The sequence below is a fragment of the Bacteroides sp. BFG-637 genome (assembly GCF_024793605.1).
Lineage (GTDB): Bacteria > Bacteroidota > Bacteroidia > Bacteroidales > Bacteroidaceae > Bacteroides > Bacteroides vicugnae.
The window spans coordinates 2,941,246-2,998,916 of the sequence record NZ_JANUPD010000002.1 but is presented as its reverse complement, the minus strand read 5'-3'; the positions used below and the strand labels follow the sequence as shown (position 1 = coordinate 2,998,916).

Here is a 57,671-nt window from a genome sequence, read left to right as displayed (position 1 = left end):
GGTGTTCCGACCATCCTTTACGATGCGGAATCTACCGGTGCCAAGAACCACTTGGCTCTTGCTAAAGAGATTATCAACCGAAATAAATAAAAGAAGAAGATATGGCAACACAAAAAAGAAATGCATTAGGACGCGGTTTAGACGCCTTGCTCTCAATGGATGATGTGAAAACCGAAGGGTCTTCTTCCATTAATGAAATAGAGCTGGCAAAGATTACTGTCAATCCTAACCAGCCCCGCCGTGAGTTTGACGAAACAGCGTTGCAGGAACTGGCTGATTCCATTGCGGAAATCGGTATCATCCAACCTATTACTTTACGCAAACTCTCGGACGATGAATATCAGATCATCGCGGGAGAACGTCGTTATCGCGCTTCACAAAGAGCAGGCTTGAAAACAATCCCTGCTTATATACGCACCGCCGACGACGAAAACATGATGGAAATGGCGCTGATTGAAAATATCCAGCGTGAAGACCTGAATGCCGTAGAAATCGCACTTGCCTACCAGCATCTGCTCGATCAGTATGAACTGACACAGGAACGTCTTAGCGAACGTATCGGAAAGAAAAGAACGACAATCGCCAACTACCTGCGTTTACTAAAATTGCCGGCTCCCATACAGATGGCCCTGCAAAACAAGCAGTTGGACATGGGACATGCCCGTGCGCTGATTTCATTAGGCGACCCGAAACTACAAGTTAAAATATTCGAAGAAATACAAGAGCACGGATATTCAGTCCGCAAAGTAGAAGAAATTGTTAAATCATTAAGCGAAGGAGAAGCGGTGAAAAGCGGTACGCGGAAAATAACACCGAAACGTGCCAAACTTCCCGAAGAGTTCAACTTATTGAAGCAACAACTCTCTGGCTTTTTCAACACCAAGGTACAACTCACCTGCTCTGAAAAGGGAAAGGGAAAGATCAGTATTCCTTTCGGTAACGAGGAGGAACTGGAACGTATCATGGAAATCTTCGATACGCTAAAGAAGTAAATGACAAGAAAAAGTAAGAAATATCAGTTACTAGTCAGCGCCCTGCTTCTCTGTTTTTTACAGGTGGCAGGGATTGATGTGTATGCACAGTCCACTGTTACTCCAGTACGGAAAGATACAACAATCATACAGCGTGAAGCACCGAAAGCCCGTGCACGAAGGCATCGCGAACCGATTGCACAGGATTCGACAAGACAGGATTCTATCCGGATCATACCCTCCAAAAGAACTTCTGGCCATCGACAGCTTGTCAGCTGCCAAGATACAGATAGCAGACAGTCTGGACGCAGCCAACAAGAAAGAGCTGAAAAAGATAGGAACAGCCGTCATCGATTGTTGTAAAGACCGACAGTGTACCACCAACGACTCAAGATATTAACAAGAAGATATTTATCCCGAATCCGACCAAAGCTACCTGGTTGGCAGTCGTATTCCCCGGTGGAGGACAAATTTACAATCGTAAATACTGGAAACTACCTATTATATATGGAGGGTTTGCAGGTTGTGCCTACGCGTTAAGCTGGAACGGCAAGATGTACAAAGACTATTCGCAAGCCTATCTGGACATCATGGACAGCAATCCGAACACCAAAAGTTACGAGGATTTGTTGCCCCCGAACTCCACTTATAATGAGGAGCAACTGAAAAACACCTTAAAAAGAAGAAAAGATATGTTCCGTCGTTATCGGGACCTTAGTATATTTGCATTTATCGGAGTTTACCTGATCTCTATCATCGACGCTTATGTAGATGCGGAGTTATCCAACTTCGATATAACCCCCGACTTGAGCATGAAAGTAGAGCCGGCTGTTATTGATAATAACAACCAGTTCCGCTCCAACAGCTTTAAAAACAAGTCGGTTGGCCTGCAATGCGTATTACGATTTTAAAAACACAATTTAGATTGATCTTATTATTGAAGCATGAAGAAATTAGTTAGCTATTGTTCGATTATTTTTCTTTTACTAGTGGCCACGTCGCAGGTAAAAGCGCAAAGTGTAGATGTAGTGATTCGTGAAAATGGAACTGAACGCAAAGAAAGCATCGACCTGCCTAAAAGTATGACTTATCCACTTGACAGTCTGTTGAATGACTGGAAAGCTAAAAATTATATTGATTTAGGCAAGGATTGCAGTACGGCTGAAATCAATCCTTTATTCAGTGACTCTGTCTATATCGACCGCTTGTCACGCATCCCGGCCATCATGGAAATGCCTTATAATGATATTATCCGCAAATTCATCGATATGTATGCAGGACGCTTGCGCAATCAGGTTTCTTTCATGCTAAGTGCCTGCAACTTCTATATGCCTATTTTTGAAGAAGCACTGGATGCATACGGACTTCCACTGGAACTAAGATATCTGCCGATTATCGAATCTGCGTTGAACCCATCAGCCGTATCACGTGCAGGTGCTTCCGGTCTGTGGCAATTTATGATTGGTACAGGTAAGATTTATGGTTTAGAATCAAACAGCCTGGTAGATGAACGTCGTGACCCGATTAAAGCAACTTGGGCTGCCGCTCGTTATCTCAAAGAAATGTATGATATCTATGGAGACTGGAATCTGGTAATTGCTGCTTATAACTGTGGGCCCGGTACAATCAATAAGGCAATCCGCCGTGCCAATGGCGAAACTGATTATTGGAAAATCTACAATTACCTGCCTAAAGAAACGCGTGGTTATGTGCCTGCCTTTATCGCTGCCAACTACGTGATGACTTACTACTGCGACCACAATATCTGCCCGATGGAAACCAATATTCCGGCAAGTACTGACACAGTGCAAGTAAACCAAAATCTGCACTTCGAACAAATCGCTGACCTTTGTAATGTACCTCTGGATCAGATCAAGAGTTTGAATCCGCAATATAAGAAGCAAATGATTCCGGGTGACAGCAAACCTTATACGCTAAGACTCCCTATCGACGCGATCAGTACTTTTATCGATAAGCAAGATACGATTTATGCACATCGTGCCGATGAGTTGTTCCGCAACCGCAAAACCGTTGCTGTAAAGGATATTACACCTGCAACCCGTAAAACGACAACAGCAGTTGCCGGTAAGGGGAAACTGACCTATTACACAATAAAAAGTGGAGACACTTTATCCACTATCGCCGGAAAGTATGGCGTCACAATCAAGGATATACAAAGGTGGAATGGAATGTCTAACACTAAAATTGCAGCAGGAAAACGATTGAAAATATACAAATAAATAACTTCCTGCTTGCATCGTTCGGAAATTTGCTTATTTTTGCAGAACTAAGCAAGTGAAAGGATAACAATTATGGATAATCTGGCCCCCAAAGAAATAGCTGACGAAGAGATGATTAATCAGGCGTTCCACGAACTACTGAATGACTATCTCAATACTAAACATCGCAAAAAAGTTGAAATCATTACGAAAGCTTTCAACTTTGCCAATCAGGCGCATAAAGGAATCAAACGCCGTTCGGGTGAACCTTATATTATGCACCCGATTGCCGTTGCCAGCATTGTATGCAATGAAATAGGTCTCGGTTCCACTTCTATTTGTGCAGCCTTGCTGCATGATGTGGTAGAGGACACTGATTACACAGTGGAAGACATCGAGAATATCTTTGGTCCGAAGATTGCCCAGATTGTGGACGGACTGACTAAAATATCCGGTGGAATCTTCGGTGACCGTGCTTCGGCACAGGCAGAGAACTTCAAGAAGTTACTGCTCACCATGTCGAACGATATCCGGGTCATTCTTATCAAGATAGCGGACCGTTTGCACAACATGCGTACTCTTGGCTCCATGTTACCCAACAAGCAATATAAGATTGCAGGCGAAACGCTTTACATCTATGCTCCACTTGCCAACCGTTTGGGGCTCTATAAGATAAAAACGGAGCTTGAGAATCTAAGCTTCAAATATGAACATCCCGAAGAATATGCGGAAATAGAAGAGAAGTTGAATGCTACTGCCGCTGAACGTGACAAGGTCTTCAACGACTTCACAGCCCCGATCCGTACCCAACTGGATAAGATGGGATTGAAATACCGGATACTTGCCCGTGTAAAATCAATCTATTCCATCTGGAACAAGATGCAGACCAAGCATGTTCCTTTCGAAGAAATATACGATTTACTGGCTGTTCGAATCATCTTCGAACCACGCAATGAAGAAGAAGAACTCAACGACTGTTTCGATATCTACGTTTCTATTTCCAAGATATACAAACCCCATCCGGACCGTTTGCGCGACTGGGTCAGCCATCCTAAAGCTAATGGTTATCAGGCATTACACGTCACTCTGATGGGTAACAACGGACAATGGATTGAAGTCCAGATTCGTAGTGAACGGATGAACGACGTTGCCGAACAAGGTTTCGCAGCCCACTGGAAATACAAAGAAGGAGGAGGTAGCGAGGATGAAGGCGAATTAGAAAAATGGTTGAGAACGATTAAGGAGATATTAGATGATCCGCAACCGGATGCCATCGACTTTCTGGATACCATTAAGCTAAATTTATTTGCTTCCGAAATATTCGTGTTCACTCCTAAAGGCGAACTGAAGACTATGCCGCAGAACTCTACGGCCCTCGACTTCGCATTTTCCCTGCACACGGATATTGGTAGCCATTGTATTGGCGCTAAAGTCAATCATAAATTAGTGCCGTTGAGCCACAAATTGCAAAGTGGTGACCAAGTTGAAATCCTGACTTCAAAATCGCAACGCGTACAACCGCAATGGGAAGTTTTTGCAACCACTGCCCGTGCCCGTGCCAAGATAGCAGCCATTCTCCGTAAAGAGCGTAAAGCAAATCAAAAGATAGGGGAAGAAATCCTTAGTGAGTTTCTGAAAAAGGAGGAAGTCCGTCCGGAAGAAGCTGTTATCGAAAAGCTACGCAAACTGCATAATGCCAAGAATGAGGAAGAGTTGCTGGCTGCCATTGGTAGTAAAGCAATCGTTCTGGGAGAAGCAGACAAGAATGAACTGAAAGAAAAGCAAACCAGTAACTGGAAGAAATATCTGACTTTCTCTTTCGGCAATAGCAAAGAGAAGCAGGAAGAGAAAGAACCGCAGGAAAAAGAAAAAATCAACCCGAAAGAGGTGCTCAAACTGACGGAAGAAAGTTTGCAGAAGAAATATATCATGGCCGAATGTTGCCATCCTATTCCCGGTGACGATGTATTGGGATATGTGGATGAAAACGACCGGATCATTATTCACAAGCGCCAATGCCCTGTTGCCGCCAAATTGAAGAGCAGCTATGGCAACCGCATATTAGCGACCGAATGGGATACACATAAAGAACTATCTTTCCTGGTATATATATATATAAAAGGTATAGACAACATGGGACTTTTGAATGAAGTCACCCAGGTCATCTCCAGACAGCTCAATGTAAATATCCGTAAGCTGACCATCGAAACCGAAGATGGCATCTTTGAAGGAAAAATCCAGTTGTGGGTACATGATGTGGATGATGTAAAAACTATCTGCAACAATCTGAAGAAAATACAGAATATCAAACAGGTGAGCCGTGTAGAGGAATAGCTTTCATTTATTCCCGCCCATCCAGTTCGCGTTTAATGGCCAAAAGCTCTTCTTTGATCGCTTTCAGCTTATTAACGATCTCATAATTACGAACTGTAGCTTCTTTATTATCCTTCAAACGTTGCCGGGCACCGGGAAGTGTCATCCCTTTCTCTTTGACCAAATGATAGATAAGTCCGATCGTTTCTACGTCTTCCTTACGATACTGACGTATTCCTCTTCCTGCTGTTTTAGGCGAGATTTGCGGAAATTCCTTTTCCCAAAAACGGAGTAACGACGGATTGACTCCAAACATATCGGCAACCTCTCCTATTGAATAATATAGCTTCAATTCTTTATCTGTATTAAGCATAGCACTCCTGTTTAAAGATTTTAATCGAATACTTTACCATGATTGGCTGCCAGCTGAATCATCCTTTCATAATCTTCGGCACTCAAGTCCATGAAATAATAATTGACCGGATTCACGACCTGTCCTTTCACATGCACTTCGTAATGCAAATGCGGACCGGTACTCTTTCCTGTACTCCCCACTTTTCCGATAATCTCACCACGCACTACTTTCTTTCCGACTTTCGTATTAAATCCCTGCAAGTGAGCATATCGAGTGAGATATCCGAAACCATGATCGATTTCGATGGTATTCCCATATCCGGTCTCCCATCCTACTTTCACTACAGTTCCGTTTCCGGTAGCATATACATCTGTTCCCGGATGAGCAGAGAAGTCCATACCTGCATGAAACTTTGTCGTACCGTAAATAGGGTCGATACGTGTACCATAACCGGATGCTGTCTGACGAAGATCTTTATTCGAAATAGGCTGGATAGCCGGAATACATTTCAACATCTCATCATGGTTCTTACACATATCAATCACATCGTCGAAAGATTTCGACTGAATATACAGTCTTTTGGAGAGCACATCCAGTTTTTGAGTCGTATTCACTACCAACTTAGAATTCGCCAAATCCATCAGTTCTTCGTAACGGTTCGTCCCGCCATAACCAGCTTGGCGGATAGCCGGAGAAACAGGATCGGCCTGCAAAATCACCCGGTACAAATTATCGTCACGCTGCTGGATATCCTGAAGTACTCCCATAGCGTCGTCCAGACGACGGGAAAGTACATTATACTGTGCCAAAAGACGGCTGTTCTCAATTCTTAATTCTTTCTCCGATGGAGAGCCAAAAATCAGAAGCAATACAATAAAGCAACCTGCTCCCAACCCCATTCCATAGAAAAGCCGGCGCAGGATACTAAGCGCACGCTGCCGTACGGTAGGGTAAATTCGATCATAAGTCTGGGTCTTTGAATTATAGATGTAGTATACTTTGCGCATCTTTTTGGAAATATTTCGCTTGTTAATACGGCAAAAGTAATAAAAACAAGCTATCTTTATTACATATACTGATTATCAAGCAATTACTTAATTGGTTATTAAATTTTGTGACCAACATCTCATTTCAACCACTACAAAAGTACATCTTCTAGCCATAACAACCAATTATTTAAGAAAAGAAAGCATTTATAATAACACATTTATCCTATCAGAACATTCTATACGCCATTCTGCCAACACAGCACTACTGGTTAGTTGGCTTCCAATATTATTATACCATCGCTTATAGATATAAAAAAGCCAGCTATCATCTCGATAACTGGCTTTTAATTTTACTCATCAGTAGAAGTACTTTGAGATTGTATAAACTGTTCGTAAAAACTATTAAGAAGACGATTTATAATGGTCTCTTTGGTATCGCCACCTCGCTGTCCTTTGGCTTTCTCTATCTGCTCTGCTTTCTCTTTGTTCAAACTTGAAAAGAACTTGACCAGATTGTCAATCGTAGCACCTTTTTGGTCATCGTCTGCTTCATCGTACTGATAGATAATCCAATCAATGAGAGTTCGACTTTTGAGAATCTCTTTAGAGAGGTGTTCTACTACCGCTTTTAATAATCTCTTCCCCCTTTCCAATCCATTAGTTTTCCGTAATTTATCACTTATCTTACCCGCCATTGCATCTGCCATTATCTCTTTAGTGATACCCGCTTTAAATGTTCCCCATTTGGAGGCAGTTGGTAGTGGATAACCTTGTTCGGTAAGCTCCACGATAAAATCAAGTAGCGGAAGTTCCTCTTTGCACGCCATTTTAGCCCCCTTAGGAAAGTCGCCCCCCTTCCAAGGATTTGTACAAATGTTAATCTCCGAAAACATTCTCGAGACTGCAATTTCTTCATTCAAAGCATAGATAAGATAGAACTCACCTTTGTACTTCTCTTCATCTTTTAACTCCTTGTTGGCTTCCAGAAGATTTAGATGAGCTTTGTAACGGTGGTTTGCATCCACTAACACAACGTACCGGGCTGCATCAGCTTCACTAATGGTTTCTCCCGTTCCAAAGTCTACAATCTCCAATCCGGCTTCTATAACTTTCTTTGCATCCACTATGATAGCGGGCACTAACATTCCATTTGCCTTCATGGACTTCATTTTGGCTTTAACCACCTTTTCATCGAAGTTGCGATTACCTGATAGCCTAGCTATCTTGGTTCCTTCACTTGCTAGCACTGCTAGCGTTAACACTTGGAGAGTAATGTCTCTTTCTGTTACCATAATTAATTTATGCCCATGCCCTTGGGGCTTATTTTGGTATCTAGCACACCAATTATTTTATGGTGGCAAAGCTATATAGAAAGATTGACCTAGATTAGGAGGAATAAGGCATCTTTGGGCAGTATTTTATCCTAAGAAAGCATGAACTTTATCTAATTCTACCCTTATATATTCTTTCTTATCCTGTGCTGATACCCTCTCTTCATATTTATCCCTATTCGGTATTTGCACATCATATAAGCTTAACAAGTCATATAGAAATGCTGCTTCTTCGTTTCTTATAGTCTTTATTCCTTTTGTGAAAAAACCTGCATCTAACAAATTCTTTCTCCAATAAGACAGTAACGTACCAATATAATATTTACCGTTCTCGTTAAATAAGATTTCCTCTCTCTGCATCAACTGTTTCAGTTTTGTATCTAATATACCTTTAGGATAAATCTTATTATTATCTTCATCTATGTATGTGATAAAATTCTTTCCTTTGTTGAATTTGATACAAAAACCATAAAAAGGGGCACTCCATTCCAGATAATCCCGATATTGGTATGGATTAGATAATAATATCATAAACAGTTTGTTGCATAATAATGATTTAATCATTGAGATTTGTTCGGTATCTATAATATGTTTCTCTTTCGATGTAGCACTTTTAAAGGTTATTTGTTTATTCTCTTGAATTAGATATAGAATTAGTTTACATAACTTTTTAATATCTGTTCTTTCGTATTTAGTCACCTCTTTTCTTGTAAACTGAAGTAGAAGATTATCTGTATCATCATCACATTTGAGAATATTATACTTCTTGGCTAGTTCTACAATCTTGTCTTTCTTTTCTGGCTCTTTGGCAAATGCCATATCAATAAGTCGTCGGCGTAATTTCTTCATGGTATTATCTTTTAAATTTAATGATTGCAAAGAAACAAATTTATCTAATATTCCAGCCCACCGTATCATAAAAAATAAAGCTGTAAATGAACTATCACTTACCGCCTTATCAATGATTTAGTTTCTTTATGTCCTGTGGAATCAAAAAATTGAATCATAAATATTAGACGTAATTCAGTTCTAACATCTGCTCTATTTGCTACCTCAAATCGAATCTTTTTGAAGAAATACACACATATACCTCAATAATTCAGAATGTATGTTTTGCATTAGCTTTACCTGATTCTTATCAGTAACTTTGTTGTAGATAAATCAATTAACAACCTATCTATTTTCACACAAATATGCAAGTAACACCAAAGAAGAGCACCGTGGTTCCTTATTTACCACAAGAGATTAGAGAGACCACATATACAGATATTATATACAGACCTGTGACAAGGGAGGTGATAGAACAACTATTCTCAAATTCACCCAAGAAGAATAAATGTAAATTAGTAAAGAAGAGAAGGAGATGAACTAAAAAAAGGCAGCAAGTGAATGTTACTTCAAATGCTGCCTTCAATAGTCCTATTTGTTATTTAATAGTCTGTTGTTCGACTGTATATGCAACAAATGTGAATCCTTGCTGTATTTCTGTGTTTTCTCCTTTAATACAAAGTGGTGGAATTACATTCAGAGGAACAAATAGGATAGTGCACCAAAACCAAGTCCATGCAGAACCCTTTTTGGAGAATCCTTCCTTCTCAATATTGGGTGCTTTCAATTTTAGTGGGATATTGTTGGCAAGTTGCAGTCTGTCTATCTCAACAGAAAGTTTACCTGCCTTTCCCCAACATTTTCCTTTAGAAGCTTTGACAACTTTACCTATAGCAATAGTTCCTTGTGGTATGGAATTGTTTCCTATAAAAATATCTTGTGCTACTTTAAATTCCACCTCCATTCCTTTCTTAATCTTTTTTGAACTTATATTATAGTCTAAGATTAATGGAATTGGGGTATTGGCAGGTATAGTAAAATCATTTGAATCTTCATACGCATATGTTACATTTGCTCCCATTAACAAAAGAAGCACAAATAAGATTGTTCTCATTGTATATTTCATCGTTATAAGTATTAAATTAATTATTGGTAGTCCAGATAAAAGGATATACTATTGAATTGATAGGTATATTTACGGTTAGTTCATCTCCTTTTTCAAATTTAACATTGATATACCCAGAAATGGATTCTCCTGCCCCTACAGTAGTCCGTTTCAAGTAACCTTCATCTTTCATTTGCCTTTCGTTCAATAATTGTTCATTATAGTTAGCAATTCTATCACTGGCTATTAATTGAGCTTGATATGCTGCTGCTCCATTATAACTTACTGTGGTGGAAGATGTATTAACAGAACCTGCATACGCTGTTGCACCTACTGCCGCACCTACTGCCGCTCCATTAGTACCAACAGCTGCACCTACAGCACCAGATACAGAGCCACCTGCATAAGACGAGTTGGTTTGTGTTGAAGAAGCCGAATATCCTGCTTTTGCTGCTGCCATATTTTCATTGAAAGCATTAAAAAAAGCACCCCAGTTTTGCCTACGGCTGACACGTTCAATATATTCATTAGCTTCCAGTACTTTTAATGTTTCCATCTTGTTCTTCTTGTTGTTGTATGCAGTAATAAGCGAAGGGTTAAAGTCTATTGGTTGATTAGAGTTATTAGTAAGAACGATACTCAATGTATAGTACTTTCCATAGTCTCTATTAGCACTAGCACTAACTAATAATGTTAGTCCGTTTTTTGTGTAATAATCCCATGTAGTACCTTTATCATGGAAAGTTTGTTTTTCATTAATCGTAGGCATTTCCAAATACAGTGAACCATCTTGCAATTTATATTTTGTTACATATCCTTCACTGGTTGATTGGGTATAATATGGTGTAACAGGTTCGCCGTTCTTATATTCAACTTGGTTACACGATTTGCCATCTTCAGGAAACTCATAATAGATACCATCAAATTTACCATCTACAAAATTTGCCTTTTTAGATATTAATCCATTTTGATAATAAGCGATACTATTACCATGAGGCACGCCTTCATTATATGCACAACAAGATTGTATTTGCCCGTTTTCGTAAAAGAGCACTACGTCTCCATGAAATTTGCCGTTTTGATAGTGAGCTATCTGTTGTACTTTTCCATTATTATAGTAGAGCTTTACCTCATTGTCATAAACCATTTTTTCTAAATCATATTTATCCACTGATATAAAATCTCCTTCCCCCATAAAGTATTACTTACAGTATTGTATGCTCTGAACTTATTACTATAGTGTGAGTCTTTAGCGTACTGAAAATATATAACACAAGTAGCGAATTCTTTTGTTTCAACCCCTTTTCCTGCGCTATCATAATAAAGTGTGTCAATTCTCTGTGAAAAGGAACTTATATTGAACGTGAACAACATAAGTATAATTAATAGTTGCTGCTGTTTCATAATTACTTATAGTTGTGCTTCTACGTTCCTAATAGAAAGCGTGAATAATTGAGATACAAGTGTGAGGAACACAACATAGTTGCACACTTCTTTAATAAAATTACTTGATTGGTAAATTAGATAGACTGTCTGTTTCTTATATTTTTATATTTAATGCCAACTTGTTCCCTAGAGTTGGCTACTACATACAAAAAGCGTGGAAACTATTGAATATTACCGTTATGAGGCTCTGGACTGCCCAAGAATGAGTAATAAACAATAGCCCACGCCAGAAAAGTATATAGTTCATCCCTTAAGATGAATATATAACACTGACGTGAGCGTTCTTGCCTACTATCCTCATTCTTTGAAATTGTCCAGATTTCATAACAGGATAATATATCAAACGCTCTTCGTTAACTATGTCCTTTCAGAACTATCTCCATAGAAGTCTGAAATTGCTACAAAGTTACTAAAAGCTGTTTAATTTGCAAGAACTATTGTTTATTAAATGTTGAGAAACACTTGTAGTCAATAATTCAAGGTTGGTATGAAACTTGCCAAGTCCCCATATAAACAGGAATTTGATACTTTCATACCAACCCAACTATTAGAAGCTAAGACAGTCATAAGTATTAAGTAGCTCTTCCTGTCTCAATCCCAAGTATCTTTTAGTAATTGATACACTGGAATGATTGAATAGTTCCATGAGCTTAACAAGTGCAAGCTCTGAATTATCGTTATTCATGTTGTAGACTTGTCTGCCAAAGGTCTTTCTAAGAGAATGACATGAAAAATTGCCTATATGCAACTTGTACTTCTTCTTAATCTCTTTCAGTACCCCGTTTATCCTCTGAATACTGAAAACCGTTCCTTTCTGGCTTATCAGAATAGGAGCATTAATACCAACAGGCTTTATATGCTCATAGCAATCTCTGATATGCTTTTTAGTTGTAGGTTAACTCTGATAGTCCGTTTCTTTTTCGTTTTATGCTCTATGATGGTAAACTCGTCTGTATCTAATACCTGATTCCATCTTAAAGAAAGAATATCAGAAATTCTTAGACCTGTGAAACAACCCAAAGCAATAAGAAGTGACATTTTATAATTACCGTCTTTTGCCAACTTCCTTATTAGATTCATGGCTTCATCCCATTGCAGGAAATCAGCCGTTGTATTACTGTATTTCAAGCTCATAATGTTCAGTTATGTAGTTAAACAAATAAAAGTGAAAATTAATTTCTAACTGGAATATCTAACTTGCTGATTACTAAGCAAACATTCACTAATTAACAAAGTGAACATTTTTATAAAGCAAGGACACCAAACAAATAATGTCCTTGCTTCCATTTTGCCTATATAAATGGCAGGTGAGCTTCATCCAATACACCGCTATCAACTATCCTTTTGCAAAGTTCGTGTGACGCTTGGTTTCTAAGGTCTGTGCCATAGTTCTTGTTACCAACCATGCGGATAATCTCTACAATAGTCTTTATTAATTCCTGCTGTAGTGTACGGTGATAATACCTTGTACTTTCAGCAAATCTTTTTTGGATTCCAACCATAATCGTTCAAGGCTCTTTCAAGTTCTTGCGCTGCCTTGTATTCGCGACTGCCTTCTATTACCATATTCTTTAATATTTAAGAGGTTTATAAATAAAAAGAGCATCTGTATAGATGCCCTTTGTTTCTCTGCATTTCAATGTACTATCTCAACAATAATAAATATTGATATATAGTCCAAATAACCAACAAGATGAATGCAATAGGTGAAATTGCACACGCAATAAAGAAAACTATAATCCAAAATGTAACGATTAATAATGCTTGTAACATAATCTTTGATTATTAATAAGTGATGGAATAAAGAAAGGACACCTATATTTTATCATATAGATGCCCTTTTTCTGTATTTGACAATCCTGTGTATTCTCAAATACCACTAACTAAGAAACCATTGGTATTTGTTGTCACCATGTAAAGCGGAACATATCCCTGTTGCCAATTCTGTAGCATTATAGGCTCTATCCAAGAATGAATCTATATAGCTGCTCTTATTAGCACCTGTGAGCAAGTTGTAGAACTTCCACATAGACAAGTCATTTCCCAAACTGCCAAAGTTCTCATCATTGATATACGCTTTAGCCACATTGTTAACCTGTGTATCAGTTAGCAACATTTTAGGTATGTCCTTTTGATAGCCTTGCGGTAATGACTGGTAAAGTCTCATCCTTCCAAGTAGTTGGCAGAATTGATGTTCCGTCATACTGGTATTGCCTAAAGTCTGCATCAAATGTATGTGTTTGGCTGCATCGTATTTGTGGAACATTTCCAATACCGCTTGATATAAATCCCTTGTATTGGTAACTTCCAAGCAACTAAGATAACCGTCTGTAGATACACATAGATTGGTGCAAACCTTACAGGTGAAACCAATGAACACTTTAAACCGTTCCGCACCTTTCTTTGAGTAAAGATTAGTGTGGTTGTAGGCTCTTACACCACCAATAGTAAGGGTTAACCTATTACCGTGTACTGTCTCATAGATAGTAGGAACTTCAATAACGAAAGCGCACCTTTCATAGTAGATAGTCTTGTCACTTTCTAATAACTGATTGGCTGGCTTATGTATCGCTTCTGGAATCCTACCTTTAATCACATGAGATACACGAATGTCAGGTAGTTCAATTTGTTCACCTTGAAAGAATGTATTGGTTGCATCCTGTACCGCTTCAATGAAAGCCACATGAGACAATGTAGCTTCGTTGTCCTTTGCGAATACAGGTATAATACAATCATTCCTTAGATGTTCCAAACTGGCTTCAATCGTGTTAGCTTCAATGAACAACGGTCGCTTCTGTTTGGTAGGTTGCTCTTCAACTATTAGCGCTTCTTCTGCATAATCACCAAAATTTCTACTACTAGTTCTCTGTACTGGCATAATCTGTAACGTTTCCATAATCTGATAAATTATTAAGTTAATATGATTAGTAAATAGTGCATTTAAGGACAAAATGATAGTTTGACATAAAGAACTTTCCACTCTCTTGCAAATGTGTAATCATGTAGTAAATCATAAATAATCTGTCTTTGTCTGATTGGCGATTTACACATAAAACTCATTGGGAGAGGGAAAGTGCTTTATGTGCATCTTTTCATTTTTCCTACCAATTGGTGAGGGGCGTTTGGGGTAATAGTAAAGTACAGCGCACAACATACATCTGATATATCCCTACGTACTTTCTGACAAATCAAATATTTCACTTTATCAAAACATGAAGTCCAAATAGAAAGTACTTCCTCAATAAAAGGGGTGGGGGTATGATTTCAAGTACCTATATTTTTGAGTTGGGGATATACATAAAAAGCCCCAAACCTGTTAATAGTTGGAGCTTAAATATATTGAAACTGTGGAGTAAATTAATTGAAATGTGACGCTATGTATATTTAAAAGTCTATAGTATAAGATGCAGAGGTCGATGAGGTAGAACTTCCAGAACTACTAGTTTTCTTTAGTACAAAAGGCTCTTCACCTCTACAAACATAGATATTAACAGTAGGCCATCCCCCTATAGCTGTTATACTTGCTTTGAATCCTTTGGAAACAGGACCGTAAGTTTGTGACCAACTTCTTCTATGAGTAATAGTTTCACTTCCTTTATCAGTTGTAACAATGATGGATTCAATATAATTCATCACTGACCCTTTTGCTTCATACTTAACATAATAAGAAGCTGTAGACTCCTCGTTTGGAGTCTTTTCAGGAATATCATTACATTCAGAATCATCTTTACCACAACTTATAAAACTAATTGTACAGAAAAGCAATAAAAGTATTCCTAGTAAAGAGTACGTTTTCATTTTACAATTTATTTTAGAACTACGAATTGGTTATACAAATATAAGAAATTAATATGAATATTGGACAAATTCAACTCTAGTTTTTGGAAACAAATAAAATGGAGATTCAACTATTGGGATAAAATCCATGTACTCCTTCACCATGGCATTTAAAACATACTCCTCCCATATAATAATGATATTGAGGTAAATAACCTGTTCCATTACAACGGTCACATACAGGTAAGGCAGGATTAATCAGTTGTTTGTCTTGTCCGTATAATGGAGTCTTTATTTGTTTATGTCTTTTTTGATGGCAACGTGAACATAAGGTTACTAAAGCTCCATTATCATAATCCCAAGGTTTTCTACCAAATATATAGTAATTATGATGGATATTTAATGGAGTAAAATTGAACAGCATTCCTTCATTATAAAGGTGCGAATGAGAAAATGAGAAACTGAAAAATTTATTCTCAAATAATATATTTAGTTCTAATATTTCTGATTTACTTTTACAAGAATAGTTTATTGCTGCATAATTTGTCTGTCCCATATCTTCTGTAAACATAAGAGCTGTTAGATATCCGTCTTTAATTATTCTTCCTTTATATTGTAGGCGTATATCATAGTAGTCATTTCGTTGAAATTTCAGTTCAGAAAATAAAGTATTTGTTACAAATATAAATTGAGATGTAGCACCCCAAATACTTCCTTTTGTCGCTATCATTTCGGCAATATAAAAATGTTCTTTCAAGTACCTATTAGTCAAAGAGAAAGAATGTTTACATTGCCCTTCCCATTGTATATGGCTACAAAAAGAAGACAAATCTTCGCCATTAAACAAACAGTCAGGCAAAAGTATATCTAAATCACTTATACTAGAAATGGGGAAAAAATATATCATTGTTAATACCTCTGCATCCACAATCCTGACAGGTGTAATTATCTCTAGCTAATATTTCATAGCGTTTAACTTCCCATTCTTTTTCCTTTAATAGGTCTTCATATTTCATTTTAGCAAGCATATATATTAATCAAAAATTCCAAAAACGTTCATCTTGCTGGTCCATATCTAAACCATCATTATAATATTCCCAATTATACGAGTCCGTCGAATCATTGGACATACTTTCTCTAATTTCTTCATAATGTTCATCCTTCCAAAGGTATTTAAAATCATTACAATATGAATACCAGAAAGTGTCATTTTTACTAAATATATGTTCCCAGTACTGCGTTATCAATATTTTATGTTCTTCACTTAATTCAAAAGTTCTCCAATTTGAAAACTCACAATATAGCAACTCATATAGCTGTGAACCTGTCATTTTCACAATGTCCTCTTGATGGATAGAATCTTCGTTGAATTTTAATAAAGAACATTGGCATTGATATATCTCCTCTTCTTCTATATATCTTATTTTAAATCCTATAGCTATGTTATTATGTGGATTAGTAATTATGTTAAATTGTGGTTTTAGTAATTCTTTTGAAATATTCCTTATACCAACTAAACCATTTTTATTTAAAATAAAAAGCAACTCACTATTTATTATTGATTTCACATCTATATATGTTGGAGGAATAACTTTTAGCTCATTACAATAAATAATTCCTTTCAATCGCACTATTGAATCATCATTCATTGCAATTTTCTTATTTGAACTGTACATTACAACGATGTCATTTATAAAAGAAGCTGAATGAACACTAATTCCCTTTATTATCTTATCTGTTTCACTATATCTTTTGCCTTTGCACAATTTAGGACATTCTCCTATGAGCAAACCTTCACCCGCTGGCAAATTATTGCATAGAAAATCAATCTCGTATTCTATTTCTTTAAGGGTTTGCTCAATCAAATGCCTAGGAATTAGTGATTTTAACTCTTTATCAACAATAATAGAACACATTTTATCACAATTCAATTCTTCTACTAATCTTTCATCATATTCAAAATCATTCCAATAAGATTTTTCCCAATGCGATTTAATAGTAATTCCAAATTTGAAAATAAAATAATTTGTTCCGATTTGACAATTATTAAATCCACCTATAATCATAGTACCTTGCAAATTATACAAGTCATATGTCCCATAATCTTCATAACCATAACTGTATTCATCATCCCCTGCAATAAAGTAATCATCAATATAATGAATAGCATGATATTTTACAGGAATTACTTCCTTTCCCTGCCAATTATAACATCCCCATACGCCATTCCACGTACTATAAGGTTCAGGTTCTTCTATAGCTCCCCAATTAACAAAAACATAGTCCCAATTTCCACTTTGTTCTATTTTAGAATATATTGTAGGAATAACTTCTTGACCATTTAAAGAAACTAGTCCTTGGCGGTGAGTATCTGCATCTTCAACAAGTATTCCTCCCCTGCATATTATTACATCATTCGAAACTGTTGAAACTCTTCTTGGAAACTTTAATATTGGGATAGGATTATTATATTTTATTCGAAAGAGCTCCCTTCCTGATGAGTCTATCACTCCCCATTTATTGCCTAATAAAACACTATATCTATTTTTTTCAGCCTCTTCTCTATTATCAAATCTATCATAAACGAAAGGTATAATAGTCCAACCTTCTGCATTTACTACACCATATTTCTCGTTACGCTTACAGAGCAATCTATCATCTTCCAAGAGAATAATTGGTGTTTCAGACCACACGTCATAATTCTCACGGTCATAATCATTCACCATTATATAGTTATTATCACCTTTCTTTGCTGAATAGAAATTCATATCATCATGACTCTTAAATAAATGTTGATATTCTAGTGCATGACAGTATTTTGAAAATAATGGCTTATCCATAATTACTATTTTAATTCAATGCGATGCACAAATATACGTAAAGATAAAAACAAAAACAACAAATAGAGTTTACACAGAATAAAGAACAAGGTTATTATAAATCAATATATTGTAACTCTATTTGATATAATATTACTATTTTCTGTACCGCCTTCCTGACTTAATCCCCTCTCAAGTATTAAAATTAGCTTCTTAAAAAAACAAACTTTATTAATGGTCTGGAGCTTCAATATAGCAAAGACAATGATACAATAAAGGGAGAACTACACCTTTGTACAGCCCTCCCTTCTTATTAATTGTGAATACATCTGTCTCTTATATCTTCATCTGTAAGAATCTCTGGGTAGTAGTTCTTTACCATAGCGAAAATAGTTTCAGAAGTAATAATAAACATCTTCTTGTCTCTAAGGTGTATTCCTTTATCATCTCTTTTTATATATTCCAATTTCTCTGCTTGCTCCAAATATCTGGAAACGGAACTTCTACTAATATTTAATTCTTTTGCCAATTCTGTTTGGGTATATTTGCAAGTATTACTGCCATTCAGACATTTGCATTTTAGCAGGATAAGAAAGCCTTTTAGCTGTTTGGATATTGGCTCATCATATAACTTATTACTGATAAAAACAAAATGCTCTGTATTCAGTATATATGCGCACCTGTCAAATGTACCATGCTTTCCTTTTGCTTCATACTTATTAATCTGGATAAGATTCAGTTCCTCAAACTTGTGTAGCCATTCTCTTATCTGGTCTACCTTCTTGATTCCATAAAAGACAGTCAGATTCTCTTGTTTGATATAGGATTCCATTGTGTAGCAATCTGATTTCAGAGCCAGACAATAGAACAGGTATGCTTCTAACAGGTTTAATTTACCTGCAATTCGTTCCGTTATTTTCCTGTATGATAACTGGGCTCCCGTCATTAGCAACCGGTTTATAGTAGTTTGTAAAATATATCTTGTGTTCCTTTACCAATCTTCTGTATCTATGGTTGCCAAAATAAGACTTGGCTTCTTTCTGGGTCGTAAATTCTAATCCTGTAGGTAAGTGGATTATCATAATTCGTAGATTATTTTTTGATTATTGTAATAGCTAATCTGTCTCTCACCATGCGACTTGCGATAGCAAGGCAAATGGTAGGTAGTGTATTTATATTCCATAGGTATTTATATAATAGGTATTTATAAGTAGCCCCCCTATTTGAAACTCCCGTACCCCCTAAATGAACGAGTCATACCCCCTATTTGCACATTGAAATCCTACAGCTTCAAATGCCGATATATTTTCGATTTCCGTTGAAGGCTCACATGGTAACAGGTAATTGGATTTGGTTGCATATCCAGTTGAGGATATATGCCACTCTGATACCTATAAATACGAAAAAGGAGAACCATTTATACTGTCCTCCCCTCATTAGAAACTATTCATGTATCATTGCTCATCTTGATGTAAACGGTAGAAACCTTGTTATCTCTTTGTCTGCGTTTCTTGGAATATCCATTGAGCTTAGCCCATATCCCAATCACAGTTTTACTGTCTTCTACTTGGTGAGCCAATGCAAGCTCACGTAGCTGCTTGAATGTAAGTTCTGTTTCTCCATTCATTCTTCGTACCATAAATAATTATTAAATAGATAATCTGGTAAGATAAGGTGTATTGAATCGGTAGGTATATTCAGATATTTCAACTTCAAATATATTTCAGGTCGGGTAATTCAGTAGTTTCAGTGAGACCGCTCCTATCTCATGTTGGTAGTGCAAAGGTACGGCTTTCGGGGGAGGTAGCCTAATGGTAGGGTGAGTTTATGGATATTCGGAGTTGAGACTGCTCTAAAGCCCTAATTCTCCCCATGACCGTAGCAGTTCGGGGAGAATCTGATATTCAGACCTGCCATAAACCTTGATTCTCTCAAAAACCGATTATCTTTCCTGTCAGAGATTCTTACTCTTTGCAGCTAATAAGGCTGTAGCAATTTCTTTTATATTGGTGAATCTCACTTTATCCAACAATCCCATTTTCAGAGCCTTATCAATAAACAGCATGATTGCATCCTTGCTGACACCAATATTGATACATTTGATTATCAATTCTTTGAAACTGTCATTCAAGTCTGACTGTTTCCAAACAGACAATTGTTCTACATATTGTTTCGCTACATCAAAATCAGAAGTGGAAGATTGGGCAAAATTCTCAATCTCACTTACAAGAGAATCAATTTCTTTGTTATAGCTACACAGTTTCCCATCTTTCACGTGACCTACTTGTGATTGAAGTTCAGCAGCCTTATTGATTTTAGATAGGCAAAATTGAGTGTCTAACAGTACGTCAAAGGTAATATTATTAATTGCGTTTACAGTTGAATTTGGTTTCTTAACTGTTTCTTCTTTATTCATAATAGTATCTACCATATTATTTGTCTCTTCAATCTTGAATAATGTACTACCTTTGATTTTCTTTAAAGAATTAATGAGCCTTGTCCCTTTGTCATTTACAGTTTCGTGCAAATAAACATCGTCTATCATTGTGGTATCTGTATGCGCAGTTGCTATTATAACATCTTCTTTTGATACACCCAAACGACACATCAAAGTGATAAAAGTATGTCTTGCGATATGAGTATGAATCATTTCAAATAGTTTCTTTTTCTTTTCAACTACATCTTCCCCAATCTGTTCAACATAAATAACATCACTATCCAATCCAACTTTTTTACAGACCTGTTTTATAGTTCTATTCAGTTTAGCTTCATTTCTCCTGACTACCTTCTCATCTTCTATAAGTAAATCTATATGTTCAAAACCTGTTTGCTTATACCTCTCTAATATTTCTTTCACTACAGGAAAGAGATACAATGTAGCCTCTTCTTTAGTCTTCTGAACAGCAAATGAAATCACTTCATTTTCATCGTCCAATCGAGTTATAGCATATTCTCCTTTCAATATTTTAGGTAAATCTGAAATACGCTGTCCTAACAAGCATTGACAAATAAACAAATCCCTAGCTTCTACTTCCCTAGGTTTTAAGTTTGTATAGTTATATATAGCGAGTAATTGCTTTTCCGTCAATGGAACTTGCTTACTTTTCTTCTGTTCTTTAGAACGTTCATCTCTGATAGCAACAAAAGAGTTTATATTTATATTAGCTTTTATCTCTTTGTCTCTATTAGCATGATTAATTAATGTTCTGATTCCTTTTATCTTGTTTAGATGCGTTGCTATACGACGAGGATTCAAGTCCAATAAATATTGTTGATAATCAGTTAAAATATCTCCATTAATAACGGATAAGCGGTTAGGAATATTTTTAACTTTCAAGAAAGCTTCAAAAGCACTAATATAACCTAGATATATTTTCTTACTACTATCTTCCTTCACATACTTATCCACCATTTTTCTAAATACCAGAGTGGCTGATAAATGTATTTCTTTCTCCATATAATTACGACATTTCAATTTAGGATTAATAGCTTGTCTCATTTCCTCAAAAAGAAAATCTATCCTTTCTAAGTTCTCACAAAGATAATTCTTCTTCTCTTCAAAGATGGCAAGAAGCGACCTTATTTTTTTATTGACTATCTCATTATTTCTATTATCCAACCTTGTCTGCCCATTGCTTACAGTGGCTATTTGCTTTCGCTTATTCCATTGTGTTGGATAAACTTTTGCTCCAATATTGACCTTGTATTGTCTCCCTCTAAAGGTAAACAGGGCATAAATAATAGTTGGCATATTCTTCTTTGTCTGCCGTAAATTGAAATTTAAACTGAAATCTAAAAATACTTGTTCACTCATTTTTGTTATTACCAAACGTTATTAAAATCGGTTATTACATTCGGTTATTAATGAGATATTTTAGTAGGTATGTCCATATTGTAACCCCTTGCACAATATATTGAAACAAACTTTTGCTATGTCGTAAAAACAAGCTATCTTTGCACAGTTTTTTGAGAATATTAACCTCAACGATAGATATATAGAAGAATATGTTGACTGCAAAAGAGATCAGAGATTCATTCAAGAATTTCTTTGAGTCGAAAGGACACCACATCGTCCCCTCGGCTCCGATGGTGATTAAAGATGACCCTACCCTGATGTTTACGAACGCGGGGATGAACCAGTTTAAAGATATTATTTTGGGTAACCACCCGGCGAAATACCAAAGAGTCGCGGACTCGCAGAAATGTTTGCGCGTTAGCGGAAAACATAATGACCTGGAAGAAGTTGGACACGACACCTACCACCACACCATGTTTGAAATGCTTGGAAACTGGTCGTTTGGCGATTACTTCAAGAAAGAAGCAATCAGCTGGGCGTGGGAATATCTGGTAGAGGTCTTGAAACTGAATCCGGAACATCTCTATGCAACCGTATTTGAAGGAAGTCCCGAAGAAGGATTGAGCCGTGACGACGAAGCTGCTTCTTACTGGGAACAGTTCTTGCCAAAAGATCACATCATCAACGGTAACAAACACGATAACTTCTGGGAAATGGGTGATACAGGACCTTGCGGACCTTGTTCCGAAATCCATATCGACCTTCGTCCTGCTGAAGAACGTGCCAAGATCTCCGGTCGCGACCTCGTGAACCACGATCATCCACAGGTGATTGAGATCTGGAATCTCGTATTCATGCAATACAACCGCAAAGCAGATGGCAGCCTTGAGCCGCTTCCAGCCAAGGTTATTGACACCGGCATGGGATTCGAACGTCTTTGTATGGCTTTACAAGGAAAAACATCCAACTACGACACAGATGTATTCCAGCCAATACTAAAAGCTATTGCAGCCATGTCGGGTACAGAATACGGAAAAGACAAGCAGCAGGACATCGCCATGCGTGTAATTGCCGACCATATCCGTACCATTGCATTCTCTATCACAGACGGTCAGTTGCCTTCTAATGCGAAAGCAGGTTATGTGATCCGCCGTATCCTTCGCCGTGCCGTTCGTTACGGATATACTTTCCTCGGACAGAAACAGGCATTTATGTATAAGTTGCTTCCTGTATTGATTGATAACATGGGAGAAGCTTATCCTGAACTGGTTGCACAAAAAACACTGATTGAAAAAGTAATCAAGGAAGAAGAAGAATCATTCCTCCGCACACTGGAAACAGGTATCCGCTTACTGGACAAGACCATGGAAGATACCAAAGCCAGCGGAAAAACAGAAATCAGCGGTAAGGATGCCTTTACGTTATATGATACATTCGGTTTCCCACTCGACTTGACAGAACTGATTCTCCGTGAAAACGAAATGACTGTCAACATTGAAGAGTTCAATGAAGAAATGCAGCAACAGAAACAGCGTGCACGTAATGCTGCCGCTATCGAGACTGGTGACTGGATTGTGCTGAAAGAAGGTACGACCGAATTCGTTGGTTACGATTACACTGAATACGAAGCTTCTATCCTTCGTTATCGCCAGATCAAACAAAAGAACCAAACATTGTATCAGATTGTACTTGACTATACTCCATTCTATGCAGAAAGTGGTGGCCAGGTCGGTGATACCGGCGTATTGGTAAGCGAATTCGAAACGATTGAAGTGATCGATACCAAGAAAGAAAACAATCTCCCGATACATATTACCAAAAAGTTACCCGAACATCCGGAAGCTCCGATGATGGCTTGTGTAGACACTGACAAACGTGCTGCCTGCGCAGCCAATCACTCGGCAACTCACTTGTTGGATGCTGCTTTGCGTGAAGTGTTGGGTGAACACATCGAACAGAAAGGTTCATTGGTTACACCGGATTCATTACGTTTCGACTTCTCTCACTTCCAGAAAGTGACCGATGAAGAAATCCGTAAGGTAGAGCATATCGTCAATGCGAGAGTTCGTGCCAATATTCCTTTGAAAGAATACCGCAACATTCCTATCGAGGAAGCTAAAGAATTGGGGGCTATCGCTCTCTTTGGTGAAAAGTATGGTGACAAAGTACGCGTGATCCAGTTCGGTTCTTCTATTGAATTCTGTGGAGGTACACACGTAGCTGCAACCGGAAATATCGGTATGGTGAAAATCATGTCGGAAAGTTCTGTTGCTGCCGGTGTTCGTCGTATCGAAGCCTATACCGGAGCGCGTGTAGAAGAATTGCTGGATACAGTGCAAGATACACTTAGTGATTTGAAAGCTCTTTTCAACAATGCTCCTGATTTGGGTATTGCAATCCGCAAATATCTGGATGAAAATGCAGGATTGAAGAAGCAGGTAGAAGACTTCATGAAAGAAAAAGAAGCAGCTCTGAAGGAAAGACTGTTGAAGAATATACAGGAAATTCACGGCATCAAAGTGGTTAAGTTCTGTGCTCCGCTACCGGCAGAAGTAGTGAAGAATATAGCTTTCCAACTTCGTGGCGAAATTACAGAAAACCTGTTCTTCGTTGCCGGAAGTATAGACAACGGTAAACCGATGCTGACAGTCATGCTTAGCGACAACCTGGTTGCGGGTGGTCTGAAAGCCGGTAATCTGGTGAAAGAAGCTGCCAAGTTGATTCAAGGTGGCGGCGGTGGCCAACCTCACTTTGCAACCGCAGGAGGTAAAAACACTGACGGCCTACCGGCAGCTGTTGAAAAAGTACTGGAGCTAGCAGGAATCTAAAAGTAAATAAAAAGGGCCTGATAAGAAGATAACAGGCTCACTTTACATAAAGATTTAAAATTAGGCGCGGATTACGCGGATTTCACGGTTTAAAGAATAAAAATCCGTGTGATCCGTGTAATCCGCGCCTAAATATTATACAAATCGAGGCACTGATGAGCACCCCGTCCGACATCGATGAAACAACCCTGCGGCACGAAGGAATACGTTGTCCGATGCCAAGGAATATCGACTAGATGTAGAAGTCTATTTGTCTCTCTTTAAAAATATTAAGCCTAGAATTTAGGCTTGTCACAGTTTTTTCTACCTTTGTGACCTGATTAATTATTTTTCTTATCCTTCAAATAAATAAAATAAGTAATCACTAATACCTAAAAAGCAATGAGAACACCAGCTTATCTATGCCTGCTGCTAACCTGCATGCTCATTTCTTGTACCTCTACACAAGAAAAACACGAAATAGATTACACATCTTATGTAAATCCATTTATTGGAACCGACTTCACCGGAAATACTTATCCTGGTGCCCAAGCTCCTTTTGGCATGGTACAACTTAGTCCGGATAACGGACTTCCCGGTTGGGATCGTATCTCCGGTTATTTCTATCCGGATAGTACGATTGCCGGCTTCAGCCACACGCATCTCTCCGGCACCGGAGCAGGAGACTTGTATGACATTTCTTTCATGCCTGTCACCCTTCCCTACAAGGAAGCAGAGGCTCCACTTGGCATCCACTCTAAATTCTCCCATAAAGATGAAAGTGCCCATGCCGGTTACTATCAAGTACGTCTGACTGATTACAATATCAATGTTGAACTGACTGCCACCGAGCGTTGTGGTATCCAACGTTATACATTCCCGGAAGCCCAATCCGCCATCTTCTTAAACCTGAAGAAAGCCATGAACTGGGATTTCACCAACGATTCTCATATCGAAGTCGTAGACTCCGTCACTATTCAAGGTTACCGTTTCTCTGACGGTTGGGCGCGCGACCAGCATATCTATTTCCGCACCCGCTTCTCCAAGCCTTTTGAGAAAATGGAACTGGACACTACCGCTATCATCAAAGATAATAAACGCATTGGTACTGCCGTGATCGCCCGTTTCGACTTCAACACCCAAAAGGATGAACAGATACTAGTAAACACCGCTATTTCCGGTGTCAGCATGGAAGGCGCAGCCAAGAACCTGCAAGCAGAAGTCCCCGAAAACGACTTCGACAAATACCTGGCCGAAACGAAAGCAAACTGGAATCATCAACTCGGAAAGATTGAAATAAAAGGGGATAACGAAAATGATAAAGTTAATTTCTACACTGCTCTCTATCACTCAATGATTGCACCTACTATTTACAGTGATGTAGACGGAGCTTACTATGGCCCCGATAAGAAAGTGCACCAGGCCGGCGGCTGGATAAATTACAGTACTTTCTCCTTATGGGATACGTACCGTGCCGCCCATCCCCTCTTTACCTACACCGAGCCGGAGCGTGTTAACGACATGGTGAAATCTTTCATCGCTTTTTACGAACAGAACGGACGTCTGCCTGTATGGAACTTCTATGGAAGTGAAACAGATATGATGATCGGTTATCATGCTGTCCCTGTCATTGTAGATGCCTATCTGAAAGGAATCGGTGACTTTGATGCCAAGAAAGCCCTCGATGCTTGCATAGCAACAGCCAATCTGGATAATTATCGCGGTATCGGACTCTACAAAGAACTAGGATACATACCTTACAATGTAACAGACCACTACAACGCAGAAAACTGGTCGTTATCCAAAACTCTGGAATATGCTTTCGATGATTACTGTATTGCCGAAATGGCAAAGAAGTTGGGTAAGCAAGACATTGCGGACGAATTTTACAAACGTTCTCAAAACTACAAGAATGTCTATAACCCCACCACTTCTTTCATGCAGCCACGTGACGACAAAGGCGTCTTTATCAAGGATTTCAAAGCCGATGACTATACACCACACATCTGCGAAAGCAACGGATGGCAATATTTCTGGTCCGTACAGCATGATATTGACGGGCTGATCGACCTTGTAGGAGGTAAAAACCGCTTTGCCGAAAAACTGGACAGCATGTTTACCTACCATCCGGCAGCAGATGATGAGCTGCCCATTTTCAGTACAGGTATGATAGGGCAATATGCACATGGTAATGAACCGAGCCATCACGTTATTTACCTGTTCAATGCCATAGGACAGGAAAACCGCACGCAAGAATATGTGGCCAAAGTAATGAACGAGCTTTATAAGAACGAACCGGCCGGTCTTTGCGGCAACGAAGACTGCGGACAAATGTCAGCATGGTATGTATTCAGCGCTATGGGATTCTATCCTGTAAATCCTGTCAGCGGTAAATATGAAATAGGAACTCCGTTGTTCCCGGAAATGCAGCTACACCTTTCAAATGGAAAAACCTTTACCGTACTCGCTCCCAAAGTCAATAAAGAAAATATCTATATCCAATCTATCAAAGTTAACGGACAGCCGTATGACAAAACGTATATCACCCATGAGCAAATAATGAGTGGAGCGACTGTAGAATTTGAAATGAGCAAGACCCCTAAAATGTCCGGGAGCCCTTTTAAAGAGAGAAACCCTTAAAACCCACCTAAACTAATCAGAGAGAATGAATGAGAACTTCGATGTAACCTACAAAAGTTTATTTCGCAGATACTACCCTAACCTGATCTTCTATGCTACCCGCCTAGTAGGAGAAGAAGAGGCTGAAGACGTGGTACAAGATGTATTTGTAGAACTGTGGAGACGCAAAGACCATATAGAAATAGGCGAACAGATTCAAGCCTTTCTCTATCGTGCAGTCTATACCCGTGCCCTAAATGTCTTAAAACACCGTAATGTAGAAGACGGTTACTGTGCTGCCATGGAAGAAATCAACCAAAAGCGTACCGAATTTTATCAACCGGACAATAATGAGGTAATCCGGAGGATTGAAGACAAGGAACTCCGCAAAGAAATCCACGATGCGATTAATGAACTTCCGGACAAATGCAAAGAAGTTTTCAAGCTAAGCTATCTGCACGATATGAAAAACAAAGAGATAGCTGATGTTCTCGGTGTTTCCCTCCGCACTGTGGAAGCCCATATGTATAAAGCCTTGAAGTACTTACGAAGCCGTCTCAATCCTCTTTGGACAATTCTTTTCTTATTTTTATGGAGATAATGATAAGTGTTTTTGTATTCTGAATTGTATTATTAATATGAAGGAAAAGAAAATGAATAATCTGAGTGAAGAAATAATAAACAAATATCTGACAGGACAATGTTCTGAAGAAGAGCTTGTCGAGGTGAATACCTGGATGAAAGAATCGGAAGAAAATGCCCGCCAGCTCTTTCGCATGGAAGAAATTTATCATCTCGGTAAATTCGACCAGTATGCTAACGAGCAGCGAATACTTCGTGCGGAAAGACGGCTTAATAAAAAGTTGGACGAGGAAAAAAGAAAACAGAGAAAAACAGCACTAAATATGCAGCATTGGATGAAATACGCTGCAATGATTGCTGTAATATTGGTAATTGGCGGCGGGCTCGGATATTGGCTTTATCAAAACGGAAACGACCAACAAATGATGGTCGCAGTAGCCAATGAAGGCATCGTGAAAGAAATCATTTTGCCAGATGGCACCAAAGTCTGGCTGAATAATTCGGCAACTTTAAAGTATCCCCGCGAATTTTCCGAGAAAGAGCGTAACGTTTATTTGGATGGAGAAGCTTACTTCGAGGTAACCAAAAACCGACATAAGCCATTCACCGTACAAAGTGATGCGATGCGAGTACGTGTACTAGGAACGACATTCAACTTCAAATGTGATAGGCATTGCCGAATAGCAGAAGCAACATTGATTGAAGGTGAAATTGAAGTAAAAGGCAACAAAGAAGAAGGACAAATTATTCTCGCTCCCGGCCAACGCGCCGAATTAAACAAAAACAATGGACGCCTGACCGTGAAGCAAGTAAATGCAAAACTGGATGCAGTCTGGCATGATAATCTGATTCCATTTCAGAAGGCGGATATCTTCACAATCAGTAAGGCTTTGGAACGTTTCTATGACGTAAAGATTATTTTGTCTCCGGACATGAAGGCAGACAAAACCTATTCTGGTGTACTGAAAAAGAAGTCAACCATCGAATCCGTGTTGAAATCATTGCAAAACTCCATACCTATCGATTATAAAATCGTAGGAAACAACATCTTTATCTCTCCTAAATAGAGAGATAAAGAACAAATGTGATAAAACTTAAAAGCCATTAATACCATGAATTTAAAAACATTCCTAACAGTAGGATGTTTAGGAGGTTTATTCACACTTAGCTCCTGCACAGCCCCCACTAATGTAAAAGACTACAGTTCTTATGTCAACCCTTTCATCGGTACCGGTGGACATGGACACACTTTCCCCGGAGCAGTAGTTCCCCACGGTATGATTCAACCCAGCCCGGACACCCGAATTGATGGCTGGGATGCTTGTTCGGGTTACTATTATGCAGACTCTACCATCAACGGTTTCTCACATACACACGTCAGCGGCACAGGTTGTTGCGACTACGGGGATGTGCTACTCATGCCTACTGTCGGCAAACAACAATATCTAACTACCGATCCCCAAAGCCAGACACTGGTCTATGCTTCTTCTTTCTCTCACGAAAACGAGGTGGCAGAACCGGGGTATTATTCTGTTTTTCTGGACACCTATCAGGTAAAAGCTGAAATATCAGCAACTAAACGCGGTGCCATCCACCGTTATACTTTCCCCGAAAATTCAGAATCCGGTTTTATCATCGATTTAGATTACAGCCTGCAACGACAGACTAACTCGGAAATGGAAATCGAAGTGATCAGTGACACGGAAATTTGCGGACATAAAAAAACTACTTATTGGGCTTTCGACCAATATATTAATTTCTATGCCAAATTCTCTAAACCGTTCTCTTATACATTGATTACGGATTCTATTACCATGGACGACGGCAAACGACTTCCCGTCTGCAAAGCACTGTTGCATTTCGACACGAAGAAGAACGAACAAGTACTTGTGAAAGTAGGCGTTTCCGCTGTCGATATAGCAGGCGCACGCAAGAATGTCGAATCTGAAATTCCCGGATGGGATTTCGATAAGGTACGCAAAGACGCACGTCAGGCGTGGAATCAATATCTGTCGAAAATTGACATTACAACTTCCGACAAGGAAGATAAAACCATCTTCTACACCGCTCTTTACCATACGGGAATCAGCCCGAATCTGTTTAGCGATGCAGACGGACGTTATTTAGGAATGGATCTCGAAGTGCATCAGGGAGATACTGTCAATCCTGTGTATACCGTATTCTCATTGTGGGACACTTTCCGCGCATTGCACCCGTTAATGACGATTATCGATCCCAATTTGAATAATCAATTTATCAATTCACTGATAAAGAAGCAACAGGAAGGCGGAATATACCCGATGTGGGATTTGGCTTCCAACTATACCGGTACCATGATCGGTTATCATGCTGTCCCCGTCATAGTGGATGCTTATATGAAAGGGTATCGCAATTTCGATGCAAAAGAAGCCTATAAAGCCTGTCTGCGTGCAGCCGAATATGATACTACCGGTATCAAATGCCCGGACTTGGTACTGCCGCATCTCATGCCGAAAGCGAAATATTATAAGAATGCCATTGGTTATATTCCCTGCGACCGTGAAAATGAATCCGTAGCTAAAGCGCTGGAGTATGCGTATGATGACTGGTGCATTTCTATTTTTGCAGAAGCAATGAATGATTTTGAGTCCAAAGCCAAATACGAGCGTTTTGCCAAAGCATATGAATTCTATTTCGATAAATCAACCCGCTTCATGCGTGGACTTGACTCGAAAGGTGAATGGCGCACCCCGTTCAATCCGCGTGCATCGACTCATCGCAATGATGATTATTGTGAAGGAACAGCGTGGCAATGGACTTGGTTTGTACCTCACGATGTAGAAGGACTGGTCAACCTGATGGGTGGCGAGGAGGCATTCGTTCAGAAACTCGACTCACTGTTTGCGGCTGATTCATCACTCGAAGGTGAGACAACATCGTCAGATATCAGCGGACTTATCGGTCAATATGCACATGGCAACGAACCGAGCCATCATGTGATTCATTTGTACAATTACGTAAATCGTCCATGGAGAACCCAAGAATTAGTGGATAGTGTTTATCGCAGTCAGTATGCCAACAGTGTAGACGGGCTATCCGGTAATGAGGATTGCGGTCAGATGTCTGCATGGTACATACTCAACTCTATGGGATTCTATCAAGTATGTCCCGGAAAGCCGGTATATTCTATCGGACGCCCCGCATTCGATAAAGCAGTGATCAATCTGCCCGGAGGTAAAACATTCAGCATTATAGCAAAGAACAATTCCCAAAAGAATAAATACATTGAAAGCATATCACTGAACGGCAAGTCTTTGGAAACTCCATTCTTCAACCATCAGGATATAGTAAACGGCGGAAGAATGGAAATCAGGATGACTGACAAGCCTAACTACAAAACACATATACCATGAAAAGAATATTACTGACAGTTTGTGTGCTTGGTTGCACATTCTTTGCCAAAGCCAAAGACTGGACACAATATGTCAACCCGCTAATGGGTTCGCAGTCTACTTTCGAGTTATCAACAGGTAATACTTATCCGGCCATTGCCCGTCCCTGGGGAATGAACTTCTGGACTCCCCAAACTAGAAAAATGGGAGACGGGTGGCAATATACCTATACCGCTAATAAGATTCGTGGTTTCAAACAAACGCATCAACCCAGTCCATGGATTAATGACTACGGACAGTTCTCCATCATGCCAATAGTTGGCAAACCGGTGTTTGATGAAGAAAAGCGTGCCAGTTGGTTTGCGCATAAAGGAGAGATTGCCACTCCTTATTACTATAAAGTATATCTTGCAGAACATGATGTGGTCACTGAAATGGCACCGACAGAACGTGCTGTTCTCTTCCGTTTCACTTTCCCTGAAAACGATCACTCTTATGTTGTTGTAGATGCTTTTGATAAAGGTTCCTACATCAAAATAATCCCGGAAGAAAACAAGATTATCGGTTATACCACTCGCAACAGCGGTGGAGTTCCCGAAAACTTCAAGAATTATTTTATCATTGAATTCGACAAGCCTTTCACTTATAAAGCTACAGTAGCCAATGGTAATCTGCAAGAAAACATAGCCGAACAGACTACTGATCATGCCGGAGCTATTATCGGTTTCCAGACACAGAAAGGCGAACAAATACATGCCAGAATCGCCTCTTCTTTCATCAGCTTCGAACAGGCTGCCGCAAATATGAAAGAACTGGGTAAAGACAATATCGAACAGGTAGCCAAGAAAGGAAAAGAAGCCTGGAATCAAGTTTTAGGTAAAATAGAAGTGGAAGGAGGCAATCTTGACCAATACCGCACATTCTATTCTTGTCTGTATCGTTCATTGCTTTTCCCGCGCAAGTTCTATGAACTGGACGCCGCCGGACAACCGATTCATTACAGCCCGTACAACGGTCAAGTCCTGCCGGGATATATGTACACCGATACTGGTTTTTGGGACACATTCCGTTGCCTCTTCCCATTATTGAATCTGATGTACCCTTCTGTCAACAAGGAAATGCAGGAAGGACTTATCAATACTTACAAAGAAAGTGGTTTCTTCCCCGAATGGGCAAGCCCCGGACACAGAGGTTGCATGGTTGGTAACAATTCAGCCTCCATCTTAGTAGATGCCTATATGAAAGGGGTAAAAGTAGACGACGTAAAGACTTTGTATGAGGGTTTGCTTCACGGCACAGAAAACGTACATCCCGAAGTTTCTTCTACAGGGCGTCTGGGACACGAATTCTACAACAAATTGGGCTATGTTCCTTATGATGTGAAAATCAACGAGAACGCTGCCCGTACACTGGAATATGCATACGATGACTGGTGTATCTATAAACTGGCCAAAGAACTGAAACGTCCGAAAAAGGAAATCAACCTTTTCGCCAAGCGTGCCATGAACTACAAAAATCTTTTCGACAAAGAATCTAAATTGATGCGCGGACGTAATGCGGACGGCACATTCCAGTCTCCATTCTCTCCGTTGAAATGGGGCGATGCCTTTACAGAAGGAAATAGCTGGCACTACACTTGGTCAGTTTTCCATGATCCTCAAGGGCTTATCGACCTGATGGGCGGAAAGGATGAATTTATTACTATGATGGATTCTGTCTTTGCCGTACCTCCCATTTTTGACGACAGCTACTATGGACAGGTGATTCACGAGATTCGTGAAATGACAGTAATGAATATGGGTAACTATGCACATGGTAACCAACCCATCCAGCATATGATTTATCTGTATGACTATGCCGGCCAACCCTGGAAAGCCCAATACTGGTTACGCCAAGTAATGGACAGGATGTACACTCCGGGGCCTGACGGTTATTGCGGTGATGAAGACAACGGACAGACTTCCGCCTGGTATGTCTTCTCCGCCCTGGGCTTTTATCCTGTTTGCCCGGGAACGGATGAGTATATCTTAGGTGCCCCACTGTTCAAGAAAGCAACTCTTCATTTTGAGAATGGCAATAGTTTAGTAATTGATGCCCCGAACAATAGCAAAAAGAACTTCTATATCAACTCCATGAATTTCAATGGAACTGATTATACCAAGAATTATCTTCGTCACGAGGATTTATTCAAAGGTGGTACTATCAAAGTAGACATGGACAACAAACCTAATCAGAATAGAGGAACAAAAGAAGAGGATATGCCTTATTCTTTTTCTAAGGAATAAAAGCCCTTAAGACATAATAAAAGCCTATTTATCAAGATTCCAACTGATAAAAACAGCCTGAAAGTATCTTTTTACTTTCAGGCTGTTTTTATCTCCTCTTGATTACTTTTTCACTACCTTTGCTCCCACAAACAATAATTCATGAGCATGAAAGAAAAACTTGACTTTTCAGAAGTCCCTTATCAATACTCGATGTGCCTGAACCGACAATGTCCGAAAGCCGACACATGCCTTAGACAACTCGCCGAACAAAGTGTACCGGAAAAGGTCGAACATTGGACAATTATTAGTCCCAAGCGTTTAACTACTGTAGAAGGAGATTGCCCTTATTATCGTTCCAATATCAAAGCGCGCTATGCAAAAGGATTCATCGGCATCTTGGAAAGCCTGCCCCATAAACAAATGGAAAGTGTAATCACACACCTAATGAGTTTTTTCAGTCGCAGAACCTATTACCGTGCCCGCAAAGGTGAACGTTTACTCTCTCCCGCCGAACAACAGCAAGTGCTGAATATCCTTAAGCATTGTGGTGTTTTACAACCACCTAAGTTCGATAAGTATATCGAAGCTTATGACTGGTAACAAGCCTTAAATGCCATGACAGTGACACCATATTGGCACAGTTGTGCCATCGAAGTGGCACGCTTGTGACAAGGCGATGGCACAGTCGTGCCACCACGGTGGCACAAATCATTAAAACCAAGGATAGCTATTAAGAAGCAAAAGAAAAATCCTCCTGCTCTACCATTCTATATAAGTAAGGTAAAGCAAGAGGATTTTGTCTAAAGATGATAAGCAATGAATAAAACAGCTTTATTCTGCTGAACGATGCCGGATAGTAACGGCTTTATTTGTTTATTTATAAACAATAGTCGTTGCGTCATTTTTAGTTAGATTCGGAATCTCCTGGCCTTTTTTCAGATAAAGAGTTTTAACTTTATTACTACGGTTAGCATTTAAGGTCGTTAGCATTGGACATTCTGAAACATCAATAGAAGTCACATTGTCATAACTTTCGTACCATGAAATAATGCTTAAATCTAAAGATTCCAACTTACTGCTACTAAATTTAAGGCTTTCTGCATATGAATACGCATAAGTTCCCCCTGCATTAAAACTGGGGATTGGATTATCTCCTAAATTATATTCTTCGCAATATCTCGCGTTACTTAATGATAATGATTTCACTTTATGTAAACCTGAAATATCAAGCTTCTTCATATTTGTGCAATATCCCAAACTTAATGAAGTGAGGTTCGGGAAATTTTCTATTCCCGTAAGATCCGTGAGTTGACTAGAATATGAACTATTTGACAACGAAGTAGCATTGAGTCCTGCTTCTAAAATAATGCATTGAGAACCTGCAATTGAAAGAGCCCAATTATTTTTTACCACAAGCGCTCTAAGGTTTTGGTCCGGAATACTGACTAATTCAACGTCAGGATCCTTTTGTACTACAGCGATATCACTGGCTAACGTATTATTTGTATTAGTAATCCGGACAAGACCTCCACGTGTGTCTGTAGCACCACTAAGAGTATAAGTCAAAGTTACTGTTGTCAAGCCATCATCTCCTAATTGCGGTTGAGAAACCGATTGTTCGGTAATCCATTCGTCTCCTTGTACAATTGAAGCCGTATATTCAACATTATATCTTACCTTGAATGAAATGGTACGCGCTGAAAGATCATACATCAAAACGTCCGTTTCCGGAATAATAGCTTCCGTTCGTTTTTGGTTTACATTGACGTTTACAGGGTTCGTAACAAGTGGACTTGAAATAGTGATGGTAGCAGAACGTTCTTTATAAGTTACATTTTTTGCAGCTTTAAATGACAAGGTAACTTTACCACCAAAATCACTCCGTTTATCAAATGCCAACCATTCTTCACCCCCCTCGCTATAAGTAATGACAGGTTCAGCGATATTTGTATTGAGCTGAATTTGTATAGCATTTTCTTCTCTTGAAATCGACAAGTTATCATCAGAAAGTAAATCTATAATATAATCAGGCAAAGTTTCTACCTGCAAAGGTACTACAGCAGAACCTGTAAAGAATTTGAAAGTCGCCGTACGCTTCTCGTCCAGTGTATTAGGATCAATTGTAAAAGTGACTACGTCACCATCTTTTCCTGACGTAACCGACGGGTGTGCCCAATCACATACACCCGCCAGTCTCCAATCTCCCGAGCTTGCCACTGTAACAGTAATGTTTCCTCCATTTTTATCAGTCTGGATAGTATTGGTAGACAATGAGATAGTAGCCTCACTCCCATTGATCGATTCATCATCATCGGAACACCCCCACAACATGGTAGCTGCCAACAATGTTATCATTATATTTTTTAGAAAGTCCATCTTTTTCTGTTTTTAAGGTGAAATATAAACTTCTGTTAGAGAGCCTTACGCTCTGTGCTATTTTTACTGTAATAGTGGCTCGGGTAAACGAGTTCTTCGTCATACAATCCTCTACATACGCTCTGGCAACGAGATACCTGCGACCTATATAATGAAGGATCAAGCGCAAAAAACATATAGTATCCATACCCGGCTTCTTTTTTAGAACGTGCCGTTGATTCACTTGAATTTCCGCTACCACGGCGAAGCTCAATCGACATGCCGCCACATTGTTTCAGTGTCATACCAGTACCAGGGCTTGCAGAGCCTCCATAATCAGCTACAGCGTAATCACAATATTGACCGGGATCAACACCATCAATAATCTGAAGGCTATTTGAGTACATTGCTCCAAGATTGTAGAGCGAAACAATCTTTTCAGGCATCGCCAATTTGCACTCATACATTAACCGTGAACCTGCATAGGCAGACTGACTTGCAAGCCATGGATTAGATAAATCCGGTGAGCTTGAATATTCATCGTCAAAAGCAACACCATCCAGATTGTATGCACGACAATAGGCTGCCAATTCCCTAGCAAACTCTTTAGCTCCCATATCCGAAAGTTGGGCTACTCCTGCTTCATCATGGTTACCTAAGATACTGATGATGACTTTCATACCAACCTTACGAAGTGGTTGTAGATATTTGTCATTATTGTCAAGCAAGAATTGAACATTTTCGTTGTTTGACAGATACACACGCTTCTTTTCAGGATCCCAGTTAATGTTAGCAGCAAAAAGCACTATATGATCAAAATAATACTTACCACTTTCTGTCAGAAACTCCAGTGCATTGAGTGGATTGGTATCATTAATCTCGAAGTAAAGTACCATCTGTACCGCATCTTTTCCTTTGTTGGTGTTAGGCTTGTTACGGTAATCTTGCACAAGAAGTACCATATGTTTGGATGATTCGGTCAATGTAACTCCTTCTGTTGTTGATGTAGCTGTCAAAGGAATGATATATGTTTCATCTTCTTTCATTCCTTCGAATGCGGTGAGAGTTACTTTTACACTCGGAGTATTTTTATCATCCGGCGCAAGCACAAAAGTACCATTATTGGCTATTTTGACGTTGGCTGCGGGAAAGGCTTTGAAATCAGTCTCATGGACAGCATTATAAGTAGCCACATATGATTCATCAACAGCTATTTGAACATCTACTCCTTTTTGAGGAAGTTTGGATAGCCGAAACACTACGTTAGTACTGTGTTCATTGTCACGGAGCTCCACAACAGAACTGTTTTTATTAGTATTTTCATCCAGTAGTAAACCGTTTAACTGCGTGGATGTTAGATAAGGAGATTCATCAATCCTGCTTCCTACTACAATATCATCTTCACAAGATGTAAAAATTGTCATGGCAAACATTGCCAATGGCAGAAAACTATGTTTGATATTATTTATCATATTTGAGATTTTATGAGTTTATTATTGAGGTAATGAGACGGACACCCAATTAGGTTCGTTTTCAATTGTCAAGTCATAGCCACTCGTACTGTAATCTTTTGCTACAGTTCCCGAGCCTTCGTTGAATTTCCAATAAGCGATAAGTCCTTCTGAATCAGGTTCTACTGTATAGAAATGATTGGCAGATTGGATTTCCTCTGCAGTAAGTACCCGGTTCCAAATTCTAGCTTCAGAAACAACTCCATCAAAGTAACGGTCACTTGAGTAAGCGTAACCTACCCAAAAACAACGTGAACCATCTTCTTCATTCGTATGTTTAGCTCCCAGATTAACGGAAGTTTTAGATACAGAGTCTGAAAGTTTCTCTACTCCATTGACATACACTTTAATGGCACCCCTATTAAAGGTAACAGCTAGATGATACCATTTGTCACTTTCAAACTGGAGATCTGTGCTTGTACAATTTCCGCCAGATGTAGCCACTTGTAATTGGTTGGATGGAACGCCAGCATCACCAAGGCGTAATAAGTAGTTACCTTCAATACCCATTAATGTATTTAATGTATTGGGGAACGAAGTAGCTTTGAACAAAATTTCCATTGTCTGCTCTGTCAAATTATTGAATTTAGAGTCATTATTAAAGTCGGGATAAGCACGATTTCGACTAATATTACATACTACGTTAATGAGCGATGCTCCGCGGAATACATAATAATATGTTTTGGCACTTTGTAATATCCCAATTCCCTCCACAGATTTAATAGTTACAGGTAGTACATAAGTTGTTTTGAGGTCAAGCTCGCCTGTATTGGTGAATTCAATAAACACTTCAGGACTGACTATGCTACCGGACTTTATGCTTGTAGTAGTTTCAGGCATGGAATAGTGCTCTTCAGGCAGAAGTATTGCATTTTCATCATAATATGCCATTTTGTAAGTTGACAAAAGTTCAGGAGCGGGTGCCATAGTTACCATGATATCATGTTCTTCAGGCTTGGCTATAGCAACGGAAATACCAGCTTCCACATTTGTATCACCAGCTTTAAAAAGTATTTCTTTAGTAAAGTTGGATGCTGAAATGAAAAGCTTGTTATCATAGTGTTGCTCGTTTTCATCATTATTCTGGCAACTGCCGAGAAATACCGAAAAACCGGCAAGGGCAGTGATTATTAGGTTGTTTAGTTTCATAAAATGTTGTTTATTTAACGGTTGGACTCAATATATTAATGGCTTCTTTTATAGTCGGATAAATGTTGGCAACATTAAAGTAGTCTTTTTCCGCTGCATCAATCGAGATTCCTGCCTTGGTATAGTCAGAAGTTTTTGAGACAGCCCATTGAGCTGCTCCTATGATAGCAGACGAACCATCGCCTAGTTCCCCATTATAACTCCCTGAATTGGTAAGATAAGGAGTAGTCACCCCCATCACAAAGCGGTCAGTGGGCACATCCTTGGCAGATGCCATTAACACGAGATATGACATTTCATTTTGATTCTTGGCACCATGTGCATTGATAATAATATACTTACAATCAGCAAATAACTTCTTGTCGATAACATTTTGCGGAGAACCTTTGAAAATAATTGTTTTATCCATATTTGAAGCTTTCCAATTAGATACCACATCAAAAAATGCCGCTTGACGTGCTGTTTCAGCAGCTATTTCGCTTTCCTCAACCAGTGAATTAAGGTCAAAACCTGTATAGTTTGCTACAATTCCGTCTACTCCCAAAGCACTGCTTGCTGCAACTTGTTTAGCCACTTCATTCTTACAGTATTCAATAAAGCGTGTTGCATTATCAACAGGTTCTTCTTCTCCCTCATTCTCTGTTTCATCGGAAACAGTTTGTACATTGGCAGCTTCCTCATCAAGGATTTTTTTCCATGCACTTTCTATTTTATCGAAATCTACCAAACCTAACACTTTTGTACCTAACCGACGCACCTCTTCCATTTCAGATGCATTTACTTCGCTCACTTCCATGATATTATTCAAGCAAATGTAATCAATACTGTCGGGCATATCAGTAAGATGTTGGCTGCGCGAGGTTGGAATAGTGCTTACATTGTCAATTGAAGTAATCACAACCTGATGTTCTGATGTCTTGAATTCATTAAGAGACTTTACGTATTGGGCGTAAAGCTCAGGGTTCTGTTCCTCAATAGTCGGCGTATTTAGTTTAATACTTTCTACATCTGTCCAGTCGGAACAAGATGCTACAGCAACCAGTGTCATTGCAGAAAACAATGTTTTGAATATACTATTTCTCTTCATATTCGTTCAATTTTCTTTTGATATATAATTATTTGCAATCCCACCAAACATGAGTAGCCATTGAGTCTCCTTTTTTAGTCTTAGACTCTTGAGTCAAAGTCAAAACAGCAGCCTCCACGCTTTCTTTATTTTCACGATATTCGTCGGTCGGATATGGCATACGCCGCGCACCTTCTGTATCATCAACAATACCACTGCTGGCATTTGCCGCCATCGGCATCAACTTTGGATAGCCGGTACGCCGATATTCAGACCATGATTCCATACCATTCGGGAAATTGGCAATCCATTTCTGAGTAATAATCTGTTCAAGACTTTTCTCAAAGTCACCACCAGCCCATGCTACTGTAACAGCAGTATTAATCGAACCGGAATAATCATAAGTCTGCCCACTCTGTCCTTTTAATGGATCCTTGTAGCCTTCTACTTTTCCAGTATTCGCCAAATAGCTTTCTACTCCACTACTGATATTGTTTTCTTCAAATGACAAACGGATACCTGCTTCATAAAGGTCTTTTGGAGAGCCTCCCATATTCCACCCACGAAGAGCTCCTTCAGCACGTAAGAAAGCAACTTCTGAAGCACGGAATACAACAATGTTATCACTTGCAGCTACTTTCATACAAGAAGAACCTTGTGACCAAGAATTATACTGTCCCTGCAAAATGCCCCGACGCAATCCGACGTAACCTTCTTCTCCCGTATATGCATTTCCTGATACGGTACCAAAAGTACTTTTGTCATAATAGGCTTCACGACGAGGGTCATTATAACCATTCATGTAACAAGTTAAATCGGCTGAGATTCGTGCGTCAGACCATAGTACCATAAAACGTTGCCACGGATTATGATCGGCAACTTTGCGATAAGCACCGTCAGAGGCGGTAGTCATTACACCTGCTTCTACAGCTTCTTCAGCTAACTGCTGCGATGTTTTCCCGTTCACATTGAATCCTGCTACGTAACAAGTACGCATCGCCATTCTAAGCTTCAAAGAGTTGGCAAACTTGCACCATGCTAATGTATTACCATTATAAATTCTGTCTGCACTTGAACTGAAACTCTGGCTAGCATATTTACTCAATACTGAGATAACATTATCCAAATCCTCAAACATCTTAGTATAAACAGCTTGCTGAGAATCATAAGGGGATTTGATTGCGTTAGCGGCTCCCACCTGTGAATAAGGAATAGGACCATATGTATCTGTTACACGTAACATAACAACAATGCGATATAGCTCGGCTAATGATAAGAATAATTCATCATCACTCTGATTCTTCAAATTAAAATAATCAGGATAGAACTTTGAATAGAAATCATTAAATGGAATTTTCTTCCAGTCATCCGAAGGATTATAAGTTGCATAACGACCAGACCAACCTGTTCCCAAATTAGAGTCTGCTACATATCCCGAGAATCCTCCTGCCATCAAACAGTCTACATACTGAGAAAAGTTTTCTTGTTCCGGCATCATTAAATCCTGCAAGTTAAGAGCTAATGACCTCACTAAATACCAATCTACCCCCATATCGTTCTGATCCGGTTCATGAGGATTCTTATTATAATCTTCAAAGTTTCCCGTACATGCAGTTGTACCAAAAAGAAACAAACCAGCGACTATAAACTGTATTATTGTATTTTTCTTCATCTTTTCAGTTTTTAGAATTTAAGTTTCAAATTGAATCCTACGCTACGAAGGCTAGGCATCATAAAGTAATCAATTCCTTGATAATAATTACCTGTAGTTGCCACTGACTCCGGATCGAAAGGAGCCTTACAGTAAATCATCCATAAATTACGTCCTACTAATGAAAGAGTTATATCCATTATGTTTTTCAGTTTTTTTCTTGGAATGGTATAACTTACTGAAGCTTCTTGCAGACGCAAGTTAGTGGCGCTATACGTATAGTATTGAGGAATACCACTGTCAGCACCGACTACTGAATACCATTTTTGTGCATCAATTCTATCATTACCATTTATCACAACCCCACCATTGTCACGGGCTGCCGCTGTTACCTCAGACACACCATAGGAATCAAGTACGGCTTGGGTTGCAGAATACACAACACCTCCCAAACGGGCTGTTAACAAGAAACCAAGCCCCCAGTTGCCATATTGGAAATCATTACGCCATGCCATATTAGCTTTTGGGAAGACAGAACCTAGATAAATGTCATCAACTTTATCGTTTACTGTCACATTTCCATCTTCATTTACATAAATCTTATTATTCGAATCGCGGAGTAAGTCGGACTGTGAATAAAGATCACCCAAAGAACCACCTACTTTTAAAATAAACCTAGCCTTTGATAACCCACCTACATCCATTCGGTCTTTTGTAATCTCTTCACCTGTCACAGGATTTATATACCCGTCAATCAAGCTTAATATTTTGTTTTTATTGGCACTGAATGTATAATTCGAACTCCATGTAAATTTATTCCATGTATTTTTGTAACCCAAAGAGAGTTCTACACCACGGTTGCGTACATTACCAGTCTGTGCATAAAAAGTGCTGTATCCTCCTGTTGGAGAAAGTTTGGCATCCATAGTCTGATTATAAGTCTTGGTATTGTAGAATGAAACATCCAAATTGAAGTTTTTCAGAAAGCGTGCAGTAAGACCAACTTCCCAAGAGTCTGTTCTTTCCGGTTTCAAATCATATAATGGATATGCAGATTGAGAAGAATACGCTCCGGTAGAAGTATTCCAAGAGAAAGTCGGATATGCTAAGAAACGCCCGAAGGGTAGACCAACAGATGCCCATGAAGCACGTAATTTCAAGTAAGAAATACTTTCAGGTAACTTAAACAACTCTGACAGAACAATAGAAGTACCTACTGACGGGTAGAAAAAAGATGCTTGTTTTGAGTTCGGGCCCGCCAGTTGGCTCGGCCAATCATTACGTCCGGTAAGAGTTAAATAATAAGTACTCTTATAGCCAACTTCCGCTGATGCAAATATAGATTGAGTCTGTTCACGATAACCGGTTTCCTCACGTTTACCTGTATCCTTATCCAGTTGGGCAACAGTGAAAAAGTTAGGAAGACCGTTTGCGGCAATCGGTCCACTGACACCAAGAGCTTCAGAACGATTATCGGAATAGGAAGCACCAATATTGGCAGTCAGGCTCCAATCCTCTCCAAATGTCTTGTTAATATTCAGCAACAAATCCGCGTATGTTTGTTTGTCACGAGTATTTGTTACTCCATAAAAACCATTTTTACCTTCAGCTATGGTTTCAATAGTAGAAGCATAGTATTTTTGTGTATATGTGTTATAGGAATTATCCAAACGTACACGCCCGGCTACATTCAACCAACTTAAGATATCATAACTCAAAGCTGCACTCAACATATAACGGTCTTTGTCATTTTCGCGCAAGTTACGGTAGTTGATCCAGTAAGGATTTTGCAAACGAAAAGAACCACCACCTTGCGGCCAGTATTGAGTATACATGTTACGTTCTAAATCATAACGTTCATACATCTTATAATCTTCCCAGTCGTTACCACGTGGAAATAAATAAGCAGAAGCCAATGGATTGGCATAGATACCTTGGTTTACCATATTACGGTCTTTCTGCATAATATATTGAGCCCCCACATCCAACTTCATTTTATCATCTAGGAAAAGAGTTGTATTACGGAATGTAAAGTTATAGCGTTCATACTTATTATTGGAAATAATTCCACGTGAATTAACCGCAGCAACAGACAAATAAGTCTGATTGTGTTCAGTTCCGGTAGAAAGTGTTACAGACTCTGTTCCGATAAGTCCTGTTTGGAAATAATCACTTGCAGGATCGTATCCATAGTAATTGGCATCGTTCAGTCTCTTTCCCCAACTGGCATCTGTGCCGGATGTGCCATAACGATTTTGGAATTCCGGCATAACAAACTGGGATAACATTTCTGTATTACTGGATACCGTCAGAGATACACGCCCAACTTTTCCTTTCTTTGTAGTAATTACAATAGCACCATTGGCAGCATTGCTACCATACAATGCGGCAGCAGCGGCTCCGGATAAGACCGACATTGATTCAATATCTTCCGGATTAATATCTGCTATAGCTTCTGTGGAACCTTGTGATTGAAATTCTTCAGAACCACCTGAAGCACTTAAATTATACATTGGAATACCGTCAATTACATAAAGTGCATTGGAAGATTGTTCAATACCTCTTGATCCACGCATAACAACCTTACTTGCACCACCAATACCGGAAGAAGAAGAGTTGATGTTCAAACCTGCGACCTTTCCATTTAGAGAGTTGATAAAGTTTGCATCTTTTACAGCCAAAGCCGATTCGGCATCTACTTGTGTTACATTGTAACTCAAAGCTTTCTCTGAACGTTTGATACCTAGTGCTGTAACTACAACCTCATCAATCACTTGTGTATCGTCCATCAACGTTATATTGATAGAGGTCTGCCCTTTTAAAGGCACCTCCTGTGTCTTATAGCCAATATAAGAATAAATAATAATAGGATTATTACTTTTTGTGATTATTTTATAATTACCATCTAAATCCGTAATAGCTCCATCTGTTGTTCCCTTTACTAAGATACTAACACCAATTAGAGGTTCACCCTTAGAATCCAATACTTGTCCGGTTATAGTACGTTCTTTTCCACTTTGCTGTTGTACTGGATTAGAATCCCCCTTTTCAGATAAATAAATAATATTCTCTTCTATTTTATAAGAGACTGCCTTATCTTTAAGGAGTGTACTTAATACTTGCTCCAAAGAAGCGTCCTTCACTTTAAGAGGCTCAACCGTAATGGTTGAAAGTTTGTCATTATAAAAAAACTGATACTTTGATTGTGATTGAATTTGCTTGATTACAGTGCCTAAAGTTGTACGGGGAGTTGATAAGGTCAACTGCGCCATAGCCCATTGTACAGGAACTGCCAAAAACAAAAAGACTAATAAAGCCCGAAATAACTTCGAGTTTCGAAGCGAATGTTTGCTTTCCATACATTTTATTTAATGGTTATACATTTTATTAAACTCTCAAGGATGGTGTCGACTTCCCCTCCTCTGTTAATAAAACAATGCTAAAATAATAAACACTTAGTCCAATTTATCTTTTTTTAAAAAAAAATCTTTTCCAAGAGAAAATAATTTGCGGGGTATGCGTGCCAATGCTTACGGTTCACACATGATTTTTACTATGGCCTCCAACTGAGACAATTTTGAAACAGTGCAATTACCGACTATGCAAAGAATAGCTCGCTCTTTCTAGGATGAAGAACTAGTATTCGACAGTATCAAATCTCTCAAAGACTGGAAATAATATAAACTTATTAAAATGAAACTGAAGATATGAAAACAATAAATAAGTTATTAATGGCTATGTCTATCCTGCTCCTTGTAGGGTTGATGTAATGATGACAAACAGGAGGGAATTACAACAGAACCAATTTCTAAATTAGAAATAGAACAGGAAAATATAAAAGTAAAGATTGGTAGCGAAAATAAGGAGACTATCAGTATTACACAAGGAGGTGGTGAATACAACGTATCTTCACTAAATCTGTATATTGCCCAAGCTACGATAGAAAATAGTGGAACCCAAATAGAAGGTTTTCAAAATGTTGGAACAATAATTATAGTATCAAACAAAGACGGAAGATTCCGTAAACTGTCTGTTAGTGTTTATGCCACCGACATATTGGAACTAGACAAAGAAAGCATCGAATTTATTACCAGACTTGAATATTCAGACGAAGCAACAATCAATGTTACAAATGGAAATGGAGAATTATTCTATAACATCTAATAATAAAGTTGCAATATCTCAATACAAAAAGTAAGTTTGTAATAAGAAGGTTCTATAAATAAATCCTCCATGATGTGTATATGAAAAATGAAGGGCTTTTAAAAAAGTTTTGAGATAAAAACATCTTAATCACTCCACCTGTTCTTTCGGATAATTCACCAAATACAATGTTTTTGTCGCACGAGTAAAAGCCGTATACAGCCATCGGAAATAATCAGGAGTCAAATACTCATCCGTCATATACCCCTGATCTAAAAATACATTCTGCCACTGCCCACCTTGCGCTTTATGACAGGTTATTGCATATGCATATTTCACTTGCAATGCATTATAATGCGGATCAGCTTTCATCTTTTTCATCCGGTCTCTTTTGATTGGAATATCTATATAGTCCTCAAGTACTGTATAAAATAATCGGTCATTGTCTTCTTTTGATAATGCAGGTGAATCCGAATGCAAAGTATCCAATAATAGATTTGCATCCAATTCAAAATCATTCTGGTCAGGAAAACGGAGAGTGACTTCCGCAAAACGAAAGCCATATATGTCACGAGTTCGACGAACACGCCGGACAACTGCTATCTCACCATTCGCTATAAAATCCATCTCCTTATATTTCTCTGTCCAATAGTAATTATTTCTAGCTATCATCAACATATCTCCTGAGTTCAATTCATCTTCACGCCAAAGAATTTGAGCACGTATTCCATTATTATATAGGTTTGCACGCTTATTAGAACGACAGACAACAATCGTTTCATCCATACCATCATGATCATAACAATTAGTCAGTTCCTCTATCAGTTCCGTTCCCGGTACCAGTTTAATATCAGGAAAGCCTGCTATTTTTATTTTAGGCAAAGAATAACAATCATCCTCCGCTATCAATCGCCTCAACTGTGTGGCATTCCATAATATTCCGGATTCTTGCACCTGACGGACTACTTGAGTAAGATCAATCTCACGTACTTCAAGCCCATATCCCTTCAATGCATCGGAAAAAAGTGCCGGGCTTAACTCCTCTCCTACCGGAGGAAGCTGCGCAGTATCACCCATTAACAAGAGACGACACCCCTGCCCCGAATAAACAAATTGCACTAAATCGTCCAATAGACGACCTGTTCCAAACACACTCCCCGACAGTCCTTCGTTTGAAATCATGGAAGCCTCATCAACGATGAATAAAGTATTTGTAGCCAGATTGTCATTGATCGAAAAATTACTAAGCTCATTCGAAAAAGACTGTTGCCTATATATTTTTTTATGAATGGTGAAAGCCGGATGTCCTGCATATGTTGAAAAGACCTTTGCCGCGCGCCCTGTAGGAGCCAACAATACAGATTTCTGCTGCAATTGATCCATGGTTTTCACCAATGCCCCTACCAATGAAGTTTTACCAGTGCCGGCATAACCTCTTAAGATAAAGACTTCATCCGCCAGTGTGGACAGCAGAAACTCTGAAAGAGATTTTACAGCAATTTCCTGCTCTAAAGTTGGTTGATAAGGAAAATTTTCCTTAATTTGCCTTTCTAAATAGTTATTTATCATTTTTGTACGAGAAAAAAGTTCGAGGAACTATCGTATTTAAATTTATTTATTCTATTTTTGCGATGCGAATATAACAACTAAAAACATAATTTATCATGAAAACAGTATTTAATATTGTATTGGTGCTTTGTGCTGCTGCACTGATTTACATCTGCTACACCAGCATTATGGGTCCTATCAATTTTGAAAACGCTAAAAAAGACAGAGAAAAAGCAGTCATTGCCCGTTTGATCGACATCCGTAAGGCACAGCAGGAATACCGTACGCTGCACCGCGGAATGTATACAGACAAATTTGACACATTGATTGACTTCGTTAAAAATCAAAAATTGCCGTTCGTTATGAAGATGGGAATGTTGACCGACAAACAATTGGAAGACGGACTGACTGAAAAGAAAGCTATGGCTATCATCGAAAAAGCAAAGAAGACAGGCAAATATGATGAAGTTAAGAAATGGGGACTTGAAAACTTCAAACGTGACACTATGTGGGTAGCTGTTATGGATACTATTTTCCCGAAAGGATTCAACCCGGATTCTATGAGATACATCCCTTACGGAGGTGGTGCTCAATTCGAAATGAATGTAAAAAACGATACTGCTAAATCCGGTGCTCCTGTATACTTATTTGAAGTAAAAGCTCCGTATGAAACTTATTTGAACGGACTTGACAAGCAAGAGATTATTAATTTAAAAGATGTTCAGAGCAAATTGGGTAGATACTGCGGTTTGATGGTAGGTTCTATCGATACTCCGAACAATGGTGCTGGTAACTGGGAATAATGATTGATTTTACTAAATCAAAACAATATACTTTATCCATCCGTCTTAGTACGGATGGATTTTCTTTTTCTATCTATAACCCGATTCATGACGATTCGCTTTCAATCATAGAGAAAGAGATAGACGCTTCTCTATCCCTAACAGCAAATCTAAAGGCAGTCTTCCACGAATCGGACTTCCTCAATCATCCTTACAAACGGGTAAACATTATGATGGCAAGTAAACGTTTTACAATCGTGCCATTAGACCTTTTTGAAGAGGAACAGGCGGAACTTCTATTTTATCACAATCATCAGAAAAAAGAAAACGAAACGGTACTCTACAATATTCTAAGAAAGAATAATGTAGCTGTCATTTTCGGTATAGACAAAAGCACACAGATCTTTTTGAATGAACAATATCCCGAAGCTCGCTTTTATTCTCAATCTACTCCGTTTATCGATTATTTTTCTGTAAAAAGCAGATTAGGAAACAGTAAGAAGATGTATGCTTCTGTACGCAAAGACGGTATTGACATCTATTGCTTTGAACGGGGTCATCTACTTCTGTCTAATTCTTTTGAATGCACGCATACAGAAGACCGTATTTACTATTTATTGTACGCTTGGAAGCAACTGGAATTTAATCAGGAGCGGGATGAGCTACATCTAACTGGAACACTTTCCGAGAAAGAAGTTTTAATGAGCGAACTGAAAAAGTTTATCCTACAGGTATTTATTATGAATCCTGCAACTAATATTGACATGCAAGCCTTATTAACATGCGAGTAATCAGCGGACACACTTTTCCAAGTTCGTAAGTAACGACTAAAAAAGAGCTAAAAATAAGAAAATAAACTACTATTTTTCAGTCAATTATATTTCATTTAGACATCATTTAGAAATAGCATTTACTTTCTTTTGTTTGGTTCTTTTTTAGTCGTTTTTTGTCACTAGTTTGTCACCCAGTTTAAAATAATTAATTATATTTGCATCGGTGATAAATTAATGACGTATGAAAAAACAGATTAAAGTCAAAGAGCCGATTCGGTTACGGACAAAAAAACTAGCGAACGAAAACGAATCATTGTATTTAGATTGTTACTATGATGGAAAAAGAATACGAGAATTTTTAAAACTCTACATTGTTCCAGAACGTACCAAAGAGGATAAAGAAAAAAATATCCAAACGCTCAAACTTGCCAATGCTATCAAGGCAAAGCGTATCGTAGAATTACAAAACGAAGAACACGGATTCAAAACAAGTTCCGTCAAGTCTAAAGCAAATTTCATTAACTATATTGATTCTTTTGTTGATAACCTACCCAAAGACACAAAAGGATATAACGGTTATATTTGCACCATGCAGGGATTAAAATACCATCTATTAAAATACAAGGGTGAGAACATCACTTTTAAAGATATAGATCGGAAATTCCTCGCAGATTTCACAGAGTATTTAAAAGTCGCCAAAGTATCAACCAAAGCGGTAAAAGAAAGTGAACGGACATTAGCCCAGGGAACACAATGGAATTACTTCAATAAATTAAACCTTCTGTTAAATAAGGCTGAAAGAGAAGAGATAATACCATTCAACCCAGTAGACAGATTAGAGAAAGGAGAAAGACCACAACGGGCAGACCCTAGATGTACATTCCTTGTACTGGATGAAGTTAAGCGATTAGCAGATACACCGTTTAGAATGGATAATCTTAAACGTGCTTTCCTTTTTGCCTGTTTATGCGGGTTAAGAATTAGCGATGTCCGGTCTTTACAGTGGAACAGTTTCCAACAGGACAGCAAAGGGAATATCTTTGCAAAAATAACCCAGAAAAAAACAAAAGGCACTTTATATTTACCTATTAGCCCAGAGGCCATCAAACAGTTACCCCCAAAAGGAAACGATATAGATTTTGTTTTTGGCAAGCTTCCAGATAATAGCTATATAGATAAACTTCTTAAAATTTGGGCTAAAGATGCGGGAATAACAAAGAACCTGACTTTTCATGTAAGCCGCCATACATTCGCCACGTTAAGCATAACTTACGGAGCAGACCTTTATACAGTTAGCAAATTACTTGGACATGCTGACATAAAAACTACACAAATTTATGCAGATGTAATCAATGAGAAAAAAAGAGATGCAGTAAACGCAATTCCAAGTATAATAAAATAATATAGGATCATGAATATAAATAAAGTGGCTTTAGAATTGACAGCAAGGCAAATAAGCAGAAGAAATCATAACGTCTCCAGTATAAACAATGACTTAGAATGTTATTTTATAACTTTACTAAAAGAAGGCTGGGAGGAAAAAGATGCTATTCTAGTAATAAAAGGTGCTTTTGATGATATATCAAGTACTTTAGGAAAGTCTCTAAAAATGAGCAGTATAGACTTACAATTTATAGAAAGATGGATAATCGAGAAGAGTAAACTAATAAACACTAATGATAGAAACATTGTTAACTCCGGTATGATAATAGGAGAAAACAAAGGTAATGTAGTACAAAAAAATTATGGAGTAATGAATTATATACATGAAAATAATTACGGTGTACAAAGCGGATCCCAAAATATTCAGAGGAAAATGGTTAATATCAACTCCAATATAAATTTTGGTTCTATTGGCGGGAATAACAAGTCTACATACAACAATGTAGGGAATACAATCTCTATTACCCTATCCGATCCCAATATTCAAAGAATATCAATAAAACCTACTGGGGAGATTGAAATGCAAAAACATCATTTAAACGATCAACCAGCTACTCCAATTAATAATAATATTTTGCCTGAAGAATTAAATACTCAACAGGCAAAGGAATATTTTTCTAAAGCAATAGAAGCGGGATTTATGGATGACCGTTTCCAATGGGTTAAGGGAACAACTAAATATCAAATTGCTTTATTTGCTGAAATATGCAGTGAGAAATTAAAAATTAAACATAAATGGAAAACTTTTGAAACACTTTGGAATGTAGCACACCTAGCACAAACAAGGCGAGAAAGCAAGGAGCGGTTTGGAAAAGTAGACAGAGAAAAAGAAATTATAAAAATATTCGAATAACATGATAATCAAGCATTAGCATCACTATAGTGTATATTATAACACACTATAATAAACCCTATATAGGCACTATAATAGGCACTATATAGGGCTTTTTTATTTCCTATCCTTCTGATATTTGCAATGTAATTACAAAACATCCGGGCAAAGTACACGCCCAATAATGTTTAATTTTATAATTATCGTAGAATGTCAGAAGAATTGAAACAACAGTTGGATAGAATAGAGCGATACAGCCTATTAGCAGCTAAAAATGTACTTTGCTTTGAAGATGTTGTACTCCTTACCGGATTAAGTAGGAGCCATCTTTATAAATTAACGTGTTATCATCAAATTCCACACTATAAGCCAAAAGGGAAACAAGTCTATTTTGATAGAAAAGAGTTAGAGGACTGGATGAGGCAAAACAAAATAGCGACTAACCAAGAGCTGGAACAAAAAGCAGCTGATTATATTGTTTCTAAACGTAAATAAGAAAGGGGCTAGCTATGGAAGAAAAGAAAAAGGCAGCCTCAACGACCGCCAATCTCCTCAACAACAGGAGCAAAGATAACAAATCATCTCGAATAATTCAACAGGTACGATCTATTTTCTTATCTGGCCGGAAAGTAACGGCAAGAGAAATCAACGCTGAAACAAATTCGAATGACGCCAGACGTGTAATCTCCACCCTCCGTAATGATGAAGGCTGGGATATTAAAGACATTCGTCTGGACGATAGAAGAAAACTATATTGGTTAGAGCCAGACAAACGGCAAATGTCTATTAACTGGGAAGGAGGTATCAATGAGTAGAAAATCATTTGTACTTTATACAGAATGGGAAGATGCGTTCGACGGACAGCCCAACGACATTGCAGGCGAACTCATCAAAGCAATATTCGACTATGTTAGAACAGAAGAAATGCCGCAAACAGACAATACTGTAGTCAATGCAATGTTCTCCATCTTTAAACCGGCTATTGACCGTAATATAGGCAAATATGATGCTGCTATCAAACAACGGAAAGAAGCCGCTCTCAAAAGTGCAGAAAGCAGAAAACATCAAGCGAACGACCGTAAACGAACGACAACGACCGTATGCGACCGTAAACGAACGTCAACTGTAAGTGTAAGTGATAGTGTAAGTGTTAGTGATACTCTCTCTCTTAATGGAGAGAGTGTGAGAGAGGGAGCGAATAAAGTTCTCGACCTTCAATCAATCAAAGAGCAACTACTATCTGACGAAACATGGAAAGAATCTGTTTGTATGCAGTCTACTTTAGGCGTGTCTTTTATTTCTATGCTTCCCGACCAGTTAGATAAGTTCATTGCTTATATCGTTTCAATCGGAGAAGAACGGAGTATATCGAATATATCGGATGCAAAGAGAAGGTTTACTTATTGGTGGCAGAATCACGGAAGAAAGGAGGTACAGGATGAAAACAAACAAGTCTACATTATCCCAAGTTAAAGGAATGCCGAACGCACCAGAAGCGGAACAAGCCATTAACGGTTCTCTCCTTGGCTTTGGAGGCGATAAAGTATTTGATGCTATATCTTCCGATCTAAGTACAGACATGTTTTTTGATATCCGGAATGCAATATTGTATGAAGCTATCCAGTCGCTTCCATACAAACAATAAACCATGTGATATAGTGTCAGTAACGAATGAGATACGTTCGATGGGAAAGATAGAAGAAGTTCCGCCCCACTTCATTGCTGAAACTTTGAATCACGGCTACGACTCATTCCATGCTGTAGAACATGCTCTCATGATTAAACAGAAATATCTACAACGGAAAGCTATTGAATTATCCCATATACTCCAACAACAAGCCTATGATGATACGGAAGATATCGGAGACGTCCTTTTCAATGCGGGAAAAGCACTGGAACAGATGCAACAGAATTTGATTGGGAAAAGTGAAGCCCAATCATTCAAAGACATTGCACAATTCGCATTAAAAAACATAGATCGGAAAATGGGACTGTATAGCAGCGGGCAGCAGACAGGAATAACAACCGGGTTACAGGACCTTGACGATATGACTTCCGGTTTGCATGGTGGCGAATTGATTGTATTGTCAGCACGTCCGGCCATGGGGAAAACTGCCGTATCTTTACATTTTGGAAAGTCGGCAGCTAAGCAAGGCATTCCGGTAGTCATTTTCTCTTTAGAAATGGATTCTATAAGCCTGTATGAGCGTTTCATAGCTTCGGAATCCAATGTACACCCCAGCAAATTAAGGTCCGGCAATATAAGCCAAGATGAGCTACAGCAAATAGATAAGGCAGTAGGGGGAACTTTATACACTTTACCGATAACAATAAACGATAATGCGGCTATAAGTATGAGTTATATCCGGGCAATGTGTCGCATGTTCCACCGGCAAAATAAATGCGGGATGGTGATAATTGATTATCTCCAGCTGATAACCGAAAGTTCGAATGGAACTAGAAACAGAGAGCAGGAAATAGCCCGAATGTCCCGGGAGGCAAAGATTATCGCTAAAGAATTGAATGTACCTGTTATCCTTCTGTCTCAACTCAACCGGGAAGTAGACAAGAGACCAGACAAGAAACCGATTCTTGCCGATCTTCGGGAATCAGGAGCCATTGAGCAAGATGCAGACATAGTGATTTTTGTTCATCGTCCGGAATATTACGGGATTAGTATCAATGATTCATCCGGACGTGAGATTCACAACTATGGTGAATTGATTATAGCCAAACATCGAAACGGTTCTGTCGGAACAGTCAAATTCAAGCATAACGGTTCCCTAACTAAGATATTTGACTACGATACGAAAGGTTATACGGAAAACAATCCCTTCTAGCTATGGAAATAGAAACAATCTACGGGCAAGTGATAGCGAAAGCAAACAACTATCAAGCCGTGCCGGGCAAAGATGGCCAGAAACGGATCATCAAAAATGACCGGATCAGGGAGTATGAGAAATCCTTCTGCCTACAATGCAAGAAGTATCGAGGAAGGCACATTTCCGGTCGTTTCAAGCTATTTATCCGTGTTTGGCATGGAAGTATTCGCTTCGATCTGGATAATGCCTTAAAAACGATCCTTGATTGCTTGCAAATGGTGGAGGCTATTACAAACGACAGCCTTTGTTTTGAGATTCATGCGGAGAAGCGGATAGACCAACGGAATCCGAGAGTAGAATTTGGTCTGGAAGAGATAAACGAACAAAAAAATATATTCAGCCAAAATAAAGCGATTTAAGCCATTTTCTTTTGCGGGATGATAAGATGTTCATCTTTACGGAGAAAATCGAAAATATTGCAAACGTGAAAAGAATATGAAAGGATTATGGATAGTTAAGCCTTCATCATTGAAGGCAGAGTTTAAAAAGTTCGGTGATTCTTTCGAATTAGTATTCAAAAACAGAAAAAACCGAATGTACTGTTATCGAAGAACCACACCGGAGGGAATAGTATATTTTGAAGTATTCCGATCCAATTTTGGGAAAACAAAAAGCGGGTACTCCTATGAATATTATCCCAGAGATTCACAGTTTGGCGTATCTGCATGGTGTATTAGAGACGGTAAAGGAGCAATGAAGAAAGTGTTTAAGTACATGAAACAGGAATATAAATAAAAAGGGTTTGCGAATTAGGCATTTTCTTTTCTTGAATGAACAATCTATCGTATGGAGCGAGAAAAACAGCTTAGACGCAAACATTATACCAAATAAAGGCAATTATGAAGAAGATAGTAGAACAAAATGAAAGATACGATATAATTCAAATGAATTTTCGTAGTCTACCTATCACTTTCCGATGCTGGAAAGACGGTAGCGGAATTATAGAGATCAGAGTTGATGCAAACTTTGCCAAGGCCAACGGTTATCAATCTGTCGAAGATATGGCAGAAAAGACAATAGGCAAAGCCAAGTTTGAAGAAATGTTCGGTGATGTACCCGACTGGATTAGAGTAGACCAAAACGGAGATTTCACATTTGTAGGAGTTAATAGAATATTACTCAACTAAATAAATTATTAATCATCATTTTTTTACATTATGACAAGAGACGAATTATATATCAATAAGACAAAGGCCGATCTTAACAAGACGGATATTACTTTGAGTTATAAGAGTAACCTGCTAACCGATATTAGTAAAATTATAAGTAATAGGAGTTATACGATCAGATTGCCTAAAACGGCAAAGAATCTGGCTTTGATTGAGTGTTCACATCTTCCCAGCTCAATAAGCCGTTATCCTTACCTAAAACATAAGGGGACGTTATTACGGAATGGTATTGAGATGATTAAAAATGCCAATGTAGTACTGCTAGCAACTGGCGAAACAATAGAGGTTGCTCTTACATGGGGAAACGTCACAAACTTTGCTGGCGTGGTAAACGATGGCAAGAAGCTAACGGATATTACTCACGGGACGGTAGAGGGCGTGGATTGGGTAGTATGGAGTAATAAGGGAAGCAATTCAGCACAATTTCCACTTATTGACTATGGGTTTAACTCCGATGATCCGAACGTGTGGTATCATCCGGTAGTTACTGTGAAATGGATTTTAGACAAGATTCAGGAGCAAAGCGGAGTAACGTTTAATTTCCCTGCTGACAAACTTACTGTCATAAACAAAATGATTATTCCTCTTTTGACAAGGAATGATTCGCAAGCGATATATGATGCCTACCCAATGACTTTAAGAGTAACAGGGTATGATTCATCAATAATCAAATTTGAAGCTATAGGAGATAGTACCCAACAGTATGTTAGCACTAACGGGAGCCGGGATATTTACCCGAAATTTGATTCAACATTGAAACTGAAAGGAACAATAGAAGTTTCATACACTTATTCACAGGGAATTGATTATTTAAATACTCCTTTTCAAATTACAGTTTATAGTACACCGACCAAACAGGAAGAAATAATAAATATATATAAACCGGCTGCATATATAGAACCGCCATATATTCGGCTAGTTTATAGCTTTGATACTTCTGCTACAGTCTATAAAGATGGATATTTTATAATATCAAGTGGAAACGGACAACAGCCGATAAATAGTGTATCAGGGAGTTTGTCGGTAACTATAACGGAACGGGAAGAAGATGTTGTATTAGGTGAGAAATTCCCCTTAGTTCCCAATCTTCCGGACATCAAGCAAATAGACTTTATTAAAGCCGTTGCCTCAATGGTCGGTCTGTTTGCTTTACCGGATGGCGAAAACGGGATCAAGTTTATTCCCTTTGATAATCTGTCTGCAAACAAATCTAAAGCTGTAGACTGGACGAATCGTGTGATAATGGCTTATAATAGCGTAACGCCTAGAAACTTACAGTACACCCTTGATAACATAGCTCAAAACAACTGGTTCCGGTATAAAGAGGATGATAATGTCATGGGAAATTATGACGGAAATATCCAGGTTGATGATGCCACGATAGAATACGAACGTGATGCCATCACTTTGCCTTTCTCCGCCTGCAGTACAAAAGGAGGCGTTGCTTATATTCCTCTGTATTCTTATAACGAGGAAGGAGAGCTGGAATATAATAAAACAAATCCCCGGATATTATTGCTTGATGGCACGAAGGGAATATTCAAGGGGCTAGAATGGACTACCTTAATTGCAAATAACTATCAGACGTACAAAGGACTAATCAATAATGCAAAGGTAGTGACCGAGTATATCCGTCTTAACAGTATCGAATTACGGGACTTAGAGATGGATATACCGGTTTATTTGGCTCAATATGGTTGTTATCTGGCTATCATAGAGATAACGACTAGAGAAAACAATATATGTGAGTGTAAACTTTTAAAACTATAATGTCATGGAAGAAAATGTAGAAGAAAAAGTTCGGAGCATTACCGAACAGGCCAATCAAACTAGAAAAATGCTTTTAGAAGAGTATTTGGGACATTCTATCTCTATGGAGGAGGCTATAAATATGGAAATACCGGACGAAGCTCTGGATCATCTGGGAGATTTGTAATTTAATGATTTAATATGAAATGATTATGACAGAAAAAGATTTATTAAACAACAGAGAAGCCATGAAATTAGCTTTGGCTTTTGACAAGATGGCTAAAGAGTATAAAACTACTATTCAGAAAGTAGTAGCAGAAGGCAAACGGGTTACAGAATTAATCCAAAACAACCGGATGGAGGCTGTATCAACATTATCAATGATCGAGAATCTGATAAATGAACATGAGCCGGATTCCGAAAAACGTAAAAAAATGCTTTCATTCTTGGATAATCTGAATATCAAAGGGGATAGTAAAACTTTCCCAGCCCTTGTTATGGCTTTATTTTTTGCAAGTAACGGAGTATTAACCGAAAAATAGAAAAGAGTTATGAAAAATGAAAATACAGTAGAAAAAGTATTAGAGATAAAAGTTCGATATGATGATGCGATCCGGAACATTGCAAAATACCGGGCGGTTATTGATGACTTGAAGAAAGAAGAGGCAGAGTATAAAAAGGCCTTGAAAGACAAGAAAATATCACAAGAGGAGTATAATGCCAAGCTCGTAGAAACAGAAAAAAAATGATGCACGCTAAAGACGTGGTTCAGACGCTTACTAAAGATGTTAGAAATAATATAAAGATTGAAAAAGAGCAAACAGGTAGTTTAAAGCAACTCCGGGCACAATTATCCAATCTTACATCAGAGTATGACAGCCTTTCAGAAGTAGAAAGAAAAGCAAGCAGAGGGCAAGAGCTTAAAAGCAAGATCAATGGTATAACGGATTCACTCAAAGAAGCGGAAGGAGAAACTCAACGTTTCTATCGAAACGTCGGGAACTACGAAGAAGCTATAAAAAA

48 protein-coding genes and 3 pseudogenes (2 of these 51 only partly in view) are annotated in these 57,671 nt (G+C 38.6%); 29 read left to right on the top strand and 22 right to left on the bottom strand.

Annotated features, from left to right (window positions below):
• From NXX38_RS11650 to NXX38_RS11630, 5 genes and pseudogenes are all read left to right on the top strand, one after another.
• Nucleotides 1–90, top strand: partial view of a ParA family protein gene (locus tag NXX38_RS11650; protein WP_122135576.1) — the 3' end only. 675 nt of this gene lie to the left of the window's left edge; the window shows 90 of its 765 coding nt (coding positions 676–765); its start codon lies beyond the left edge, outside the window; the stop codon is at nucleotides 88–90.
• Between the two features lie 11 nt (nucleotides 91–101).
• The gene (locus NXX38_RS11645) at nucleotides 102–992 is read left to right on the top strand and encodes a ParB/RepB/Spo0J family partition protein (RefSeq protein ID WP_009000352.1); all 891 of its coding nucleotides are present in this window, start codon (nucleotides 102–104) and stop codon (nucleotides 990–992) included.
• Nucleotides 993–1,882, top strand: a pseudogene (locus NXX38_RS11640) (DUF5683 domain-containing protein).
• Between the two features lie 33 nt (nucleotides 1,883–1,915).
• Nucleotides 1,916–3,211, top strand: a complete 1,296-nt coding sequence (locus NXX38_RS11635) for a lytic transglycosylase domain-containing protein (protein ID WP_074638096.1) — start codon at nucleotides 1,916–1,918, stop codon at nucleotides 3,209–3,211.
• A gap of 72 nt (nucleotides 3,212–3,283) precedes the next feature.
• The gene (locus NXX38_RS11630; protein WP_008776780.1) at nucleotides 3,284–5,524 is read left to right on the top strand and encodes a bifunctional (p)ppGpp synthetase/guanosine-3',5'-bis(diphosphate) 3'-pyrophosphohydrolase; all 2,241 of its coding nucleotides are present in this window, start codon (nucleotides 3,284–3,286) and stop codon (nucleotides 5,522–5,524) included.
• A 7-nt stretch (nucleotides 5,525–5,531) separates the two neighbouring features.
• On the opposite strand, the gene NXX38_RS11625 is transcribed toward NXX38_RS11630, so the two are convergent.
• The 15 genes and pseudogenes from NXX38_RS11625 to NXX38_RS11555 form a co-directional block, all read right to left on the bottom strand.
• Nucleotides 5,532–5,876 carry a MerR family transcriptional regulator gene (locus NXX38_RS11625; RefSeq protein WP_004301384.1) on the bottom strand — a complete coding sequence of 115 codons (345 nt, stop codon included), beginning with the start codon at nucleotides 5,874–5,876 and terminating at the stop codon, nucleotides 5,532–5,534.
• Between the two features lie 20 nt (nucleotides 5,877–5,896).
• Entirely contained in the window at nucleotides 5,897–6,865 is a 969-nt protein-coding gene (locus tag NXX38_RS11620) for a M23 family metallopeptidase (protein ID WP_074638095.1), read from the bottom strand.
• Nucleotides 6,866–7,197: 332 nt separating this feature from the next.
• On the bottom strand, nucleotides 7,198–8,139 hold the full coding sequence (locus NXX38_RS11615; RefSeq protein ID WP_258979523.1) for a hypothetical protein: 942 nt from the start codon (nucleotides 8,137–8,139) through the stop codon (nucleotides 7,198–7,200).
• A 126-nt stretch (nucleotides 8,140–8,265) separates the two neighbouring features.
• Nucleotides 8,266–9,027, bottom strand: coding sequence for a hypothetical protein (locus tag NXX38_RS11610; RefSeq protein ID WP_258979522.1), 762 nt, complete (start codon nucleotides 9,025–9,027; stop codon nucleotides 8,266–8,268).
• A gap of 577 nt (nucleotides 9,028–9,604) precedes the next feature.
• Nucleotides 9,605–10,132 carry a hypothetical protein gene (locus NXX38_RS11605; protein ID WP_258979521.1) on the bottom strand — a complete coding sequence of 176 codons (528 nt, stop codon included), beginning with the start codon at nucleotides 10,130–10,132 and terminating at the stop codon, nucleotides 9,605–9,607.
• Nucleotides 10,133–10,148: 16 nt separating this feature from the next.
• The gene (locus tag NXX38_RS11600) at nucleotides 10,149–11,306 is read right to left on the bottom strand and encodes a toxin-antitoxin system YwqK family antitoxin (RefSeq protein ID WP_258979520.1); all 1,158 of its coding nucleotides are present in this window, start codon (nucleotides 11,304–11,306) and stop codon (nucleotides 10,149–10,151) included.
• Between the two features lie 798 nt (nucleotides 11,307–12,104).
• A pseudogene (locus tag NXX38_RS11595) lies at nucleotides 12,105–12,691 on the bottom strand (tyrosine-type recombinase/integrase).
• A 158-nt stretch (nucleotides 12,692–12,849) separates the two neighbouring features.
• Nucleotides 12,850–13,123, bottom strand: a pseudogene (locus NXX38_RS11590) (hypothetical protein).
• A gap of 313 nt (nucleotides 13,124–13,436) precedes the next feature.
• Entirely contained in the window at nucleotides 13,437–14,453 is a 1,017-nt protein-coding gene (locus NXX38_RS11585; RefSeq protein WP_258979519.1) for a DUF3871 family protein, read from the bottom strand.
• 488 nt (nucleotides 14,454–14,941) lie between these two features.
• Nucleotides 14,942–15,355: a hypothetical protein gene (locus NXX38_RS11580; protein WP_258979518.1), complete on the bottom strand. Its 414-nt coding sequence runs from the start codon at nucleotides 15,353–15,355 to the stop codon at nucleotides 14,942–14,944.
• A gap of 106 nt (nucleotides 15,356–15,461) precedes the next feature.
• Nucleotides 15,462–16,262 (bottom strand): hypothetical protein, encoded by an 801-nt coding sequence (locus NXX38_RS11575; protein ID WP_258979517.1) that lies wholly within the window; start codon nucleotides 16,260–16,262, stop codon nucleotides 15,462–15,464.
• A 109-nt stretch (nucleotides 16,263–16,371) separates the two neighbouring features.
• Nucleotides 16,372–18,174 carry a WG repeat-containing protein gene (locus NXX38_RS11570; RefSeq protein WP_258979516.1) on the bottom strand — a complete coding sequence of 601 codons (1,803 nt, stop codon included), beginning with the start codon at nucleotides 18,172–18,174 and terminating at the stop codon, nucleotides 16,372–16,374.
• A gap of 292 nt (nucleotides 18,175–18,466) precedes the next feature.
• Nucleotides 18,467–19,099, bottom strand: a complete 633-nt coding sequence (locus tag NXX38_RS11565) for a helix-turn-helix domain-containing protein (protein WP_258979515.1) — start codon at nucleotides 19,097–19,099, stop codon at nucleotides 18,467–18,469.
• 501 nt (nucleotides 19,100–19,600) lie between these two features.
• Complete coding sequence (locus NXX38_RS11560) at nucleotides 19,601–19,792, bottom strand: hypothetical protein (protein WP_258979514.1); 192 nt, start codon at nucleotides 19,790–19,792, stop codon at nucleotides 19,601–19,603.
• 315 nt (nucleotides 19,793–20,107) lie between these two features.
• Nucleotides 20,108–21,967 (bottom strand): site-specific integrase, encoded by a 1,860-nt coding sequence (locus NXX38_RS11555; RefSeq protein ID WP_258979513.1) that lies wholly within the window; start codon nucleotides 21,965–21,967, stop codon nucleotides 20,108–20,110.
• Nucleotides 21,968–22,158: 191 nt separating this feature from the next.
• Here NXX38_RS11555 and alaS point away from each other — a divergent pair, with 191 nt between their 5' ends.
• The 7 genes from alaS to NXX38_RS11520 all read left to right on the top strand — a co-directional run bounded on the left by alaS (nucleotide 22,159) and on the right by NXX38_RS11520 (nucleotide 34,195).
• Entirely contained in the window at nucleotides 22,159–24,777 is a 2,619-nt protein-coding gene (gene alaS / locus NXX38_RS11550; RefSeq protein ID WP_074638093.1) for an alanine--tRNA ligase, read from the top strand.
• 381 nt (nucleotides 24,778–25,158) lie between these two features.
• Nucleotides 25,159–27,396: a GH92 family glycosyl hydrolase gene (locus NXX38_RS11545; protein WP_258979512.1), complete on the top strand. Its 2,238-nt coding sequence runs from the start codon at nucleotides 25,159–25,161 to the stop codon at nucleotides 27,394–27,396.
• 25 nt (nucleotides 27,397–27,421) lie between these two features.
• On the top strand, nucleotides 27,422–27,976 hold the full coding sequence (locus tag NXX38_RS11540) for an RNA polymerase sigma-70 factor (protein ID WP_148366466.1): 555 nt from the start codon (nucleotides 27,422–27,424) through the stop codon (nucleotides 27,974–27,976).
• Between the two features lie 37 nt (nucleotides 27,977–28,013).
• Nucleotides 28,014–29,024 carry a FecR family protein gene (locus NXX38_RS11535; RefSeq protein ID WP_195648580.1) on the top strand — a complete coding sequence of 337 codons (1,011 nt, stop codon included), beginning with the start codon at nucleotides 28,014–28,016 and terminating at the stop codon, nucleotides 29,022–29,024.
• A gap of 45 nt (nucleotides 29,025–29,069) precedes the next feature.
• Nucleotides 29,070–31,349: a GH92 family glycosyl hydrolase gene (locus NXX38_RS11530; protein ID WP_258979511.1), complete on the top strand. Its 2,280-nt coding sequence runs from the start codon at nucleotides 29,070–29,072 to the stop codon at nucleotides 31,347–31,349.
• On the top strand, nucleotides 31,346–33,613 hold the full coding sequence (locus tag NXX38_RS11525) for a GH92 family glycosyl hydrolase (protein ID WP_258979510.1): 2,268 nt from the start codon (nucleotides 31,346–31,348) through the stop codon (nucleotides 33,611–33,613). The genes NXX38_RS11530 and NXX38_RS11525 overlap by 4 nt, the downstream gene beginning before the upstream one ends.
• 147 nt (nucleotides 33,614–33,760) lie before the next feature.
• Complete coding sequence (locus NXX38_RS11520; RefSeq protein ID WP_167511841.1) at nucleotides 33,761–34,195, top strand: DUF6078 family protein; 435 nt, start codon at nucleotides 33,761–33,763, stop codon at nucleotides 34,193–34,195.
• A 273-nt stretch (nucleotides 34,196–34,468) separates the two neighbouring features.
• Here the strand turns inward: NXX38_RS11520 and NXX38_RS11515 are convergent, their stop codons facing one another.
• From NXX38_RS11515 to NXX38_RS11485, 7 genes are all read right to left on the bottom strand, one after another.
• On the bottom strand, nucleotides 34,469–35,971 hold the full coding sequence (locus tag NXX38_RS11515; RefSeq protein ID WP_148366470.1) for a BACON domain-containing protein: 1,503 nt from the start codon (nucleotides 35,969–35,971) through the stop codon (nucleotides 34,469–34,471).
• Between the two features lie 35 nt (nucleotides 35,972–36,006).
• A complete protein-coding gene (locus tag NXX38_RS11510) occupies nucleotides 36,007–37,422 on the bottom strand; it encodes a BT_3987 domain-containing protein (protein ID WP_148366471.1) in 1,416 nt (471 codons plus the stop codon).
• A 21-nt stretch (nucleotides 37,423–37,443) separates the two neighbouring features.
• The gene (locus NXX38_RS11505) at nucleotides 37,444–38,610 is read right to left on the bottom strand and encodes a DUF1735 and LamG domain-containing protein (RefSeq protein ID WP_148366472.1); all 1,167 of its coding nucleotides are present in this window, start codon (nucleotides 38,608–38,610) and stop codon (nucleotides 37,444–37,446) included.
• A gap of 10 nt (nucleotides 38,611–38,620) precedes the next feature.
• The gene (locus NXX38_RS11500; RefSeq protein ID WP_195648584.1) at nucleotides 38,621–39,697 is read right to left on the bottom strand and encodes a glycoside hydrolase family 18; all 1,077 of its coding nucleotides are present in this window, start codon (nucleotides 39,695–39,697) and stop codon (nucleotides 38,621–38,623) included.
• A 28-nt stretch (nucleotides 39,698–39,725) separates the two neighbouring features.
• Complete coding sequence (locus tag NXX38_RS11495) at nucleotides 39,726–41,348, bottom strand: SusD/RagB family nutrient-binding outer membrane lipoprotein (RefSeq protein ID WP_258979509.1); 1,623 nt, start codon at nucleotides 41,346–41,348, stop codon at nucleotides 39,726–39,728.
• 11 nt (nucleotides 41,349–41,359) lie between these two features.
• Entirely contained in the window at nucleotides 41,360–44,686 is a 3,327-nt protein-coding gene (locus tag NXX38_RS11490) for a TonB-dependent receptor (protein WP_258979508.1), read from the bottom strand.
• A 934-nt stretch (nucleotides 44,687–45,620) separates the two neighbouring features.
• Complete coding sequence (locus tag NXX38_RS11485) at nucleotides 45,621–47,039, bottom strand: ATP-dependent RecD-like DNA helicase (RefSeq protein ID WP_195648586.1); 1,419 nt, start codon at nucleotides 47,037–47,039, stop codon at nucleotides 45,621–45,623.
• A 95-nt stretch (nucleotides 47,040–47,134) separates the two neighbouring features.
• Between NXX38_RS11485 and NXX38_RS11480 the strand changes: the two genes are divergently transcribed.
• The 17 genes from NXX38_RS11480 to NXX38_RS11400 all read left to right on the top strand — a co-directional run.
• The gene (locus NXX38_RS11480) at nucleotides 47,135–47,821 is read left to right on the top strand and encodes a hypothetical protein (RefSeq protein WP_148366477.1); all 687 of its coding nucleotides are present in this window, start codon (nucleotides 47,135–47,137) and stop codon (nucleotides 47,819–47,821) included.
• The gene (locus NXX38_RS11475; RefSeq protein WP_258979507.1) at nucleotides 47,821–48,591 is read left to right on the top strand and encodes a DUF3822 family protein; all 771 of its coding nucleotides are present in this window, start codon (nucleotides 47,821–47,823) and stop codon (nucleotides 48,589–48,591) included. Before NXX38_RS11480 ends, NXX38_RS11475 begins: the two co-directional genes overlap by 1 nt.
• 223 nt (nucleotides 48,592–48,814) lie before the next feature.
• A complete protein-coding gene (locus tag NXX38_RS11470) occupies nucleotides 48,815–49,975 on the top strand; it encodes a site-specific integrase (protein WP_258979506.1) in 1,161 nt (386 codons plus the stop codon).
• Nucleotides 49,976–49,984: 9 nt separating this feature from the next.
• Nucleotides 49,985–50,869 (top strand): hypothetical protein, encoded by an 885-nt coding sequence (locus NXX38_RS11465; RefSeq protein WP_258979505.1) that lies wholly within the window; start codon nucleotides 49,985–49,987, stop codon nucleotides 50,867–50,869.
• Between the two features lie 189 nt (nucleotides 50,870–51,058).
• Nucleotides 51,059–51,343, top strand: coding sequence for an AlpA family transcriptional regulator (locus NXX38_RS11460; protein ID WP_258979504.1), 285 nt, complete (start codon nucleotides 51,059–51,061; stop codon nucleotides 51,341–51,343).
• A gap of 14 nt (nucleotides 51,344–51,357) precedes the next feature.
• Nucleotides 51,358–51,663: an AbrB family transcriptional regulator gene (locus tag NXX38_RS11455; RefSeq protein WP_258979503.1), complete on the top strand. Its 306-nt coding sequence runs from the start codon at nucleotides 51,358–51,360 to the stop codon at nucleotides 51,661–51,663.
• A complete protein-coding gene (locus tag NXX38_RS11450; protein ID WP_258979502.1) occupies nucleotides 51,656–52,321 on the top strand; it encodes a DUF6291 domain-containing protein in 666 nt (221 codons plus the stop codon). The genes NXX38_RS11455 and NXX38_RS11450 overlap by 8 nt, the downstream gene beginning before the upstream one ends.
• 4 nt (nucleotides 52,322–52,325) lie before the next feature.
• The gene (locus tag NXX38_RS11445; protein WP_258979501.1) at nucleotides 52,326–52,493 is read left to right on the top strand and encodes a DnaB-like helicase N-terminal domain-containing protein; all 168 of its coding nucleotides are present in this window, start codon (nucleotides 52,326–52,328) and stop codon (nucleotides 52,491–52,493) included.
• Nucleotides 52,494–52,506: 13 nt separating this feature from the next.
• The gene (locus tag NXX38_RS11440) at nucleotides 52,507–53,688 is read left to right on the top strand and encodes a replicative DNA helicase (RefSeq protein WP_258979500.1); all 1,182 of its coding nucleotides are present in this window, start codon (nucleotides 52,507–52,509) and stop codon (nucleotides 53,686–53,688) included.
• Between the two features lie 2 nt (nucleotides 53,689–53,690).
• Nucleotides 53,691–54,089, top strand: coding sequence for a RusA family crossover junction endodeoxyribonuclease (locus NXX38_RS11435; protein ID WP_258979499.1), 399 nt, complete (start codon nucleotides 53,691–53,693; stop codon nucleotides 54,087–54,089).
• 76 nt (nucleotides 54,090–54,165) lie between these two features.
• Entirely contained in the window at nucleotides 54,166–54,465 is a 300-nt protein-coding gene (locus tag NXX38_RS11430) for a hypothetical protein (protein WP_258979498.1), read from the top strand.
• 104 nt (nucleotides 54,466–54,569) lie between these two features.
• Nucleotides 54,570–54,857 (top strand): hypothetical protein, encoded by a 288-nt coding sequence (locus NXX38_RS11425; protein ID WP_258979497.1) that lies wholly within the window; start codon nucleotides 54,570–54,572, stop codon nucleotides 54,855–54,857.
• 30 nt (nucleotides 54,858–54,887) lie between these two features.
• Nucleotides 54,888–56,669: a hypothetical protein gene (locus tag NXX38_RS11420; protein WP_258979496.1), complete on the top strand. Its 1,782-nt coding sequence runs from the start codon at nucleotides 54,888–54,890 to the stop codon at nucleotides 56,667–56,669.
• Nucleotides 56,670–56,673: 4 nt separating this feature from the next.
• Nucleotides 56,674–56,835 (top strand): hypothetical protein, encoded by a 162-nt coding sequence (locus NXX38_RS11415; RefSeq protein ID WP_195351904.1) that lies wholly within the window; start codon nucleotides 56,674–56,676, stop codon nucleotides 56,833–56,835.
• A 25-nt stretch (nucleotides 56,836–56,860) separates the two neighbouring features.
• Entirely contained in the window at nucleotides 56,861–57,190 is a 330-nt protein-coding gene (locus tag NXX38_RS11410; RefSeq protein ID WP_225449600.1) for a hypothetical protein, read from the top strand.
• Nucleotides 57,191–57,199: 9 nt separating this feature from the next.
• Nucleotides 57,200–57,397 carry a hypothetical protein gene (locus NXX38_RS11405; RefSeq protein WP_258979495.1) on the top strand — a complete coding sequence of 66 codons (198 nt, stop codon included), beginning with the start codon at nucleotides 57,200–57,202 and terminating at the stop codon, nucleotides 57,395–57,397.
• A protein-coding gene (locus NXX38_RS11400) for a phage tail tape measure protein (protein ID WP_258979494.1) crosses the window boundary here: on the top strand, nucleotides 57,394–57,671 show its 5' end (the start). 1,792 nt of this gene lie beyond the right edge of the window; 278 of the gene's 2,070 nt are visible here — the first part of the coding sequence; it begins with the start codon at nucleotides 57,394–57,396; the stop codon falls past the right edge of the window. The genes NXX38_RS11405 and NXX38_RS11400 overlap by 4 nt, the downstream gene beginning before the upstream one ends.

What these genes read in the sequence shown, in the direction of transcription:
- NXX38_RS11460 (WP_258979504.1), top strand. Translation starts at nt 51,059, where the DNA reads ATGTCAGAAGAATTGAAACAACAGTTGGATAGAATAGAGCGATACAGC.
- NXX38_RS11475 (WP_258979507.1), top strand. Translation starts at nt 47,821, where the DNA reads ATGATTGATTTTACTAAATCAAAACAATATACTTTATCCATCCGTCTT.
- NXX38_RS11610 (WP_258979522.1), bottom strand. Translation starts at nt 9,027, where the DNA reads ATGAAGAAATTACGCCGACGACTTATTGATATGGCATTTGCCAAAGAG.
- alaS (WP_074638093.1), top strand. Translation starts at nt 22,159, where the DNA reads ATGTTGACTGCAAAAGAGATCAGAGATTCATTCAAGAATTTCTTTGAG.
- NXX38_RS11620 (WP_074638095.1), bottom strand. Translation starts at nt 6,865, where the DNA reads ATGCGCAAAGTATACTACATCTATAATTCAAAGACCCAGACTTATGAT.
- NXX38_RS11445 (WP_258979501.1), top strand. Translation starts at nt 52,326, where the DNA reads ATGCCGAACGCACCAGAAGCGGAACAAGCCATTAACGGTTCTCTCCTT.
- NXX38_RS11455 (WP_258979503.1), top strand. Translation starts at nt 51,358, where the DNA reads ATGGAAGAAAAGAAAAAGGCAGCCTCAACGACCGCCAATCTCCTCAAC.
- NXX38_RS11560 (WP_258979514.1), bottom strand. Translation starts at nt 19,792, where the DNA reads ATGGTACGAAGAATGAATGGAGAAACAGAACTTACATTCAAGCAGCTA.
- NXX38_RS11410 (WP_225449600.1), top strand. Translation starts at nt 56,861, where the DNA reads ATGACAGAAAAAGATTTATTAAACAACAGAGAAGCCATGAAATTAGCT.
- NXX38_RS11635 (WP_074638096.1), top strand. Translation starts at nt 1,916, where the DNA reads ATGAAGAAATTAGTTAGCTATTGTTCGATTATTTTTCTTTTACTAGTG.
- NXX38_RS11405 (WP_258979495.1), top strand. Translation starts at nt 57,200, where the DNA reads ATGAAAAATGAAAATACAGTAGAAAAAGTATTAGAGATAAAAGTTCGA.
- NXX38_RS11600 (WP_258979520.1), bottom strand. Translation starts at nt 11,306, where the DNA reads ATGGGGGAAGGAGATTTTATATCAGTGGATAAATATGATTTAGAAAAA.
- NXX38_RS11430 (WP_258979498.1), top strand. Translation starts at nt 54,166, where the DNA reads ATGAAAGGATTATGGATAGTTAAGCCTTCATCATTGAAGGCAGAGTTT.
- NXX38_RS11470 (WP_258979506.1), top strand. Translation starts at nt 48,815, where the DNA reads ATGAAAAAACAGATTAAAGTCAAAGAGCCGATTCGGTTACGGACAAAA.
- NXX38_RS11465 (WP_258979505.1), top strand. Translation starts at nt 49,985, where the DNA reads ATGAATATAAATAAAGTGGCTTTAGAATTGACAGCAAGGCAAATAAGC.
- NXX38_RS11540 (WP_148366466.1), top strand. Translation starts at nt 27,422, where the DNA reads ATGAATGAGAACTTCGATGTAACCTACAAAAGTTTATTTCGCAGATAC.
- NXX38_RS11435 (WP_258979499.1), top strand. Translation starts at nt 53,691, where the DNA reads ATGGAAATAGAAACAATCTACGGGCAAGTGATAGCGAAAGCAAACAAC.
- NXX38_RS11555 (WP_258979513.1), bottom strand. Translation starts at nt 21,967, where the DNA reads ATGAGTGAACAAGTATTTTTAGATTTCAGTTTAAATTTCAATTTACGG.
- NXX38_RS11500 (WP_195648584.1), bottom strand. Translation starts at nt 39,697, where the DNA reads ATGAAGAGAAATAGTATATTCAAAACATTGTTTTCTGCAATGACACTG.
- NXX38_RS11495 (WP_258979509.1), bottom strand. Translation starts at nt 41,348, where the DNA reads ATGAAGAAAAATACAATAATACAGTTTATAGTCGCTGGTTTGTTTCTT.
- NXX38_RS11415 (WP_195351904.1), top strand. Translation starts at nt 56,674, where the DNA reads ATGGAAGAAAATGTAGAAGAAAAAGTTCGGAGCATTACCGAACAGGCC.
- NXX38_RS11510 (WP_148366471.1), bottom strand. Translation starts at nt 37,422, where the DNA reads ATGATAAATAATATCAAACATAGTTTTCTGCCATTGGCAATGTTTGCC.
- NXX38_RS11530 (WP_258979511.1), top strand. Translation starts at nt 29,070, where the DNA reads ATGAATTTAAAAACATTCCTAACAGTAGGATGTTTAGGAGGTTTATTC.
- NXX38_RS11605 (WP_258979521.1), bottom strand. Translation starts at nt 10,132, where the DNA reads ATGAAATATACAATGAGAACAATCTTATTTGTGCTTCTTTTGTTAATG.
- NXX38_RS11535 (WP_195648580.1), top strand. Translation starts at nt 28,014, where the DNA reads ATGAAGGAAAAGAAAATGAATAATCTGAGTGAAGAAATAATAAACAAA.
- NXX38_RS11515 (WP_148366470.1), bottom strand. Translation starts at nt 35,971, where the DNA reads ATGGACTTTCTAAAAAATATAATGATAACATTGTTGGCAGCTACCATG.
- NXX38_RS11525 (WP_258979510.1), top strand. Translation starts at nt 31,346, where the DNA reads ATGAAAAGAATATTACTGACAGTTTGTGTGCTTGGTTGCACATTCTTT.
- NXX38_RS11625 (WP_004301384.1), bottom strand. Translation starts at nt 5,876, where the DNA reads ATGCTTAATACAGATAAAGAATTGAAGCTATATTATTCAATAGGAGAG.
- NXX38_RS11450 (WP_258979502.1), top strand. Translation starts at nt 51,656, where the DNA reads ATGAGTAGAAAATCATTTGTACTTTATACAGAATGGGAAGATGCGTTC.
- NXX38_RS11490 (WP_258979508.1), bottom strand. Translation starts at nt 44,686, where the DNA reads ATGGAAAGCAAACATTCGCTTCGAAACTCGAAGTTATTTCGGGCTTTA.
- NXX38_RS11630 (WP_008776780.1), top strand. Translation starts at nt 3,284, where the DNA reads ATGGATAATCTGGCCCCCAAAGAAATAGCTGACGAAGAGATGATTAAT.
- NXX38_RS11580 (WP_258979518.1), bottom strand. Translation starts at nt 15,355, where the DNA reads ATGAAAACGTACTCTTTACTAGGAATACTTTTATTGCTTTTCTGTACA.
- NXX38_RS11520 (WP_167511841.1), top strand. Translation starts at nt 33,761, where the DNA reads ATGAAAGAAAAACTTGACTTTTCAGAAGTCCCTTATCAATACTCGATG.
- NXX38_RS11480 (WP_148366477.1), top strand. Translation starts at nt 47,135, where the DNA reads ATGAAAACAGTATTTAATATTGTATTGGTGCTTTGTGCTGCTGCACTG.
- NXX38_RS11615 (WP_258979523.1), bottom strand. Translation starts at nt 8,139, where the DNA reads ATGGTAACAGAAAGAGACATTACTCTCCAAGTGTTAACGCTAGCAGTG.
- NXX38_RS11585 (WP_258979519.1), bottom strand. Translation starts at nt 14,453, where the DNA reads ATGGAAACGTTACAGATTATGCCAGTACAGAGAACTAGTAGTAGAAAT.
- NXX38_RS11485 (WP_195648586.1), bottom strand. Translation starts at nt 47,039, where the DNA reads ATGATAAATAACTATTTAGAAAGGCAAATTAAGGAAAATTTTCCTTAT.
- NXX38_RS11425 (WP_258979497.1), top strand. Translation starts at nt 54,570, where the DNA reads ATGAAGAAGATAGTAGAACAAAATGAAAGATACGATATAATTCAAATG.
- NXX38_RS11570 (WP_258979516.1), bottom strand. Translation starts at nt 18,174, where the DNA reads ATGGATAAGCCATTATTTTCAAAATACTGTCATGCACTAGAATATCAA.
- NXX38_RS11505 (WP_148366472.1), bottom strand. Translation starts at nt 38,610, where the DNA reads ATGAAACTAAACAACCTAATAATCACTGCCCTTGCCGGTTTTTCGGTA.
- NXX38_RS11545 (WP_258979512.1), top strand. Translation starts at nt 25,159, where the DNA reads ATGAGAACACCAGCTTATCTATGCCTGCTGCTAACCTGCATGCTCATT.
- NXX38_RS11565 (WP_258979515.1), bottom strand. Translation starts at nt 19,099, where the DNA reads ATGACGGGAGCCCAGTTATCATACAGGAAAATAACGGAACGAATTGCA.
- NXX38_RS11420 (WP_258979496.1), top strand. Translation starts at nt 54,888, where the DNA reads ATGACAAGAGACGAATTATATATCAATAAGACAAAGGCCGATCTTAAC.
- NXX38_RS11645 (WP_009000352.1), top strand. Translation starts at nt 102, where the DNA reads ATGGCAACACAAAAAAGAAATGCATTAGGACGCGGTTTAGACGCCTTG.